36 protein-coding genes, 2 tRNA genes and 2 pseudogenes are annotated in these 53,801 nt (G+C 64.4%); 9 read left to right on the top strand and 31 right to left on the bottom strand.

The window, feature by feature from the left end:
- Window positions 1–183: 183 nt before the first annotated feature.
- From NR187_RS34435 to NR187_RS34410, 6 genes are all read right to left on the bottom strand, one after another.
- Window positions 184–567 carry a RidA family protein gene (locus NR187_RS34435; protein WP_211385795.1) on the bottom strand — a complete coding sequence of 128 codons (384 nt, stop codon included), beginning with the start codon at window positions 565–567 and terminating at the stop codon, window positions 184–186.
- A gap of 16 nt (window positions 568–583) precedes the next feature.
- On the bottom strand, window positions 584–2,917 hold the full coding sequence (locus tag NR187_RS34430) for an acetamidase/formamidase family protein (protein WP_256809458.1): 2,334 nt from the start codon (window positions 2,915–2,917) through the stop codon (window positions 584–586).
- 134 nt (window positions 2,918–3,051) lie between these two features.
- Window positions 3,052–4,293 carry an acetamidase/formamidase family protein gene (locus NR187_RS34425; protein WP_256809457.1) on the bottom strand — a complete coding sequence of 414 codons (1,242 nt, stop codon included), beginning with the start codon at window positions 4,291–4,293 and terminating at the stop codon, window positions 3,052–3,054.
- 87 nt (window positions 4,294–4,380) lie between these two features.
- Window positions 4,381–6,006: an amino acid ABC transporter permease/ATP-binding protein gene (locus NR187_RS34420; RefSeq protein WP_256809456.1), complete on the bottom strand. Its 1,626-nt coding sequence runs from the start codon at window positions 6,004–6,006 to the stop codon at window positions 4,381–4,383.
- Window positions 6,006–6,926 carry an ABC transporter substrate-binding protein gene (locus NR187_RS34415; RefSeq protein ID WP_211385791.1) on the bottom strand — a complete coding sequence of 307 codons (921 nt, stop codon included), beginning with the start codon at window positions 6,924–6,926 and terminating at the stop codon, window positions 6,006–6,008. The genes NR187_RS34420 and NR187_RS34415 overlap by 1 nt, the downstream gene beginning before the upstream one ends.
- 440 nt (window positions 6,927–7,366) lie before the next feature.
- Window positions 7,367–7,630, bottom strand: a complete 264-nt coding sequence (locus NR187_RS34410) for a hypothetical protein (protein WP_256809455.1) — start codon at window positions 7,628–7,630, stop codon at window positions 7,367–7,369.
- Window positions 7,631–7,889: 259 nt separating this feature from the next.
- Between NR187_RS34410 and NR187_RS34405 the strand changes: the two genes are divergently transcribed.
- Complete coding sequence (locus tag NR187_RS34405) at window positions 7,890–8,084, top strand: hypothetical protein (protein WP_211385789.1); 195 nt, start codon at window positions 7,890–7,892, stop codon at window positions 8,082–8,084.
- A gap of 80 nt (window positions 8,085–8,164) precedes the next feature.
- On the opposite strand, the gene NR187_RS34400 is transcribed toward NR187_RS34405, so the two are convergent.
- From NR187_RS34400 to NR187_RS34370, 7 genes are all read right to left on the bottom strand, one after another.
- Entirely contained in the window at window positions 8,165–8,311 is a 147-nt protein-coding gene (locus NR187_RS34400; protein ID WP_256809453.1) for a hypothetical protein, read from the bottom strand.
- 201 nt (window positions 8,312–8,512) lie between these two features.
- Window positions 8,513–8,586: transfer RNA gene (locus tag NR187_RS34395), tRNA-Cys, on the bottom strand.
- 170 nt (window positions 8,587–8,756) lie between these two features.
- Window positions 8,757–9,491 carry a tRNA-uridine aminocarboxypropyltransferase gene (locus tag NR187_RS34390; protein ID WP_256809451.1) on the bottom strand — a complete coding sequence of 245 codons (735 nt, stop codon included), beginning with the start codon at window positions 9,489–9,491 and terminating at the stop codon, window positions 8,757–8,759.
- A 41-nt stretch (window positions 9,492–9,532) separates the two neighbouring features.
- Complete coding sequence (locus tag NR187_RS34385; RefSeq protein ID WP_211385786.1) at window positions 9,533–12,637, bottom strand: efflux RND transporter permease subunit; 3,105 nt, start codon at window positions 12,635–12,637, stop codon at window positions 9,533–9,535.
- The gene (locus NR187_RS34380; protein WP_256809450.1) at window positions 12,637–15,786 is read right to left on the bottom strand and encodes an efflux RND transporter permease subunit; all 3,150 of its coding nucleotides are present in this window, start codon (window positions 15,784–15,786) and stop codon (window positions 12,637–12,639) included. The genes NR187_RS34385 and NR187_RS34380 overlap by 1 nt, the downstream gene beginning before the upstream one ends.
- A 36-nt stretch (window positions 15,787–15,822) precedes the next feature.
- The gene (locus tag NR187_RS34375; RefSeq protein WP_256809449.1) at window positions 15,823–17,229 is read right to left on the bottom strand and encodes an efflux RND transporter periplasmic adaptor subunit; all 1,407 of its coding nucleotides are present in this window, start codon (window positions 17,227–17,229) and stop codon (window positions 15,823–15,825) included.
- Window positions 17,219–18,670, bottom strand: a complete 1,452-nt coding sequence (locus tag NR187_RS34370; protein ID WP_211385783.1) for an efflux transporter outer membrane subunit — start codon at window positions 18,668–18,670, stop codon at window positions 17,219–17,221. The genes NR187_RS34375 and NR187_RS34370 overlap by 11 nt, the downstream gene beginning before the upstream one ends.
- 470 nt (window positions 18,671–19,140) lie before the next feature.
- Between NR187_RS34370 and NR187_RS34365 the strand changes: the two genes are divergently transcribed.
- Both NR187_RS34365 and NR187_RS34360 read left to right on the top strand, forming a co-directional pair.
- On the top strand, window positions 19,141–19,383 hold the full coding sequence (locus NR187_RS34365; protein ID WP_256809447.1) for a hypothetical protein: 243 nt from the start codon (window positions 19,141–19,143) through the stop codon (window positions 19,381–19,383).
- 30 nt (window positions 19,384–19,413) lie between these two features.
- Window positions 19,414–20,448 carry a cysteine synthase A gene (locus NR187_RS34360; protein WP_256809446.1) on the top strand — a complete coding sequence of 345 codons (1,035 nt, stop codon included), beginning with the start codon at window positions 19,414–19,416 and terminating at the stop codon, window positions 20,446–20,448.
- Here NR187_RS34360 and NR187_RS34355 read toward each other — a convergent pair.
- The 8 genes from NR187_RS34355 to NR187_RS34320 form a co-directional block, all read right to left on the bottom strand.
- Window positions 20,445–20,825, bottom strand: coding sequence for a hypothetical protein (locus NR187_RS34355; RefSeq protein ID WP_256809445.1), 381 nt, complete (start codon window positions 20,823–20,825; stop codon window positions 20,445–20,447). The two genes, NR187_RS34360 and NR187_RS34355, sit on opposite strands and share 4 nt — an antisense overlap.
- A complete protein-coding gene (locus NR187_RS34350) occupies window positions 20,812–23,031 on the bottom strand; it encodes a tetratricopeptide repeat protein (protein ID WP_256809444.1) in 2,220 nt (739 codons plus the stop codon). The genes NR187_RS34355 and NR187_RS34350 overlap by 14 nt, the downstream gene beginning before the upstream one ends.
- A gap of 112 nt (window positions 23,032–23,143) precedes the next feature.
- A complete protein-coding gene (locus tag NR187_RS34345; protein ID WP_211385780.1) occupies window positions 23,144–25,384 on the bottom strand; it encodes a tetratricopeptide repeat protein in 2,241 nt (746 codons plus the stop codon).
- Window positions 25,385–25,519: 135 nt separating this feature from the next.
- The gene (locus NR187_RS34340; RefSeq protein ID WP_211385779.1) at window positions 25,520–27,760 is read right to left on the bottom strand and encodes a tetratricopeptide repeat protein; all 2,241 of its coding nucleotides are present in this window, start codon (window positions 27,758–27,760) and stop codon (window positions 25,520–25,522) included.
- A gap of 100 nt (window positions 27,761–27,860) precedes the next feature.
- Window positions 27,861–28,598, bottom strand: a complete 738-nt coding sequence (locus tag NR187_RS34335; protein WP_211385778.1) for an amino acid ABC transporter ATP-binding protein — start codon at window positions 28,596–28,598, stop codon at window positions 27,861–27,863.
- A gap of 11 nt (window positions 28,599–28,609) precedes the next feature.
- Window positions 28,610–30,130 carry an amino acid ABC transporter permease gene (locus tag NR187_RS34330; RefSeq protein WP_211385777.1) on the bottom strand — a complete coding sequence of 507 codons (1,521 nt, stop codon included), beginning with the start codon at window positions 30,128–30,130 and terminating at the stop codon, window positions 28,610–28,612.
- Window positions 30,127–31,332, bottom strand: a complete 1,206-nt coding sequence (locus NR187_RS34325) for an amino acid ABC transporter permease (protein ID WP_211385776.1) — start codon at window positions 31,330–31,332, stop codon at window positions 30,127–30,129. The genes NR187_RS34330 and NR187_RS34325 overlap by 4 nt, the downstream gene beginning before the upstream one ends.
- An 18-nt stretch (window positions 31,333–31,350) precedes the next feature.
- Entirely contained in the window at window positions 31,351–32,367 is a 1,017-nt protein-coding gene (locus tag NR187_RS34320) for an amino acid ABC transporter substrate-binding protein (protein WP_211385775.1), read from the bottom strand.
- A 397-nt stretch (window positions 32,368–32,764) separates the two neighbouring features.
- On the opposite strand from NR187_RS34320, the gene metC reads away from it, so the two are divergent.
- Both metC and NR187_RS34310 read left to right on the top strand, forming a co-directional pair.
- Complete coding sequence (metC, locus tag NR187_RS34315; RefSeq protein WP_256809443.1) at window positions 32,765–33,949, top strand: cystathionine beta-lyase; 1,185 nt, start codon at window positions 32,765–32,767, stop codon at window positions 33,947–33,949.
- Between the two features lie 154 nt (window positions 33,950–34,103).
- Complete coding sequence (locus NR187_RS34310) at window positions 34,104–35,795, top strand: Na/Pi cotransporter family protein (RefSeq protein ID WP_256809441.1); 1,692 nt, start codon at window positions 34,104–34,106, stop codon at window positions 35,793–35,795.
- A 9-nt stretch (window positions 35,796–35,804) separates the two neighbouring features.
- Here NR187_RS34310 and NR187_RS34305 read toward each other — a convergent pair whose 3' ends face one another.
- The 6 genes from NR187_RS34305 to NR187_RS34280 all read right to left on the bottom strand — a co-directional run bounded on the left by NR187_RS34305 (window position 35,805) and on the right by NR187_RS34280 (window position 46,917).
- Window positions 35,805–36,143, bottom strand: coding sequence for a lipid-A-disaccharide synthase N-terminal domain-containing protein (locus NR187_RS34305; RefSeq protein ID WP_211385772.1), 339 nt, complete (start codon window positions 36,141–36,143; stop codon window positions 35,805–35,807).
- The gene (locus NR187_RS34300; protein WP_211385771.1) at window positions 36,140–36,889 is read right to left on the bottom strand and encodes a glycosyltransferase family 2 protein; all 750 of its coding nucleotides are present in this window, start codon (window positions 36,887–36,889) and stop codon (window positions 36,140–36,142) included. Before NR187_RS34300 ends, NR187_RS34305 begins: the two co-directional genes overlap by 4 nt.
- Window positions 36,890–36,955: 66 nt before the next feature.
- Window positions 36,956–37,801 (bottom strand): phosphatase PAP2 family protein, encoded by an 846-nt coding sequence (locus NR187_RS34295; protein ID WP_256809439.1) that lies wholly within the window; start codon window positions 37,799–37,801, stop codon window positions 36,956–36,958.
- A 1-nt stretch (window position 37,802) separates the two neighbouring features.
- Window positions 37,803–39,545, bottom strand: a complete 1,743-nt coding sequence (locus tag NR187_RS34290) for a glycosyltransferase family 39 protein (protein ID WP_256809437.1) — start codon at window positions 39,543–39,545, stop codon at window positions 37,803–37,805.
- Between the two features lie 50 nt (window positions 39,546–39,595).
- The gene (gene pbpC / locus NR187_RS34285) at window positions 39,596–41,701 is read right to left on the bottom strand and encodes a penicillin-binding protein 1C (protein WP_306235835.1); all 2,106 of its coding nucleotides are present in this window, start codon (window positions 41,699–41,701) and stop codon (window positions 39,596–39,598) included.
- Between the two features lie 11 nt (window positions 41,702–41,712).
- On the bottom strand, window positions 41,713–46,917 hold the full coding sequence (locus tag NR187_RS34280) for an alpha-2-macroglobulin (RefSeq protein ID WP_256809433.1): 5,205 nt from the start codon (window positions 46,915–46,917) through the stop codon (window positions 41,713–41,715).
- Window positions 46,918–47,324: 407 nt separating this feature from the next.
- On the opposite strand from NR187_RS34280, the gene NR187_RS34275 reads away from it, so the two are divergent.
- Window positions 47,325–47,401 (top strand) — tRNA-Arg (locus NR187_RS34275).
- Window positions 47,402–47,403: 2 nt separating this feature from the next.
- On the opposite strand, the gene NR187_RS34270 is transcribed toward NR187_RS34275, so the two are convergent.
- Together NR187_RS34270 and NR187_RS34265 are read right to left on the bottom strand one after the other, a co-directional pair.
- On the bottom strand, window positions 47,404–48,285 hold the full coding sequence (locus NR187_RS34270; RefSeq protein ID WP_256809431.1) for a hypothetical protein: 882 nt from the start codon (window positions 48,283–48,285) through the stop codon (window positions 47,404–47,406).
- Between the two features lie 215 nt (window positions 48,286–48,500).
- Window positions 48,501–48,686: a hypothetical protein gene (locus NR187_RS34265; RefSeq protein WP_256809430.1), complete on the bottom strand. Its 186-nt coding sequence runs from the start codon at window positions 48,684–48,686 to the stop codon at window positions 48,501–48,503.
- Between the two features lie 1,004 nt (window positions 48,687–49,690).
- Between NR187_RS34265 and NR187_RS34260 the strand changes: the two genes are divergently transcribed.
- Window positions 49,691–49,984 carry a helix-turn-helix domain-containing protein gene (locus NR187_RS34260; protein WP_306235834.1) on the top strand — a complete coding sequence of 98 codons (294 nt, stop codon included), beginning with the start codon at window positions 49,691–49,693 and terminating at the stop codon, window positions 49,982–49,984.
- Between the two features lie 241 nt (window positions 49,985–50,225).
- On the opposite strand, the gene NR187_RS34255 is transcribed toward NR187_RS34260, so the two are convergent.
- On the bottom strand, window positions 50,226–50,906 hold the full coding sequence (locus NR187_RS34255) for a recombinase family protein (RefSeq protein WP_256809428.1): 681 nt from the start codon (window positions 50,904–50,906) through the stop codon (window positions 50,226–50,228).
- A 295-nt stretch (window positions 50,907–51,201) separates the two neighbouring features.
- Between NR187_RS34255 and NR187_RS34250 the strand changes: the two genes are divergently transcribed.
- Complete coding sequence (locus NR187_RS34250; RefSeq protein ID WP_256809427.1) at window positions 51,202–51,954, top strand: hypothetical protein; 753 nt, start codon at window positions 51,202–51,204, stop codon at window positions 51,952–51,954.
- 73 nt (window positions 51,955–52,027) lie between these two features.
- A pseudogene (gene gmk, locus NR187_RS34245) lies at window positions 52,028–52,654 on the top strand (guanylate kinase); the annotation flags it as partial.
- 754 nt (window positions 52,655–53,408) lie between these two features.
- Here gmk and NR187_RS34240 read toward each other — a convergent pair.
- Window positions 53,409–53,801 (bottom strand): annotated as a pseudogene (locus NR187_RS34240) (hypothetical protein); the annotation flags it as partial.

Raw genomic sequence — 53,801 nt, 5'->3', positions numbered from 1 at the left:
GCGTCCGCCACAACCCATCCCGCGTTTCGTGACGATCGCGATACGCCCCTCTGACAGGGATGAGGTGAGGAACGATGCGGTAAATCCGCATTTCTGTAAAGGCGAATATTTTCGCAAGGCCGGCTTGACCCTTTGCTTGGGTGTTTTGCCCGTCGGGCAACGCAACGGCTTGTAGCTCGCATCTCACGGCCGCCGGCACACCAGATCGATCTCGATCAGCGCATCATAGGCAAGGCCGGTGACGCCGACGCAGGTGCGCGCCGGCAGGCGGCCGGGCGCGAAGTACGTGCGGTAGGTCTCGTTCATCGCCGTGTAGTCGTCCTTGAAGCGCGTGAGATAGATTCGCGCCATCACTACGTGCTCGAGGCCGAGATCGAGACCGGCGAGCACCAGCTTCAAATTCTCCATCACCGCCCTCGTCTGCGCGACGATGCCCTCTGGCAGCACGCCCGGGGTTTGCGGCGTATCCGGCATCTGGCCGGTGACGAAGACGAAGCCGTCGGTTTCGACCGCGTGGCTGAAGGGCGCGACCGGCTTCGGGCCGCCGCTGATCATGTGGAATTTCACTGGGGTATCCTTCGGTTCAAGGCGCGTCCTGAAACAGCCGCTTGCTGATGATCGCGTGCACGCCCCAATTGCCGTCGACGACCTGGGTGACGCCGAAGTCCACGGCGGCTGACATCAGGGCGATCGCCTCGTCCTCGCTGAGACCCTTCACGTTCATCAGGAAGCGCCGCATCTTGCGGAAGGCGTCCTTCATGGCGAGGTCGAGCGAGGACTTTGCATAGACCTCGCTCTGGCCCTGCGCGCCGAACTCGGCGAGATAGTTGGGATGGCTGAAGCCGGTCAGCACCCAGTCGGTCGCGGTTTCAATCAGGGGATAGCTGAGATCGGCGAAGGGCTGGCCGGCAAGGTCGGCCTTCTTGTGCAGGATCACCTCGAACGTGCCGGTCATGGAGCATTCGATCGCGGTGCCGCTCAACTCACCGTCGCCCTGGGCTGCGTGGGGATCGCCGACCGACAGCAGCGCGCCGGGGACGGAGACCGGAAGATAGACCGTGGCCCCCTTCCCCAGCCGCCAATTGTCGAGATTGCCGCCGAAATAGGATGGCGGCACGGAATCGATGAAATCGACCTCGCGCGGCGCCACCGCGATTACGCCGAAATGCGGACGCAGGGGAATGCGGATGCCGTCGAGCACGGCGTGGCGGCGTTTCACCGTACCGGGCGCGACGGGAATGCCGGGATAATCGTAGGTAGGGTGCACGACGCCGAACGGATCGGTCTGCGGCTCCCAGCGGTAGGAATACAGCGCGCGGGCGTGCGGCGCATCAGCGTCGTCAAGGATCTCGTAGATCGTCACCGCTTCGCGGGGCTTCGGTCCCGAAAGGAACTCGTCGTAATGATAGCCCCACCAGGCCGCGACCGAGGAGCCGAACACGCGGCCGGCATGTTTCGGATGACGGCTCGCCCGCGGCACGATGTCGAGGATCCGCACTTCCAGCACGTCGCCCGGCTGGGCGTCCTTCACTGCCACGGGCCCGGTGCAGATGTGCACGCCGAAGCCTTCGCCGGCGCCGCGACCAAACACGCTGGCGTCCATCGGACCGGCGCCGCGGCGATCCACGTTCTTCCTGGCCTTGGTCCATCCGAACACGCTTTCGGCGGCGGCATCGCCCGCGATCATCAGTTCAGGGTCGTCGGAGGCGTGCTGGGTCAATGTCTCGATGGTGATGGTATCGCCCGAGGCGATCTCGAGCTGCGGCGCCAGCGAACGGCTGAAATAACCCCAATGAACACGGTCGGCCTCGATCGGCAGATGATGGTGCTTGCGTCCGGCTGTTCTCGGCTCATCGGTGTCGGTGCGGGAAACATTGCTGCGCGCCTCCGCTCCCGCCTGGTGTGCGCGCAGCTGCGCCAGCGCCTCCTGCGGCCAGCCGCGCTGACCGGTGATCCCGTGCTGCAAGGTCGCCCGCTCCGCCTCCTGCTGGCGGAACTCGCGCGGCGGCAGGCCGAAGCGGTGGCGGAAGGCGCGGCTGAAATGCGCGGAGTCGCCGAAGCCATAGGCGTAGGCGATCTCCGAGATCGAGCGATGCGCTTCAGCCAGATTGGACAGGTCGGCCCAGGCGCGCTGCAGCCGCCGCTCGCGGACGTAATGGGTGAAATTGTCGCCGACCGTCTCGAACAGCTTTTGCAAATAGCGCTCGGAAATCCCCTCGGCCTGCGCGACGCGCGCCGGCACCAATTCGGGATCATCGAGCCGCCGTTCGATGGTGCGGCAGATCCGGTGCAGCAGCGCGGCCTGCGTCGCGCTCGATCCGGCATCGGACGTCGAGGCCGCCAGTTGATGCGCAAGGGTCAAGAGGAGGTCGACGAGCGACTGCGCGACCGCGTTCCATTCGGCATCGCTCAGCGTCTCGAGCGTGCGCGCGGTCGCATCCAGCAGACGCGCGAACACATCGGCGAAACCGCTGGCCGCAACGACCCGGGGCTCGCCGAGCCTTGGCTTGCCCGAAAGGCGACCGTGCAGCGCGCCCGATGTCACCGACAGCACGATGGCGCGCATGTCGCGCTGGAACACGATGCTCCAGTCCCCGCTCCGCGGCAACAGCACCAGATGGCCGACCGGAACGATGCGGTGGCCGCCGGCACTTCTGAGCACCATGCCATCGTCGAGCGGCATCAGGGCGATCGGAAGCTCTTCGTTCGCGTGAGACAGAGGTCCGACGCTCTGCGCGCCCGCGGCCATGCGCGTCATCGCGACGCCCGCGGCCTGACGATGCGACGCCGTTGCGTGTCCGTCAAAAAAGCAATGGCCGCCAGCCGGTTGCAGGCCGACGGCAGCGAGCACGTCCCGCCAGGCTTCGGGGCGGTCGTCTTGCGTGTAGGACTCGCTCGTGAACGGCCGGAAGCTCATCGGATCAACCCAGATTGCCGTTGATCGAAGCAACCTCTGTGCCAGCCGCACTCGATCATCCGTCGTAGCGACGGGCCGCAAATGACGATCGCTGCTCATCCTCTCATCCCGGAAACACGCGACGCTTCAACGCATTAGTCGCAACGGAAGATGTTCTTGCGGATCGTGCCGTGAACGCCCCAATTGGCGTCGACCACCTGGGTGACGCCGAAATCGGCGCCGACCGACATCAGCGAGATCGCCTCGTCCTCGCTGAGGCGATGCACGGTCATCAGGAACCGTCGGAGCTTGCGGAACGCATCGCGCATCGCACGGTCGAGACTGCTGTGATTGGCAATGTCGGTTTGGGCGTCGGCGCCGAGCGCGGCGAGATAGTTCGGATAGGTGAAGCCGTAGAACGACCAGGCCTGATCGGTCTCCAGCATCGGATGGTCGAGACCTTCGAGGCTGGTGCCGGCGAGGTCGGCTTTCTTGTGCAGGATGAACTCGAAGTCGCCGGTCAGCGAGGTCTCGATTGCGGTGCCGCCGAGCTCGCTGTCGCCCTGCGCGGCATGGGGATCGCCGACCGAGAAATACGCGCCGGGGACGGCGACCGGATAGAACATGCGCGCACCCTTGCCGATGCGCCAGTCGTCGATGTTGCCGCCGGTATAGCTCGGCGGGATCGAGCTGACGAAATCGGCCTCCGACGGCGCGAGCCCCATCGTGCCGAAATGCAGACGGGCCGGCACCTTCACACTGGACAGGATGTTCTCGCGCTTCTTGATGGTGGCGTGATCGACGCGCACGCCGGGATAGTCGATCATCGAGTGCACGATGCCGTCGGGATCGGTCTGCGGCGTCCAGACGTAATTGTAGACCGCCTTGGCGTAGGGCTCGCCGGAGGTGTCGAGCTCGAAGATGGTGACGACCTCGCGTGGCTTCGGCTCCTCGATCAGGTCGTGATAATGAAACCCCCAGTTCGCCGCGACGTTGGAGCCAAAGCAGCGCCCGGCATGGCAGGCACTGCAGCTCGGTCGTGGCCGGACGTCGAGGATGCGCACCTCCAGGATATCGCCGGGCTCGGCTCCTTCGATCGCGACCGGTCCGGTGAGGAGATGCACGCCAATCCCCTCGCCTGCGCCGCGGATGAACGGGCCTTCGACGGGACCTGAGCCGCGGCGCGCCACCGCCTTGTGCTCACGCGTCCACTGGAACACGCTCTCGGCACCGGGATCGCCCGCGATCATGCGCTCGTAATCGTCATTGGCGTGATGGGTCAGCGTCTCGATGGTGGCGCGATCGCCGGAGCGCAGCGTCAACGCCGGGGCGACGGCTTTGGAGAAATAACCCCAATGGACCGTCTTGGGCGACACCGGCAGCGTGACATGCTTCATGACTTGATCTCTTTTGACTTGGCCTCTTCAGGTGACTTGGCCTCTTCGGGGAACGCGGTCGCTGGTCTTGCGAGGCCGGACGGCAGGTCATCGCACCGCCTCCGGAATCTTGTCGGCTTCCATCACGCTGAGAAAACGCGCGGTCAGCGGATTGCGGGGATTGGTGAGCACCTCATGCGCCGGCCCCTCCTCGATGATCACCCCGCCGCTCAGGAAAGCGACGCGGTCGGCGACTTCATCGGCGAAGCGGATCTGGTGCGTCGAGATGATCATGGTGAGACCGTCGTCGATGGCGAGACGGCGGATCACTTCCAGCACCTCGTTGACGAGCTCGGGATCGAGCGCGGAGGTCGGCTCGTCCAGCAGCAGCACGCTCGGGTTTGGTGCGAGTGCCCGCGCGATGGCGACGCGCTGCTGCTGGCCGCCGGAGAGATGCCGCGGCAGCGCATCGGCGCGATGTGTCAGGCCCACGCGCTCGAGCAATTCGGCCGCGCGGCGGTCGGCATCGATGCGGGTCATGCCGTGCACCCAGCGCAGCGGACCGGCGATGTTCTCCCTGGCCGACAGGTGGGCAAACAGGTTGAATTGCTGGAACACCATGCCGACGCCAACCGTTGCCCGTTCGTTGGCCATCGCCCGTGGTGACAACAGCTTGCCGTCATCGTCGAAACCGAGACGGCGGCCGCCGACGCGCACGGTACCTGCGTCCCAGCTTTCGAGATGATTGATGCAGCGGAGCAGCGTGCTCTTGCCGGAGCCGCTGGGACCGAGCAATGCGACCACCTCGCCGACGCGAACGGTGAGATCGAGACCGCCGAGCACCTTTTGCGCGCCGTAGCTCTTGGTGAGGTCCTTGGCCTCGACCGCGATGTTGTTGCGCGCGATCGTCGCTGCGCGCCGGGTGCGTTCCTCGCGCGTCAAGGCCAGCGGAGGCGTCTCGGCAAGCTGCTCCGCCACTACCGGCTCGGGATCGGCAGCGGTCGCCTCGGCAAGCTCGAGCCTGGTGGCGAGATCGACGCGACGCCACGGCAGATAGTCGGCGAGCTTGCGCTCGCGGCCTTGGGCGCGGTCGAGATCGAGCAGCCATTCGACGAACAGCTGGATGACGCTGATGGCAAAGGTCAGCACCAGATACAAAAGGCCGGAGGCGAAGAAGATCGAGAAGAAGTCGAAGGTCGAGGACGCAAGCTGGGTCGAGCGCAGCGTCAGCTCCTGGACCGCGACGACGGAGGCGAGCGAGGAATTCTTCAGCGCGCTGACGGCCTCGTTGCCGAAGGCCGGGATCATGGTGCGGATCGCCTGAGGCGCGATCACCCGCCACATCAGGATTCTGGGCGTCATGCCGAGCGCCTGGCCCGCCGTCACCTGCCCGCGGTCGACGCCGAGCACGCCGGCGCGCAGCATCTCGGCGATGAACGGCGCCTCGTTGCAGGCGAGCGCGAGGCCGGCGGCCAGCACCGCCGGCAGCTTGATGCCGATATGCGGCAGCGCGTCATAGGCGAACACCATCTGCAGGATCAGCGGCGTCCCGCGGAAGATCACGGTGTAGGCCCGGGCGATCGCCGCCAGCAGCCAGAAGCGCGACAGCTGCATGCCGGCGAGGATCAATCCGAGGATCAATCCGCCGCCGAGCCCGAGGGCAGTCACCTCGAGGGTGAGCTCGATGCCCTCGAGCAGATACGGCATGCTCAGGTAATGGAGGAACAGCGACATCAGTCTGCCGTCAGGATGTCAGGCTCCTTGAAGTTGTTCACGTCGAGCCCATGCTTCTTCAGAAGCTCCATATGCGTGCCGGCCTTCTGCACCTCGATCAGCGCGGCGAGCACGGCGTCACGGAATTTCGGCTTGTCCTTCGGCACTGCGATCCCGACCGAATACGGGATCGTCACCGCGATCGCCTTCTCCAGCTTGTCCGGATAGGCCTTCACCGCGCTGTCGACGGTGTTGACGTCGTTGACATAGGTGTCCGCCCGGCCGGCGAGGATCGCCTGGATGCAGTTGGCGTTGTTGTCGTAGAGCTGGACGGTCGGCTCGGGCTTGCCGGCCTTCTTGCACTCCGGCATCAGGGCCTGGATCAGAGGCACCTCGACATATCCGGTGTTTTCGGCGGCAGCCGCGCCGCACATCGACATGTTGATGCCATTGATGCCCTTCGGATTGCCCTTGGCGACCAGCACGCCGTCGAACACCTTCGAGTAGGTGATGAAGTCGGCGGCCTTGGCGCGCTCCTTGGTGGCATAGATATCGGAGATGACGATATCGGCCTGTCCCGCGGCGAGCGTGGTCAGCAGTGCGGCGAACGTCACCGGCTTGTAGGTCAGCTTGAAGCCGAGGCATTCGCCGATGGCTTCGCCGAGGTCGATGTCGAAGCCGATATATTTGCTGGGATCCTTCGGGTCGATCGTCTCATAGCCCGGCGTGTGCGGGTTGATGGCGTTGACGAGCGTCTTGCCCTTCCAGTCCGGATATTTGGCCTGCAGCGCGGCGCAGGCGGCGGGCGCTGCGGCCTGCGCGCTCAGCGGTGCAGCGGCAACGAGGCCGATAGCGATGGCGGCGCCGAGCGCCAGCCTGCGCCACGGCTGTGATGCGCGCGCGATCCCCCGCCGCGCCTGGGGCAATACCCGTGTCTCCATCTCCAGCTCCTTCGAATTGTCATGGCAATGGCCATGTTCCAGATCTCGGGAGCGAGCCTAGGTGGAGTGCGGACCGGAAAGCTTGTCCGCGGGCGTACAAAAAATTGGATGGAAGGGGCCCGTGATTTGGGCAAGCGACTGCACAAAAACTGTTCGCAGGCACGACGTGTCTCGGCGCGGGATTCCGAATTCGGGAGAACCATATCGTTCCGGATGACGTACCGATCTGCGCGATCCGAGAATCATCCGGTCAGCTTATTTGACAGAGATATGACGATGACCGGCGGAGATACGACGATTTACGGATCCATCTGCGGCCGGCATCCGAACTGGATCACCGCCGTCCACAGCCTGTCCGCAGCATATCCACAGGCCGATCATGCCAGATTCGCGAGCTGGCACGAGCCACTTGCTGCGCACAAACTCACAGGCCTGGTATGTCAGCCGCCGGCCTGATCGAACACGCTGCGGCAAGCCTCGCTCAAGCTTGACCGGTTACGGCGCAGGCAGGCTGTGATGGCGCGGACGTTGGGGATCTCGCCGGCGCAGAGCCGGTAGACGTCGGGCGTGCAGGCCCGACGCTGCTCGGGCGTTCCCTGCTGCGCATGTGCGGCGGAGGCAAACAGCGTCAGAAACAATCCGAGCGTCGAGGCGCGACGCGCCCGGCTCTTCACACCCGCAAACCGCAAGAACCTTGCCTTCATGACGAAGTCTCCTGTCTGCCCTGCCCACCCCCGGCCTGCATTGGCCGGGCTTGCGAAGGGGTAGGAGAAATAAACCGCCGGGAATGTGATCTCTTTCACACGGGCAGCCGGTCGGAGGCGCTTACGGTTCCCGGGGGATTTTCATGAATCGCTAACTAATCGGGACCCGATCGCCGGATCGTTAAAATGCGAACGATCGGTTCAATCGGGTAACAAGCCGACTTTGCGACATTGCGCCATCCGCGGTTCGGAGGGTGTGATGAGCGAAGCCGAATTCAACTTGCTGCTGGATGCCGTCCAGGACGCCATGGTCCATGAAGATCCGGCGTTCGCGCCGGGGGAGGATTTCGTGCCGCGCTCGTGGACGTTCAACGCCAAGCCCAAGGCCGCCAACGACAATGAGGGCGCCTGGCCCCTCCTGCCGTTTCCGGACGGCTGGTACGCGGCCTGCTGAGGCCAATTTCAACTCGAAAACGTAGCGGCTGCCCGCGGGCGTTTTGCGCCAGGCCCAGCGCCGCACGGGCACGACCGTGATCAGGTCTTGATGCGCTCCTCGCCGTCCTGCAACGCCCGGTCGGGCGCGGTCGGCGGAAAGATGCTGTCATAGATCGCTCGGGCCTCGCGAATGAGGCGAGCCCGCTCCAGCTCGGATTTCGGGACAAATCGGACGATTTCGCTCACGTGCTCTCCAGCGCTCGATCGCTCGGGGAATACATCACCTGGCTGATGCGAACTCTATGCCAGCAGGCCTGAATCACGGGTTTCCGGCAGGCCCGGGCAAACCCGGTGTGCGCCAGCGCGGCCTTCGTGGCCGGATCTGCATGCAGGCGCGGCGGAACCTGCGCCGCAATCAATTTGTGCTGAAAGATCAGAACTTTGCGATGGAGGCCACGTCGGGACTCGAACCCGAGTAAACGGTTTTGCAGACCGGCGCGTAACCACTCCGCCACGTGGCCCCAACGAGGGCGGAGCAATATAGGGGATCATGGATTTAGGCAACCCCGACCGGAGCCGGCCATGCCTTCGCACTGCCGAGATATCTGCCGGGAATCTCATCGATGGCGCCGGCCGTCGCGACGCGTCCCTCCTCCAGGAGGATCGCGCGGTTTCAGGTGCTTGGGACGAGTCAGGCCCGCTTGCCGCGCCGGACACCACGCCGGCGGTCCTTGACCACCGGTTTCGGCGCCAATTCCGGCATCTCGGCCTGGACTTCGCGATAGCGGGTTAGCATCCGTTCAAAACTCGCGTTCAGCGTCTGCGCGATGTCGGGGCGCTTCTCGAGACTGGCCAGGATCGTTGCGGCAGCCTCGATGGTGGAGAGTCCGTCCTTGCGCGGCTCCTTGCGCAGGCGCCCGTAGCGCGAGGGGTGCGCCGGGTTGAGGATCACGCGCTGGCACTTCAGCATCCAGGGGTTGCGCCACCACAATGCCTTGGCCTGGCTCCACGTGCCGTCGAGCAGCACCACGCCTTCGAGCTTGCCCAGGATCGCACGCTGGTTCTCCGCAATCGCGCCCTTGCGGTCGAGTGCGACAATCTCGCCCTCGACCTCGAGAGCGGCCGCGCGTGCCGAGCCGAGATAGAGCACGGCCCAGCGCGCCGCATTCTCGACCGGCTGCCCCAGCGCCTTGGACAGGCTCGGCCAGGACAGGCCGACGCGCACCGTCGCCTTGGCGAAATGCTTCGCAAGCAGCCGTGCGGTGCCAAGCGCCCTGTCCTGCTCCTGCGGATGCTGGAGGATCAGGAGCGAGAGCCGGTTTTCGATCGGCGTGACGCTGTCGCAGATGCACAGCGGCATCGGCTTCTGGCAGTGCGGGCATTCGGGGATCGGATCGGCCGGCGCGGCGGCTGCTGGGTTCGACATGGTCGCCGCTATACGCTTTGCGCGGCGCTTCAACAACCCGCCTATTCCGCCGGCGCGGCCAGCGGGCGCGGCTCGGAGCGCCGGCGCAGCCGGTCGATCAGGAGGTAGATCACCGGCGTCGTGTAGAGCGTCAGGATCTGCGAGACGAACAGGCCGCCGATGATGGTGATGCCGAGCGGGCGGCGCAGCTCCGTGCCGGGGCCGGTCGCGACCACCAGCGGAATGCCGGCGAACAGCGCCGCCATGGTCGTCATCAGGATCGGGCGGAAGCGCGCCTGGCAAGCCTCGAAGATCGCCTCGGCGGAGGACAGGCCGCGCTGGCGCTCGGCATCGAGCGCGAAGTCCACCATCATGATGCCGTTCTTCTTGACGATGCCGATCAACAGGATGATGCCGACGAAGGCGATCACCGTCAGCGGCGTGTTGGTCACCTGCAAGGCGAGCAGCGCGCCTAATCCGGCCGAGGGCAGCGTCGAGATGATCGTGAGCGGATGGGCGAGGCTCTCATAGAGCACGCCGAGCACGATATACATCGCGACCAGCGCGCCGAGGATCAGCAGCGGCTGTCGCCCGCTGGTCTTGGCAAAATCGCCGGCATTGCCGTCAAAACTGCCGCGGATGCCTTCCGGCATGTGCAGCTCCTCGACCGCGCGCTGGATGTTCTGCGTCGCGGCCTGGAGCGCAACGTCCGGCAACAGGTTGAACGACACCGTGGTCGAGGGGAAGGACTGCGAGTGATAGACCGCGAGCGCGGCGAGCCCGCGCGTCGCATGCACCACGGCCGACAGCGGCACCTGCGCGTCGCCCGCGCCGGCGACATAGATGCGGTCGAGATTGGACGGATCGACCTGGAATTTCGGGTCGATCTCCAGCACCGTCATGTATTGGTTGCGCTGGGTGTAGATGATCCCGATCTGCCGCTGCGAGAATGCGTTGTTCAGCGCGTTGTCGATATCCTGGACGCGGACGCCGAGCGCCGAGGCCTTCTGGCGGTCGATGGACAAGGTCAGCTGAAGCCCGCCGGGATCGCGGTCGCTGGAGACGTCGGTGATGCCGTCGACGCTCTCCATGCGCTTGGCCACGATCGGAGCCCACTTCTGGAGCAAACTGAGGTCGGTGCTGGTCAGCGTGTACTGGTAGTCGGAATCGCTCTGCCGTCCGCCGGCGCGGACATCCTGGGCGGCGAACATGAAGAGGCGGATGCCGGGGACCGGAAACAGTGCGCGCCGCAGGCGATCGATCACGACCTGCGTTGAAACGTGATCGCGCTGCTCCGGCGGCTTCAGGCTGATGAACATGGTGCCGCGGTTCGAGGTCGCGCCGCCCGGCCCGCCTCCGCCGCCGACCGTCGAGCCGATGCCGGCCACCGCCGGATCCTGCATGACGATGTCGGCGAGCCGCTGCTGAAGGCTGAGCATGGACTGGAACGAGATATCCGCCGAGGCGCGCGTCGCGCCGATGACGAAGCCGGAATCGTCGGTCGGAAAATAGCCCTTGGGGACCTTGATGTAGAGCACCACCGTCAGCCCGATCGTGGCGAAGAACACCAGCAGCGTCAGCAGCGGGAATTCCAGTACGGTGCGCAGGGTGCGGGCATAGAATGCGACGATGCGCGACAGCGAGCCCTCGATGATGCGATCGAACAGCGTCGCGGAGCCGGACGTGGTCTGCCGGATGTAATGGGCGCAGATCATCGGCGTGACCGTCAGCGACACGAGCGTCGACACCACGATCGCGAAGGTCAGCGTCAGCGAAAACTCGCGCAGCAGACGGCCGACGATGCCGTCCATGAAGATCAGCGGCGTGAACGCCGCGATCAGCGACAGGCTGATCGAGACCACGGTGAAGCCGATCTGCCTGGCGCCCTCGATCGCCGCCTGGAACGGCCGCATGCCGTGCTCGAGATTGCGGTACATGTTCTCGATCATGACGATGGCGTCGTCGACCACGAAACCGACCGAGATCGCCAGCGCCATCAGCGACAGATTGTCGATCGAAAAGCCGGCGACCCACATGCCGGCGCAGGTGCCGGCCAGCGCCAGCGGCACCGAGATGCCGGCCGCGATCGTCGGCGTGAGACGGCGCAGGAACACGAAAACCACGACCATCACCAGGATGGCGGTCGCCAGCAGCGTCCATTGCATATCCATCACGCTGGCGCGGATCGTGCTGGTGCGGTCGACGAGGGTGGAGACCTCCACGCCGGCCGGAATCCACTGCTTCAGCGCCGGGATCAGCGCCTTCACCCTGTCAACGGTGTCGATGACGTTGGCGTCGCCCTGCTTGGTGATCTGGATCAGCACCGCAGGCTGCTTGTTGAACCATGCGATCGAACGGGCATTGCGGACGCCGTCCTCGATCTCGGCGACATCGGCGAGGCGCACGAAATTGCCGTTCGCGCTCTTGATGACGATGTCGCGGAACTCCTTGGCCGTGCGCATTTGCTTGTTCAGCGACAGCGTCTCGCTCTGGCGCTCGCCGTTGAAGATGCCGACGGGGCCGAGCGGATTGGCGTTGATGATGGCGGTCCGGACGTCGTCGGTGGCGATGCCGGCGTTCGACAGCGCGACCGGATTGAGCTGGATCCGCACCGCCGGCTGGTCCGCGCCGCTGATCGTCACGTTGCCGACGCCGGGGACCTGCGAGATGCGCTGGGCCAGCACGGTGTCGGCGACATCGTAGATCGCGCTCGCCGCAAGGGTCTTCGAGGTCAGCGCCAACACGAAGACGGGCGCGCCGGCGGTGTTGGCCTTGCGGAAGCGCGGCAGCGTCGGCAGATCGCTCGGCAGGTCGACCAGTGCGGCGTTGATCGCCGCCTGCACGTCGCGCGCGGCCTTGTCGATGTTGCGGCCGATGTCGAACTGGAGCTGGATGTTGGTGGTGCCCAGCGACGACGTCGAGGTGATCTGGTTGATGCCCGAGATCTCGCCGAGCCGCCGTTCCAATGGCGAAGCCACGGTCGCGGCCATCACTGACGGGTCGGCGCCCGGACGGCTGGCCGAGACGAAGACGGCGGGGAAATCGACGTTCGGGACCGAGGCAACGGGCAGGAACTCGTAGGCCACGACACCCAGCAGGAACAACCCGATCGACAGCAGCGTGGTCGCAACCGGGCGGCGGATGAAGGGCTCCGAGATCGATGCCATCACTGCATCCCCTCGGTCGCGCCCGCGACGGGCGGACCGCCGGGCTCGACCGGCGGCAGCGCCTGCTCGAGGCGGCGGTTGATGCGGTCGAGCGCGAGATAGATCACGGGCGTGGTGTAGAGTGTGAGCAACTGGCTGAGCAGCAGCCCGCCGATGATGGAGATGCCGAGCGGAAACCGCAGCTCGGCACCGGTGCCGCTTTCGATCGCGAGCGGCAGCGCGCCGAACAGCGCCGCCAGCGTCGTCATCATGATCGGGCGGAAGCGCAGCAGGCAGGCCTGCACGATCGCCTCATGCGCCGGCATGCCCTGCCCGCGCTCGGCCTCGAGCGCGAAGTCGATCATCATGATCGCGTTCTTCTTGACGATGCCCATCAAGAGGATGATGCCGATCAGGCCGATCACCGAGAGGTCCTGGCCGCACAGCATCAGCGCCAGGATGGCGCCCACGCCGGCCGACGGCAGCGTCGAGAGGATGGTGATCGGGTGGATGTAGCTCTCGTAGAGCACGCCGAGCACGATGTAGATCGTGATCACGGCGGCGAGCAGCAGCCATGGCTGGCCGGCGAGCGCCTTGGCGAATTCGGCAGCGTCACCGGCGTAGACGCCGACGATGCTGTTGGGCATCTCGATCCGGGTCTCGATCGTCTTCACCGCCTCGACGGCATCGCCGAGCGCCGCGCCCGGCGCGAGGTTGAAGCTGAGCGAGATCGACGGGAATTGCGCCTGGTGCGAGATCGCGAGCGGGGCCGTGGTGCGCTTCAGCGTCGCCACGGCGGACAGCGGCACTTGCGCGTTCGGCGCGCCGACGGTGGCGCTGGCGGCGCCCGGCAGATACAGCTTCGACAGGATCGAGGGATCGCGCTGGTACATCGGCAGCGCTTCCAGCACCACGCGATACTGGTTGGCCTGGCCGTAGATCGTGGAGATCTGGCGCTGCGCGAAGGCGTCGTTGAGCGTGTCGGTGATGCCTTGCAGGCTGACGCCGAGCTGTCCGGCGCGGGTGCGGTCGACATCGAGCTGCGCCCGCAGGCCGCCTTCCTGCGCCTCCGAGGACACGTCACGGAACAGCGGGTCGTGCCGCATCTCCGCAACCAGCTTGCGCGCCCATTCCGAGACCAGCGCCGCGTCGGTGCCGGTCAAGGTGTACTGGTATTGCGAGCGGCTCGACTGGGTCGATATCTGCACGTCCTGCACCGGCTGGAAATACACGGTCATGCCGGGGATGCCGGCCACCCGCTCCTTCAGCCGGGTAATGACCACGCTGACATCGTCGCGGCGCTCGCCGCGCGGTTTCAGCGTCATGACGAGGCGCCCGACATTGGTGGTCGGGTTGACCGAGCCGGCCCCGATCACCGAGACAACACCGGTCACATCGGGATCGGCCTTGATGGCGTCGGCCGCCGCGGCCTGCCGTTTCTGCATCTCCGCGAACGAGACGTCAGGCCCAGCCTCCGTCACCGCCGTGATCGAGGCCGTGTCCTGGAGCGGCAGAAAGCCTTTTGGCGCCACGACGTAGAGAACGAGAGTTGCGATCAGCGTGGCGAAGGTCACGACCAGTGTGGCGCGCTGGCGTTCCAGCACCCACAGAAGCGTGCGGTGATAGGCCTCGACGGTCCGGTCGATGAAGCGGCTGATGGCGGCCAGTCCCGGTACCGCCAGCTCCTCGTGCGCGTGCTTGAGCAGGCGCGAGCACATCATCGGCGTCAATGTCAGCGAGACCACGGCCGAGGTCACGACCGCGATGGTCAGCGTTAGCGCGAATTCGCGGAACATGCGGCCGACGAGGCCCGACATGAACAGCAGCGGGATGAACACCGCGATCAGCGACACCGTCAGCGAGATCACGGTGAAGCCGATTTCGCTGGCGCCCTTCAGCGAGGCTTCCATCGCACTGTCGCCATTCTCCATGTGGCGGACGATGTTCTCGATCATGACGATGGCGTCGTCGACGACGAAGCCGGTGCCGATGGTGAGCGCCATCAGCGACAGATTGTCGAGGCTGAAGCCGGCGAAATACATGATTCCGAAGCTGGTGATCAGCGACAAGGGCAGCGCTACGCCCGCGATCAGCGTGGCCCGCAGCGAGCGCAGGAACAGCAGCACCACCAGCGTCACCAGCACGACGCTGAGGATCAGCGTGAACTGCACGTCCCGGACCGAGGCGCGGATGGTCACGGTGCGGTCGGAGACGATCGTGAGATTCACGCCGGCCGGAATCGCGCGCTGGACTTTCGGGATTTCGGCGCGGATCTGGCTGACGACGTCGATCACATTGGCGCCGGGCTGACGCTGGATGTCGATGATGACGGCGGGCGAGCCCTGGTACCAGCCGCCGGTGCGGTCGTTCTCGAGGCCGTCGACGATCTGCGCGACGTCGGCGATGGTGACGGGCGAGCCGTTGCGGTACGTGACGATGATGGGCTTGTAGGCGTCGGCGGCGGCGATCTGGTCGTTGGCCGCGATGATGTAGGATTGCTGCGCGCCGTCGAGCGAGCCTTTCGGCCCGGACACATTGGCGTTGGCGATCGCGGTGCGCAGATCCTCCATCGCGATGCCGTAAGCCGCGAGCCGCGCCAGATCCGCCTGGATGCGTACCGCCGGCTTCAGCCCGCCGAGCACCGAGACGCGACCGACGCCGGATATCTGGCTCAGCCGCTGCGCCAGCAGCGTGTCGGCGATGTCGCTCATCGCCCGCAGCGAGATCGTGTCGGAGCGCAGCGCCAGGGTCATCACCGGCGCGTCCGCCGGGTTCACCTTGGCGTAAGTCGGCGGATAAGGCAGCGTCTTGGGCAGCACGCCGGCCGCTGCGTTGATCGCCGCCTGCACGTCCTGGGTCGCGCCGTCGATGTCGCGGTTGAGGTCGAACTGGAGCGATATCTGGCTGACGCCGAACGAGCTGGTCGAGTTCATCGCCGAGAGCGACGGGATCTGGCCGAGCTGCCGCTCCAGCGGCGCGGTGATCAGCGAGGCGATCACGTCGGGGCTCGCACCGGGCAATTGCGTCGTCACCTGCACGGTCGGGAAGTCGACCTGCGGCAGCGCCGAGACCGGCAGCGCGAAATAGCCCAGCAGCCCGCCGATCAGGAGCGCGATGCCGAGCAGCGAGGTCGCGATCGGCCGTCGGATGAAGGGTTCGGAGACGCCCATGGGATGCGCCTGCCGCTCAGGCGGCTGTTGTCGGGATCATGGCTGCTTGGCTCCACTTCCCGATGCCCCAGGATTCGGCGGAGGCCCCGGTGCCGGTCCAGTCTGGCCCTTCTGGTCGCCTTCGCTGCTGCTCCGTTTCGCGCGGCGCTCGCCGTCCTTGCCTTGTCCGTCCCTCGGACCGTCTTTGGCGCCATCCTTCTTCTGACCGTCCGGCGCGCGCGCGCGCTTGCGCGGCGCGAGATCGGCCGACGGGGTCTGGTCGTCGCGGCCGATGACCACCTTGGAGCCGTCGGACAGATTGGCAAAGCCCGTCGTGACGACCCTGTCTTTCGGCGACAGGCCGCTGGCGATGACGGCGTCATGCTCGTTCTGCTGGGTCACCGTCACTGGCTTGGCCGCGACGACATTGTCCTCGCCGATGACATAGCTGAAGGTCCCGATCGGGCCGCGCTGCACGGCCGAGGTCGGCACCACCAGCGCCTGCGTCAAGGTCTCGACCTTGAGGCGGACGTTGACGAACTGACCCGGCCAGAGCTGGTAATTGGCGTTGGGGAATTCCGCCTTGAGCCTGAGCGTGCCGGTGGTCTGATCGACCTGGTTGTCGATGCCGGTGAGCTTGCCGGTATCGATCACGGTGATGCCGTCATTGCCGAACACGTCGACCGCGAGCGCGCCCTTCGATGCCGCCGCGTTGACGCGCATGATCTGCTGCTGCGGCAGGCTGAACCACACCGCGATCGGCTGCAATTGCGTGATCACCACGAGGCCGGTGGTGTCGGAGGCGTGGATGATGTTGCCCTGGTCGACCTGGCGAAGGCCGGCGCGGCCCGAGATCGGCGCCACGATCCTGGTATAGCTCAGCGTCGCCGCCGCGTTGTCGATCGCGGCCTGGTCGGCCTTGACCAGCGCCTCGGTCTGCGCGACCAGCGCGCGCTGGGTGTCGGCCTGCTGCTTGGAGCCGGCGTTGGACGCCGCGAGCTGCTCGTAGCGCGTGAGGTCGATGCGCTGGTTGGCGAGCTGGGCCTGGTCCTGCGCCTTCTTGGCGACGGCCTGATCGTACGTCGCCTGATACAGCGCCGGATCGATCTCGCCGACCACGTCGCCTTTCTTGACATCCTGGCCTTCCGTAAAATTCACCGCGATCAGCTTGCCGTCGACCTGGGAGCGCACGGTCACGGTGTTGAGCGCGCGGATCGCGCCGACGCCGTCGAGATAGACCGGAACGTCCTGGATCCGGGGCGTCGCCGCCAGCACCGGCACCGGCAGATCGGGCCGCTGGTTGCGGTTGTTGGCCTGAGGCTGCTGATGCATGGCGCTCCAGCCGAGATAGCCGAGACCACCGAGGATCGCGAACGTGATCAGGGTCATCACGAAGCCGCGGCCGCGCGACGCTTTCGCCGTCCCCTCCTTGGCGTCTTGCTTGGCATCCGGCTTAAAGAGCATTGACCGGTTTCTCCATCCTCGGCTCCCAGCCACCGCCGAGCGCCTGATACAGGCTGACGATGGCGAGGAGCCGTGCGAGTTGGGCCTGCGACAGCGCGTCTTCCGCCTGGAACAGGGTCAGTTGGGTGTTGAGCACGGTCACGATGTCGGCGGTGCCGGCGCGCAATTGCTGCTCGGCGAGGTCGAACGCGCGACGCGACGCGGTCACGACATCGCGCTGCAATTGCAGCTTGATCGTGGTCTGCTTGATCGAGAACAGCGCATTGTCGACGTCGGCAAACGACTGGACGATGGTCTTGCGATAGGTCTGGAGCAATTCGTCCTGCCGGGCCTTGGCATATTCGAAATTGCCGAGGATCTTGCCGCCGTCGAAGATCGGCTGCGTCGCGCTGCCGACGAGCTGGAAGAAGGCCGCGTGCGGCTGGAACAGCGACACCAGCGCGGAGCTCTGATAGCCGCCATTGCCGGTAAGCTGGATGGTCGGAAAGAACTGCGCACGGGCGTTGCCGATGTTCGCGGTCGCGGAGGCGAGCTGCGCCTCCTGGCGGCGGATGTCCGGCCGCTGCGTCAGGATCTCGGACGGCAGGCCGGGCGTCACGCGCGGGATCGCGATCCGGTTCAGCGAGCCGCCGAGCACGCGCACGCCCTCCGGCGGACGCGACACCAGCACCGCGAGCGCATTGACGTTCTGGTCGAGCGTCTGGCGCAGCGGCGGCACCAGCGCCTTCTGGTTGGCGAGCACGCTCTCCTGCTGGGCGACGTCGAGATCGGTGCCGGTGCCGGCCTTGCGCCGTTCCCTGACGGCATCGAGGATGCGCTGCGCGCTGGCGATGTTGCGCTGTGATGTCCTGATGCGATCCTGGGAAGCCAGCACCTGGAAATAGGCGTTGGCGACCCCTGCCAGGGTCGTCAGCGCGACGACGTCGCGATCGAAGCGGTTGGCGTTTGCTGTCTCTTCGGCGGTTTGCAACGCGTCCCGGTTCTGGCCCCAGAAGTCGAGCTGGTAGCTCGCGCTCAGCGAAGCCGAATAATTGACCACCTCGCGGCCACCATTGGTGAGGCCCGAGGACGACGAGCCGGAGGTGCGCGAATAGGTTTCGGAGCCGCCGCCCGACAGGCTCGGCAGCAGCGCAGCCCCCGCCTGCCGCGCCTGGGCGTCCGCCTGTACGATACGCGAGACGGCCGCGGCGATGTCGAGATTGACGGTCTGCGCCTCCTCCATCAGCTGCGTCAGCTCCGCGGAGCGGAAGCCGCGCCACCAATCCAGCGTGGGTGGCGCGTCGGCCTTGCCGGCGTATTTGTACTGCGCGGGAACATCGAGCGCGGGATCCGGCAGATCCTGCGTCAGAACGCAGGCTCCGGAGGCCGCGGCAAGGCACAGCACCACACCCCAGCGCGCCGCATGCCGCGCTGGAAACACCGACCCAAAGGATCGCCGCATGGCGACCACAGGACCATCCCGTGTCACATCCACCCTCCGCCGGGCAGATAAAGCCGCCACCGCGCAGCCGGATTAACCGATTCGCGGCGGGGCAGTCGGAGGGCTTTGGACAGCTCGTTCACCACGGTGATGCTTTCTGCGGAACCTGGGCTTCATACTAGCCGGGTGTGCAACAGCGTGACAGTCCCGCAGCTGCGAAACGCACACCCCAACATACCGGCATCGGCGCGACTCAAATGCAGAATAGACCTGTCCTGCAGCAATCTTTCGCATTGCCGCGCCACCATGAACGCGTTCAAGCTTACCAAGATTTCATGTGATATTGCCGCCACACCTGCACCGGAGCCGTCCGACCACTCTCACGAGGTCGTCAGCTTCCGAAAGCGGGGACGCGTCCGCTCGCAGGTCGGACTTCCACCCTCGACGCGCGCTCTCAACACCGTTGAGGCCCCCTCCTTGGTCGAGCTCGCATGCGCTTCGACATTGCAGCGTCCCGCGAGGGCGCACAAGGCCGATCAGCTCCGCTCGCCGCGACAGTTATCTTCCATATCCCGATGGCGGCTTGCCATATCCATCTCCTGATCATCGGCTTCGCGGCAAGCAGGTCTCTCCTGCCGGAATATCGCTGCTTTGGCGGGCGTTTGGGCCTGTTTCGCCGCAGCGCAAAAGCCTTCCCCTTTTGCTTCCCAAGCACTAGGTTCTGGCCAACCTGATCAACCTCTTTGCCAGTGATTTTCCCCGACATGACCATCAAAAACGACGTTGTCGAAGCCATCGGCAACACCCCGCTGATCAAGCTCAAGCGCGCATCGGAATTGACCGGCTGCACCATCCTGGGCAAGGCCGAGTTCATGAATCCCGGCCAGTCGGTGAAGGACCGCGCCGGCAAATGGATGATCCTGGAAGCCGAGAAGCGCGGCGAGCTCAAGCCCGGCGGCCTCGTGGTGGAAGCGACCGCCGGCAATACCGGCATCGGCCTTGCCGTGGTCGCGAGTGCCCGCGGCTACCGTACGCTGATCGTGATCCCGGAGACGCAGAGCCAGGAGAAGAAGGATTTTCTGAAGCTGTGCGGTGCCGAGCTGCTGGAATCGCCGGCCCTGCCCTATTCCAATCCGAACAACTACCAGCATGTCGGCCGCCGGCTCGCCGATGAACTGCGCAAGACCGAGCCCAACGGCGTGCTGTTCGCCGACCAGTGGAACAACCTCGACAACGCCAAGGCGCATTACGAGTCCACCGGCCCCGAGATCTGGCAGCAGACCGGCGGCAAGCTCGACGGTTTCGTCTGCTCGGTCGGCAGCGGCGGCACGCTTGCCGGCACCAGCCGCTATCTCAAGGAGAAGAACAAGGATATCCGCATCGCCTGCGCCGATCCGCACGGCGCCGGCATGTATGAATATTTCAGGACCGGCGATGCCAAGGCGACGCCCGGCGGCTCAATCACCGAGGGGATCGGCCTCAACCGCGCGACTGCGATCGTCGAGACCGCGAAGGTCGATGACGCCTATCTCATTTCCGACGCCGAAGCGGTCTCGGTGATCTACGAGCTGCTCCAGCACGAGGGCCTCTGCCTCGGCGGCTCCACCGGCATCAACATTGCCGGCGCGATGCGGTTGGCAAAGCAGCTCGGCCCCGGCAAGACGATCGTCACCGTGCTGTGCGATTCCGGCAGCCGCTACCAGTCGAAGCTGTTCAACGCCGACTTCATGCGCGCCAAGAATCTGCCCGTGCCGGAATGGCTGGAGAAGCGCAGCAACATCAAGCTGCCGTTCGTTTAGCTCCAGGTCGGCCGCGGCGATCCCCGCGATACCCGTGCGAGACGCGCGTTCGATAGCGAGGGCTTGACCTCGCTCCGGTGCGACTCGAGGGGAGTGCCGTAGGAGCCTTCGCCGTCGCCGCCCGGCCAGAAAATCAGCACCAGCATCAGCGCGAGGTTGACGAGCGCTCCGAGCGCCGTTCCCTGATGCTCCTGCCCGATCGCCCAGGCCGGAAACCGGCCTGCGACGAGATGGTCGACGATCATGAGCGCGAACCAGGCCGGGATCACGCAGACCGGATCCCAGCCGATGTCGCGAATGCGCATCGACTGCAGCGTGAAGGTCGCAATTCCGAACAAGACGATCGCAGCGATGATTGCCCAGCTAACCCGAGGCACAATAATCGCGCCAGAACTCGCGATAGCCCGCCTCGACCCTGCGCGTGTACGTCTCGACATTGCCGGCGGGCGAAGCTGCGATCCGGGCCGGCAGCTCCGCGCGCAGCTTCGCCAGATGATCAAGCTGCGCTGCGTATTTGCAGGCGATCGCGGCATAGCCCTCGTCGTCGTCGGCAACCCAGTCGCTGAGACCGACGGCGGCCACGATCGAGCCGCCGGCGCGCGACGAGGAGCCGCTGCCGAGCTTGGCGATGACCGGAACTCCCGCATAGAGGGATTCCCAGGTGCTGATGCCGCCATTTTGCGGGAAAGTGTCGAGCGAGATGTCGACATTGGCAAAGGCCCGCAGATGCTCGGCGCGGGGGGTCGAGCCCAGGCACGTGACGTTCGCTTCGGCAATGCCCTGCGCCACGAACCGCGCGATCAGGCTGTCGCGCAACAACGGATCGTCAAGCAGCGTATGCTTGACGATGATCTTCGACCCGGTCACCTCCCGCATCACTTTGGACCAGACGCGGATAGCCTCGTCCGAAATCTTGTAGATGCGGTTGAATACGCCGAAGGTGACATGGCCGTTGCGGAGCATGGGAGGCTCCGATGCAGGCACATCCAGAACGGGATCGATCGTGATCAGGCACGGCAGGTCAAAGACCTTCTCGACCAGCAGATGGCGCGCCGATTGCGGAATGAAGACCGGATCCGCGAGCACGTGGTCCATGGCCTGAAGGCCCGTGCCGGTCGCATGCCCGAAACCCGTGACCTGAATGGGGGCCGGCTTGCGGGCGAAGACAGGAAGCCTGTTGCCGGTCGTATGCCCGGACACATCGATCAGGATATCGATCCCGTCGGCCTGAATGCGATCGGCCAGCTCGTCGTCCGAAAGCTGCCAGGCGTCGACCCAGACGTCGGCCGCCGCCTTGAATTCCGCAGTCATCTCGTCCTGTCGCGGCGAGCAGGAATAGCAGACGATCTCGAATTTGGCGTGATCGTGATGGCGCAGCACCGGCAACAGCGTGAACGCCGCCGAATGGTACCAGAACTCGGCAGCAACGTAACCGATCACGATCCGCCGCTCCGGATCGAGCTGCCGGGGTAAGAGAGCCCTTCGCGGGAACCTGGCGCCGATCACCTGCCCCCAGTGTTTTCGCGCAGCCTGCTGAACCGCGAAATCGGCCTCGGACAGATAGTCGAGAAAGAAGATCTTCCGCGCGATCAAGTCCGCATTATCCGGCGCGATTGCCAGCGCCGCGTCGAGATGCCGGATCGCGGACGCGATCTCTCCCTGGTTTGCGAAACAGGCGCTCAGCAGGGTCATGGCGATCGCAGAGCGCGGGTTTTCCTCGAGCAAGGTGTTGCAGGCCAAGATCGCCTGCGCCGTATTGCCCATGCTGAGCGAGACTTGCGCCTTCCCCTGCAAGGCCACCTCGAGCCTGGGCGAAAGCGCAAGCGCTGCATCGAAATCCGCCGCCGCCTGTTGCGGGCGCGACAGCGCGAGATTGAGCCGCCCACGATGCGCCAGAGCCTTGGCCGAACCGGGCCTGATCTTCAGCGCCGCCGCGAGCGCGGCTTCGGCCTCATCGTAATGCTTGAGGTCGATACCGACTACGCCTTTGCCGACGAGCGCTTCCGCGTGACGCGGCTGGAACAATAAAGCGCGATCGAAACTTTGCCTGGAGCGCTCAAACTGGCCCAGCGCCAGCTCCGCCAAGCCACGATTGCAAAGCGCATCCGCATGGTCGGGCTTCAGCCTGATGGCGCGATCGTACAGTTCGATGGCCTGCTCGGGCAGGTTCATGTGGAGCAAGGTATTGCCGAGGCCGGTCAGGGCCAGCGCAAAATTCGGCTTCAGCGCGATCGCCTTCTCCTGACAGGTCCGGGCGGCCTCAAATTTCCGACGGCCGAAGTGTACCGCCGCGAGATTGTTGTAGGCCTCGTGCGAACGCGGATCGATCGCGATCGCGCGCTCGAGCAGTTGTTGCGCCTCCTCCAGGCGTCCGCCCTGCTGCACGGACAGGCCGAGCAGGTGTGTGGCGTCGAAATGATCCGGAACAGCTTGCAGGACCTGGCGGCAGAGCGCCTCGGTCTCCGCATATCTGCCCTGGCCATAGGCGCTCGCCGCGGCGGTAATGATACCGTCCGCCTGCTTCTTCAACTTCTTCTGCAATCGCGCATTCTGAAATGCGCGCGCGCCGGCGCTGCTCTGCAAGGTTCTCTCCGGAGGATGGCCCGGGAGGAGTCTAGCTGATTCGCAGCCAGGACCGGCTGCTCAGCCGGTCCGGCAAACTCCGGGATATGCCGGTGCTCGGCGCAGGCTTCGCCTACGCAACGTCGCAGCGTTCGGAGGCATCGGCGCAATAGTCGCGCCAGAACTGGCGGTAACCCGCTTCGAGCTCACGCGTGTAGATCTCGACATTGCCTGCGGGCGAGGCCGCGATCCGGGCCGGCAAATCTGCGCGCAACTTCGCCAGATGATCGGGCTGCGTCGCAAACTTGCGGGCGATCTCGATGTAGCCGTCGTCATCCTCGGCGACCCAGTCGCCGAGACCGACGGCGGCGACGATGGAGGCGCCGGCACGCGAGGACGCGCCGTTGCCGAGCTTGGCCACGACGGGAACGCCCTTGTAGAGCGATTCCCAGGTGCTGATGCCGCCATTCTGCGGGAACGTGTCGAGGGATATGTCAACCTGGCCAAAGGCAAGCAGGTGGTCGTTGCGGGAGGTGGTGCCGAGGCACGTGATGCTCTCCTCGGCAATGCCCTGCGCCACGAAGCGCGCGACCAGGCTGTCGCGCAGCAATTGATCGTCGAGCAAACCATGCTTGATGATGATCTTCGATCCCGGCAGTTCGCTCATCAGGCGCGACCACACACGGATCGCGTGATCCGAAATCTTGTAAATGCGGTTGAAGACGCCGAAAGTGACATAGCCGTTGCGGAGCATCGGAAGCTCGGAAGGCTGCTGATCCGAGACGGGCTCGATCGTGATCAGACACGGCAGATCGTGGATCTTTTCGGCAAACAGATGCCGGACCGATGGCGGAATGAAAACGGGATCCGCGAGCACATAGTCCATGGTCTGCATGCCCGTGCCCGTCGCGTGCCCGAAGCCGGTGGCCTGGATCGGAGCCGGCTTCCGCGCGAAAGTCTGCAGCCTGTTACCGGTCGTGTGGCCCGATACGTCGATGAGGATGTCGACATTGTCGGCCTGAATGCGATCGGCGAGCTCGTCGTCCGAAAGCCCCCAGGCGTCAACCCAGACGTCCGCCATTGGCTTGAACATGGCGGTATACTCGTCCGCTCCCGGCCAAGTGTAATAGCAGATGATTTCAAATTTCGTGTGATCGTGATGGCGCAACACCGGCAGCAGAGAGAGCCCCGCCGAGTGCTGCCGGAATTCGGCAGCGACATAGCCGACAACAATCCGCTTTTCCGGATCGAGCGGCCGCTTCGGCAGCGTCCGCCGCGGCAGCTTGGAGCCGATCAGGTCCCACCAGTCTCGTCGCACCGCCTGCTGGACCACGAAATCGGCTTCCTCGCGGTAGTCCTGCAGGAAGATTTTTCCCCTGATCGCATCGCCATAGTCGGGCCTTATCGCCAGCGCGCGATCGAGATATTCGATTGCGGTGTCCATCTCTCCCTGGTTCGAATACGCGAAGCCCATCAACGCCAACCCAATTTCGGAGCGCGGATTTCGCTCGATCAAGGTCGTTGCGGCCGCGATCGCCTGCGCGGTCTTTCCGACGACGAGGCAGGCCTGCGCCTTGCCCCGGAGGGCTAGTTCGAGCTTGGGCGAGATCGCAAGTGCCGCCTCGAAATCCGCAAGTGCCTGCTCCACGCGCTGCAATTCGTAGCTAAGCCGCCCACGCTGAGCCAGGATTCGCGGCGAGCCGGGCTTGATCGCGAGCGCCATGGCAAGCTTGGCTGCCGCATCGTCGTGGTGCCGGAGTTCCATGCTGACCATGCTGTTGCCGACGATTGCCTCGGCATGGCGCGGCTGAAACAGCAGGGCGCGCTCGAAACTTTCCCTCGCGCGCTCGACTTGTCCAAGCAGGATCTCGATCATGCCCCGATTGCAGAACGCATCGGCATAGTCCGGCTTCAACTTGATGGCGCGTTCGTGCAGCTCGAGGGCCTGCCCATACAGCCCCAGATGCATCAGCGTGTTGCCAAGATTGGTCAGCGCGACCGCGAAATTCGGCTTCAGCGCGATGGCTCTCTCCTGGCACCGCCGCGCCTCTTCGTAATTGCCGAGGTCGAAATGCACGGTAGCGAGGTTGTTGTGGGCATCATGCAGGCGCGGATCGAGTGCAATCACGCGCTCGAGCAGCTCTTGCGCCTCCTCCAGTCGCCGGCCGTCATGCGCGCACATGCCGAGCAGGTGCATGGCGTCGACATGATCTGGAAGCGCTTTCAGGATCTCACGGCAGAGCGCCTCGGTCTCCGCATATTTACCCTGGCCATAGGCGCTTGCCGCGGCGGAGAGGACGGCATCCACCTGCTTCTTCAACTTCTTCTGCAATCGCGCGTTCTGGAACGCGCGCGCGCCGGCGCTGCTCTGCAAGGTTGCTCTCCGAAGGGTGACCCGGGATGAGTCTAACTGATTCGCAAGCCTTCCCGGCCGGTCGGCAGGACCGGCGGCACCCCCGGAATTTCCCGGTGCTCAGTGCAGGATCTGGCTCTGGAACAGCCGACCGGCCTACACAGCATCTCCGCCTTCCGGGGCCGCGGCACAATAGTCGCGCCAGAACTTGCGATAACCCGCTTCGACCTCGCGCGTGTAGCGTTCGACGTTGCCGGCGGGCGAAGCTGCGATCCGAGCCGGCAACTCCGCGCGTAACTTCGCCAGATGGTCAGGCTGCGCTGCGTATTTGCAGGCGATTGCAGCATAGCCCTCGTCATCCCCGGCGACCCAGTCGTCGAGGCCGACGGCGGCCACGATGGAGCCGCTGGCGCGCGACGAGGAACCGTTGCCGAGCTTGGCGACGACCGGAACACCAGCATAAAGGGATTCCCAGGTGCTGATGCCGCCGTTTTGCGGGAAAGTATCGAGTGAGATGTCGACATTCGCAAACGCCAGCAGATGCTCGCGGCGCGAGGTCGAGCCCAGGCAGATGACGTTCTCCTCGGCAATGCCCTCGGCCGCGAACCGCGCGATCAGCCTGTCGCGCAGCAATGCATCGTCAAGCAGCCCGTGCTTGATGACGATCTTCGATCCGGTCACCTCTCGCATCACTTTCGACCAGACGCGGATGGCCTCGTCCGAAATCTTGTAGATGCGGTTGAACACGCCGAAGGTCACATGGCCGTTGCGGACCATGGGAAGCTCCGATGGGGGCATATCCATAATCGGCTCGATCGTGATCAGGCACGGCAGATCATGGACCTTTTCGGCAAGCAGATGGCGCGCCGATTCCGGAATGAAGATTGGATCGGCGAGCACGTAGTCCATGGTCTGAAGGCCGGTCCCTGTGGCGTGTCCAAAACCCGTGACCTGGATGGGGGCCGGCTTGCAGGCGAAAACAGGAAGCCTGTTGCCGGTCGTATGCCCGGACACGTCGATCAGAATATCGATCCCGTCGGACTGAATACGATCGGCCAGTTCGTCGTCCGAAAGCTGCCCGGCATCGACCCAGACGTCTGCGAGAGACTTGAATCTCTCGGTAACCTCATCCTGCAACGGCCAGCAGGAATAGCAGACGATCTCGAACCTGGCATGATCATGATGGCGCAGCACCGGGAACAGAGCGAACGCGGCCGAGTGGTTCCTGAATTCGGAAGCGACATATCCAATCACGATCCGTTTGTCCGGATCGAGCTTGCGGGGCGACAACGCCCGTTGCTTCAATTTGGCGCCGATCGCATCGCCCCAGGATCTTCGCACCGCCTGCTGGACCACGAAATCGGCCTCCGGCAGATAATCCAGCAGGAAGATCTTGTATCCGATGGCATCCGGATAGTCCGGCGAGATTTCCAGCGCCGCGTCGACGTGCGCGAGCGCCGTCGCGATGTCTCCCTGGTTCACGTAGCAGGAAGCCAGAAGCGTCATTCCGATGTCGGATCGCGGATTTTCCTCGAGCATGGTCTTGACCGCCGCAATCGCCTGCGCCGTGTTTCCCAGGAGAATGTTGACTTGCGCCTTCCAGCGCAGCGCGAGGTCAAGCCTCGGCGATTGCGCCAGCGCCGCATCGAAGTCCGCTGCCGCCTGCTCGTGCCGGGACAGGATCAAATTGAGCCGTCCGCGCTGCACCAGAATCCTCGGTGAACCTGGCTTGATCGCGAGCGCTGCCGCGAGGGCGGCCGCCGCCTCTTCGTAGTGCCGGAGCTCGATGCACACCATTCCCTTGCCGGCGATCGCTTCGGCATGACGCGGCTGAAACAACAGGGCGCGATCGAAACTCGCCTCGGCGCGCTCGAACTGACCCATCGTCAGCTCCGCCATGCCACGATTACAAAATGCATCGGCATAGTCCGGCCTCAGATGAATGGCGCGGTCGTGCAGTCCGATCGCCTGCTCGCCGAGGCCCATGTGCAGCAGCGTATTGCCGAGATTGGTCAGGGTGATCGGACAATTCGGCTTGAGCGCGATGGCCTTCTCCTGGCTTGCGCGGGCGGCCTCAAATTTCTGAAGATCGAAATAGACGATCCCGAGATTCCCATGGGCGTCGGGCGAGCGCGGATCGAGCGCAATCGCGCGCTCCAGCAGTTGTCGCGCCTCCTCCAGCCGCCGGCCGTCGTACGCGCGCAGGCCGAGCAGGTGCGTGGCGTGGAAGTGATCCGGAACTTCCTGCACAATCTGGCGGCAGAGTGTCTCGGCCTCCGCGTACCTGCCCTGCCCGAGCGCCTGAATCGCGACGGCCATAACGGCGTCCGCCTGCTTCCTCAGCTTCTTTTCCAAGCGCGCGTTCTGGTATGCGCGCGCGCCGACACTACCCTGCAAGGTCTCTCTCCGGAGTATGGCCCGAAGAGAGACTGGCTGATTCGCATGGTGCCAAGCTGACCGGTCAGTTAGACCGGCGATTCCAGCGAATAGCCGGTGCTCACCGCAAAATCTGGCTCAGGAACAGTTTTGTGCGGGCGTGTTGCGGGCTGGCAAAGAATTCGTGCGGGGTGTTGGCCTCGATGATCTGGCCGGCATCCATGAACACGACGCGGTTGGCGACCTCGCGGGCAAAGCCCATCTCGTGGGTCACGACCAGCATCGTCATGCCCTCCTCGGCGAGGTCGACCATGGTGTCCAGCACCTCCTTGACCATCTCGGGGTCGAGGGCCGACGTCGGCTCGTCGAACAGCATCACCTTCGGGTTCATGGTCAGGGCGCGCGCGATCGCGACGCGCTGCTGCTGGCCGCCGGACATCTGCCCCGGAAACTTGTTGGCCTGGTGCGGAATCTTGACCCGCTCCAGGAATTTCATTGCGGCCGCCTCGGCGTCCTTCTTGGGGATGTTGCGTACCCAGATCGGCGCCAGCGTGCAATTGTCCAGCACGGTCAGATGCGGGAACAGGTTGAAGCTCTGGAACACCATGCCGACTTCGCGGCGCACGGCATCGACATGCTTGAGGTTCGGCCCGAGCTCGATGCCGTCAACGACGATCTCGCCTTCCTGAAACTCCTCGAGCGCGTTGATGCAGCGGATCAAGGTCGACTTGCCCGAGCCCGAGGGGCCGCAGATCACGATGCGCTCGCCCTTGTGGACATCGAGGTCGATGTCGCGCAGCACGTGAAACTCGCCGTACCATTTGTTCAGGCCGGAAATCTTGACGATGGGGTCGGACATGGTGAGCTCGATCAGTTGCGGCGGTGAGCATTGAGGCGGTGCTCGACAAAAAGCGAGTAGCGCGACATTCCAAAGCAGAAGATGAAGTAGATGATGCCTGCGAAGGCGAAACCGGTGAACGCGGTCGACGGCGTCGACCATTTCGGGTCCGAGAACGACGCCCGGAGCGAGCCCAGCAGGTCGAACAGAGCCACGATCGAGACCAGCGAGGTGTCCTTGAACAGCGAGATGAAGCTGTTGACGAGGTTCGGAATGACGTGACGCAGCGCCTGCGGCAGCACGATCAGCGAGGTCGTCTTCCACCAGGACAGCCCGAGGGCCGCCGCGGCCTCGCCCTGCCCGCGCGGGATCGCAGCCAGCCCGCCGCGGACGTTCTCGGCCTGATACGCGCCGGTGAACAGCGCGATGCCGATCAGCGCGCGCACCAATCCGTCGATCGTGAAATTGCCGGGCAGGAACAGAGGCAGCATGTAGGTCGCGAAGAACAGCACGGTGATCAGCGGCACGCCGCGCCAGAACTCGATGAAGGCGATCGAGAAGATCCGGATCAGCGGAATGGTCGAGCGACGGCCGAGCGCCAGCGCGATGCCGATCGGCAGCGAGGTGACGATGCCGGTGACGGAGACCACTAGCGTCACCAGCAGGCCGCCCCACAGATTTGTCGAGACGACCGGCAATCCGCCGTGGTCGAGACCCATCAGTTTGATCACGATCGCAATGGCGACGAAGGTGGCGATGCTGGATGTCAGCGCCCGCCCGCCGGTGCGAACGCCGCCGCCGAGAACGAAGGCGATCAGGGACACGATCGCGGCCGTGATGGCGAAATCGGCCCAGACCGACTGTCCCGTCCCCTGGAGCTGGTCGCGGAGCCAGGTCAGCGGAAAGATCAGCCAGTAGATCGCGGTACCGACCAGCACGATCAGATTGCCGGCCACCCACAGCAGCGGCCCGATGGCCGAGCTCTTGCTGAGAGCGAGCACGGCCCGCCCCGCGCCGATGATACTGTCGTCGAACAATTGCAGCAGGCCGGCCGTCCAGCTCAGGCCGAAGCCGGTGATGCCGCCGCCGTACAGCAGAAAGAATGCAACCACCGGAAAAGCGAAGAAAAACAGGCCGGCGTTCAGTCCTTTCGACGGCAGGCGCGGAATCAGCAACGGCAACAGCAGAACCGCCGCCAGGACGAGCGTGAGGTTGACCCGCCAGCGTTCGGCCTCGGGATAGAAACCGTAGATCAGTTGCGGCAGCTTGGCCTGGATGTAGGGCCAGCAGGCACCGACGGCAAAGCCGGCGGTCTCGGTCAGGCATGCCGTGCGATCATGACCGGTCCAGACCGCATCGACCATCAGGAACTTGACGCTGGGAATGATGGTGAACCACAGCAGCAGGGCGCCGACGATCGTGAGCAGGATATTGGTCGGCGAGTTGAACAGGCGCGTGCGCACGAGGCCGATGAAGCCCGTGGTCTTCACCGGCGCGGGACGCTCATTGAGAAGGTCCTGGCGGACGAAACTGGACGAGGTGATATCGCTCATGCGCCGAGGCTCCGGCTGACGCGCCAACCGTAGACGCTCATGACGGCGCTGGTGAGCAGCGAGATCAGGAGATAGACGCCCATCGTCATGGCGATGATCTCGATCGCCTGCCCGGTCTGGCTCAGCGACGTGCCGGCGAACACGGAGACGAGGTCGGGATAGCCGATCGCGACCGCCAGCGAGGAGTTCTTGGTCAGGTTGAGATACTGGTTGGTCAACGGCGGAACGATCACGCGCATCGCCTGCGGCACGACGATCAGGCGGAGCGTGGTGCCGCGGCTCAGGCCCAGCGAGGATCCGGCCTCCATCTGGCCGCTGTGGACGGAGAGGATGCCCGCGCGCACGATCTCGGCGATGAAGGAGGCCGTGTAGGTCGACAAGGCCAGCGTCAGTGCCACGAACTCCGGGATGATCCGCGAGCCGCCGGCAAAATTGAAGCCCTTGAGCTGCGGCAGCTCGAAGCTGAAGGGCAGACCGAAAATCAGCATGGTGACGAGCGGAAGGCCGAACAGAAGGCCCAGCACGTAGGGCCAGATGCGGATCACCTGGCCCCGCTGGAACAGCGCCCGGCGTGCATGGACGCGGAGCGCCAGCGAAGCCACGATGCCGAGCGCCAGCACCACAACAAACGCCTCGAAGCCGCTCTCGCCGATCGGGCGCGGGATGACGAGACCGCGATTGCTGACGAAGGCAAGCCCGAACAGCGAAATGCTTTGCCGCGGATTGGGCAAGGCCGCGAGCACCGCCAGGTACCAGAACAGGATCTGGAACAGCAGCGGCAGGTTGCGAATGATCTCGACATAGAGCTCGCCGATGCGCGACAGCAGCCAGTTGGGCGACAGCCGGCACAGCGCGACGATGAATCCGATCACGGTGGCAAAGAAGATGCCCACCACCGAGACCACGAGCGTGTTGAGGAGCCCGACCACGAACACGCGCAGGAACGTGTCCGAGCCGGTATAGGAGATCAGGGTCTGGTTGACGTCGAAGCCGGCATTGTTCCTGAGGAAGCCAAACCCTGCGGCTATGTGCTGGTTCTCGAGGTTGGCGCGGGCATTGGAGACGATTTCATAGGCAATCCAGCCGAGGACCGCAGCGAAGACAAACTGGACGGCGATGCCGTTCCAGCCTGTCTTGCCGCCCAGCACGCGCCTGATCTTCAGCGCGATCTGGGTCGGCGGTTTTCGGGCCTCGGTGCTCATCGCCGCTATCAGGCGGGATCAGCGGATCGGCGGCGCGTACTGGAGACCGCCCTTGTTCCAGAGATTGTTGAGGCCGCGATTGATGGCGAGCGGCGAGCCGGCGCCGACGTTACGGTCGAACACCTCGCCATAATTGCCGACGGCTTTCACGATGCGCACCACCCAGTCCTTGGTCAGTCCGAGCTGTTCGCCGAAATTGCCGTCGGTGCCGAGCACGCGCTTCAGCTCCGGGTTTTCCTGCTTCGCCTTCTCGTCGACGTTCTTCGAGGTCACGCCGAGCTCTTCGGTGGTGATCATTGCGAACAGCGTCCATTTCACGATGTCGAACCACTGGTCGTCGCCGTGGCGAACCATCGGCCCGAGCGGTTCCTTCGAGATGATTTCCGGCAGCACCATGTGATCGCCGGGGTTGGCGAGCTTGAGGCGGTTGGCGTACAGGCCCGACTGGTCGGTGGTGAAGACGTCGCAGCGCCCGGCCTCATAAGCCTTCACGGTTTCGTCGTTGGTGCCGAACGCGATCACCTCGTACTTCATGTTGTTGGCCTTGAAGTAGTCGGCGAGGTTCTGCTCTGTGGTGGTTCCGGTCTGGACGCAGACCGAGGCGCTGTTGAGCTCGAGCGCCGAATTCACCTTCAGCGACTTCTTCACCATGAAGCCCTGCCCGTCATAATAGGTCACGCCGGTGAAGTTGGCGCCGAGCGAGGTATCGCGCGAGAGGGTCCAGGTGGTGTTGCGCGACAGCACGTCCACTTCGCCGGATTGCAGCGCCGTGAAGCGGTCCTTGGCGGACAGCGGCACGTACTTGACCTTGGTCGGATCGTTGAAGATCGCGCCCGCGATCGCGCGGCAGACGTCGACGTCGAGGCCGGTCCAGTTGCCCTTGTCGTCGGGCGAGGAGAAACCAGGGAGGCCCTGGCTGACACCGCAGGCCAGCATGCCGCGGTCCTTGATGGTCTTGAGCGTTTGGGCATCGGCGGCTTGGGCGGAGAGGCCGGCGGCGAGAGCAAGAGTGAGAGCCAGGGTTACGCGTTTCATGGGCTTTGGGCCTTTCAAAGTCGTCTCAAGGTCAGGAACGTTATCTTTGGGATCGTCTCTGCCAGGGCTAGCCGTATCAAGACCAGCCTTGCAAGAGTCATGCTGGAAACCTTGCCGAACACCCGCCGATCCAGGGAGGCCACACCTTAATCCCCGCCGAGAGGCGCCCGCCGCTTATGGCTATGGCGCAAGGTCCGGTCAGGCGATGGATCGAAGGTCGCAGCAGGCCCCTCAACATGCGGCGACTGAATAGCACCTGCGCATCACAGAACGACTGGCGAGCCGGGTCAAGGGGTTGACGGGACTCTTCTGTGATCTGTTATTAACGAGGACGGCCTCCGGCCGGCCCGCAAGGTCGCCTCGCGCCAAGCGGAAACGCGGTTTTGAAAGCAGACGCATGGATTCCTCGCACCCCACCGAGCAGCACGCCGAGACCCGGCTGGTCACCTCCGGCCGCGACACCAAGGCGCAGAAGGGGTTCGTCAATCCGCCGGTGTTCCACGGCTCGACCGTGCTCTATCCGACCGCCGAGGACCTCCATGCCCATCGCGGCGAGTTCACCTATGGCCGCCACGGCTCCCCCACCACCAAGGCTTTCCAGGAGACGCTGATGGCGCTGGAGGGGCCGCAATGCGCCGGCGTCGGCATCGTGCCGTCGGGCCTGTCGGCGATCTCCACCACCCTGCTCTCAGTGCTGAAGACCGGCGATCATCTCCTGGTCTGCGACAACGTCTACCGGCCCTCGCGCAATTTCTGCAACGCCATGCTCGCCCGCCTCGGAATCGAGACCACCTATTTCGATCCGATGATCGGCGCCGGCATCGACAGGCTGTTCAAGCCGAACACCCGTGCGGTGCTGGTGGAGGCGCCGGGCTCGCAATCGTTCGAGATGCCTGATATCCGCGCCATCGCCGAGATCGCGCATGCGCGCGGCGCGCTCGTCATCGACGACAACACCTGGGCGACGCCGCTCTACCACCGCTCGCTCGAGCAGGGCGTCGACATCAGCATGCAGGCCGCGACCAAATATATCGGCGGCCATTCCGACATCATGTTCGGCACCGTCTCGGCCAACGCCAAGGCGTGGCCGATGGTGGCCGAAGGCATCCGCCTGCTCGGTGTCTGCGCCGGTCCGGACGACGTCTTCCTGGCGCTGCGCGGCCTGCGCACCCTGTCGGTACGGCTCGCGCAGCATCATCGGTCCGGGCTCGACATGGCGCGCTGGCTCGCAGCCAGGCCCGAGGTCGCGCGCGTGCTGCATCCGGCACTCGAAACCGATCCGGGGCACGCGATCTGGAAGCGCGACTTCACGGGCGCCTCGGGCCTGTTCAGCATCGTGCTGAAGCCGGCGCCACGGGAGGCCGTCGACACCATGCTGAACACGCTCAAGCTGTTCGGCATGGGCTTCTCCTGGGGCGGCTTCGAGAGTCTTGCGATTCCCTTCGACTGCGACGGCTATCGCACCGCGACCAAGTGGGCGCCGGGCGGCCCTACCCTGCGTCTCCACATCGGGCTCGAGAGCACCGACGACCTCAAGGCCGATCTCGACCGCGGTTTCGCTGCCCTCAAAGCGGCAATGTGAGCCTGCTCACAAGGCATTCCGCCTGAGGACGCGGCACCGCGTCCCGGGGAACGCGCAGCCGCCCAAGGGCGTTGACGCCCACGCGCCAACAAAGGGTTGATCCGCTGAAATTTGGCGCTAGCCTCACCAATCGACTCCAATCCGGACACGGAGCATGGGAACGTTGGTTCTGCTCGATCTGATGGGCGGCGTGGCGCTGTTGCTGTGGGGCCTGCACATGGTCCACAGCGGAATTCTGCGCGCCTTCGGCCCGGATTTGCGGCGGCTGCTCGGCAGGGCGCTCGGCAACCGCTTCAACGCGTTCGCCGCCGGCCTCGGGCTGACCGCGCTGCTCCAGAGCAGCACCGCGACCGCGCTGATCACCAGTTCGTTCGCAGCAGAAGGACTCGTCAGCCTCGCCGCCGCACTCGCCATCATGCTGGGGGCCAATGTCGGCACGACGCTGATCGTGCAGGTGCTGTCGTTCAACATCGCAGCCATCGCGCCTGTCCTGTTCGTGCTCGGGCTGGTCGCCTTCCGCTCCGGTCCGCGCTCGCGCATCAAGGACATTGGCCGCGTCCTCATCGGCCTCGGCCTGCTGCTGCTGTCGCTGCACATCCTGCTCGACACGCTGGCTCCGGCCGAGAACGCGCCCGGCGTCCGCGTCATCATGTCGGCCATCACCGGCGATCCCATTCTGTGCATCGTGATCGCCGCACTCATCACCTGGGCCGTCCATTCGAGTGTCGCCAGCGTGCTCTTGATCATGTCGCTGGCCTATTCGCAGTTCATCACGCCCTATGCAGCGCTGGCCCTCGTGCTCGGCGCCAATCTCGGCAGCGCCATCAATCCCGTGTTCGAGGGCGCCAGGCGCGACGATCCCGCCAGCTATCGCCTGCCGCTCGGCAATCTCGTCAACCGCGTGGTCGGGATTGCGCTGGTTCTGCCGTTCCTGAACGGGATCGCGGCGCACATGCACGCATGGCAGCCGGATCTCGCCAGGATGACGGCAGCCTTCCACATCGCCTTCAACGTCGGCACCGCCGTCATCTTCATCGGGCTGCTCGACACCATGTCCCGGCTCCTGACCCGGCTGCTGCCCGATCGGGTCCAGGAAGACGATCCGGCCCGGCCGCGCTATCTCGACGAGAGCGCACTGGAGACGCCGTCACTGGCGCTCGCCGATGCCGCCCGCGAGACGCTGCGGATGGGCGACTTCGTCGAGGTGATGCTGCGCAAGGTCATGGCCGCGATGATGACGGGCGACCGCACCTTGGTCGACCAGGTCACGAAGATGGACAATGTGGTCGACGGCCTGGATGAAGCCATCAAGCTCTACGTGACGAAACTTATGCGCGGCAGCCTCGACGAGAGCGAGGGACGGCGCGCGATGGAGATCATCTCCTTCGCCATCAATCTCGAGCATATCGGCGACATCATCGACAAGAGTCTGAGCGAGCTTGCGACCAAGAAGATCAAGCGCCGTTTCCAGTTCTCGGCCGAGGGCGCCGACGAACTCGCCGCCTTCCACAAGCGAACGATGGAATCGTTGCGGATCGCCTTCGGCGTCTTCATGTCGGGCGATGCCAACGAGGCAGGCAAGCTGCTGGTGGAGAAGACCACGCTGAAGAACGCCGAGCTCGCCGCCGTCGAGCACCATCTCGACCGCCTGCGCGAGGGCCGCCCCGAAACCATCGAGACCACGTCGCTGCACCTCGACGTGCTGCGCGACCTGCGCCGGATCCATTCGCACATCTGCTCGGTCGCCTATCCCGTGCTGGATGCCGCGGGCGAGCCGTATCGCAGGACTGAGACGGAGACCGCCGCCCTGCCCGCATCGGGCGCGGCGTCGGCGCTGCCGCGCTAAGGTTCCTGGTCAGCGCTCCAGCGTTTTCGACGTGCGGCCGCGGTTCTTCCAGATCAGCATGATGTTGCGGACGTAGATGATGGTCGCGAGCGACTGTCCGAGGATGATCACTGGCTCGCGCTTCACGACGCCGTAGACCAGCGTCATCAGCCCGCCGCCCATCGAGCAGAACCAGAACGCCACCGGCACCACGCTGTTGCCGGCCCGCTCGCTCGCGATCCACTGCACCAGGAAGCGCGCGGTGAAGAACAGCTGCGCGACGAGGCCGAATGCCAACCAGAAATCGAACTTGGCGACGAAGACGTCGTAGAAATAATTGCTCAGCGCCTGACCGTATTGGATGATCATGCCGTCACCTCAGTCACATCCGGTGTCGGCTTCTTGCGGCGGATCAGCCACCACACGCCGGCGAGATCCATGATGCCGATCCACAATCGGTCGAAGAAACCGTAATTCGACACGCCGGAGTGGCGCGGCCGGTCGATCACGTCGACATAGGCGATCTCGTGGCCTTCCCGGCGGACCAGCGCCGGCAGGAAGCGATGCAGGCCGTCGAAATAGGGCAGCGCCAGAAAGACGTCGCGACGGAACGCCTTCAGTCCGCAACCGGTGTCGCGTGTGCCATCGTTCAGGATCGCATTGCGGACCTTGTTCGCCACGCGCGACTGGAATTTCTTGAAGCCGGTGTCCTTGCGCCCGACCCGCTGGCCGGCGGCAAGACCGACATGGGCGCCTTTCTCCACCGCCGCAATCAGGTCGGGCAGGAAGGCCGGATTGTTCTGCCCGTCGCCGTCGAGCGTCGCCACGATCGCCCCGCGCGCCGCGCGCACGCCGCTGCGCACCGCCGCCGACTGACCGCCTGACCTGGCATGGCGAAGCTGGCGCAGATTGTCCCGCTGCTTCATGATCGCGCCGAGCCGTTCGCCGGTTGCGTCGGTCGAACCGTCATTGACGTAGATGATTTCATAGGCCCAGCGGCCGTCGAGCGCCGCGCCGATCTCCGCGATCAGGGGAGCGATGTTGTCGGCTTCGTTGCGCACGGGAACGACGATGGAAACCGCAGGCTGGGAAACCGAAGGCTGGGACGACGACAAATCGAAAGCTCGTGGTTGGAATTGGCCTGCCCCTGGGGAACCGGGCGCCCCGGCAGGCAGCCGCTTTTATGGGGCGGATGGCCCGTGGGCAACCCTTTTGAGGCCGCCCGAGACCGCCCCTGCAAGAGGCACAATGGTGCCGTCGGCACGGATCGCAAAGCCGAGCCTCCGGGCCGCGAACCAGTAGCGTACCGCCATGGCGCCGACCATGCCGACCAGGGCGCCGGCCACGACGTCGCTGGGATGATGCGCGAGCAGCACCAGCCGCGTCAGCAGGATCACGATTGCGTAAGTGAACATGAACACGCGCAGGCGCGGCCACAGTGCCGAGACTGCAAACGCCAAGGCGAACGCCGTCACGGCGTGGCCCGACGGCAGGCTGGCATAAGCCCCCGTTCCCTCGAACGGGATGAAGTTGAACGGATTGGGCTTGCCGCCGACGAACGGACGTCCGCGGCCGATGAGATATTTCAGTATCTCGGCGACGAACACGGACAGGGCAACAGACAGAAACATGAACTGGAGCCGCGTGCCGAGGCCGAGCAGCAGCGTGCGGCGGGTGCCGTGCAGCCCGGCCGCAACGAGCGCAACGGTCACAAGCGCAATCCCGAGCACGATGAGCACATTCTCATCCTTGCCGAAATCGGTGAGGATGCGGATCGGCCACAGAGAGGGCGTCCCGCGCGCCGGCATCAGCTGGATCTCGGTCTGGTCGAACGCGAGCATCAGCGCGACGACCAGGGCCGCGCCTGCCGCGCTGAGCCACAACGAATGCCGCGCCAGCTTTCGCGCGGCCTCGGCGCGGCGCGAATGCGAGGGCGAGCGGACAAGCTGCGCCAGCGCACGCCCCGCCACGGCGAGCAGTTGCGCGGGATAGCCCGGGCGCTGCGCGATGTCGGTCGTACCGGGCATCCTACTCGGTGCCTTCCGAGCGGAAGATCGAGATCGAGATCGCGCGTCCCTGCGAGAAATTATAGCCGTCGATGCGCGTGCCGACCTTGTAGCGCAGCCCGATCGCCTCGGCGCGCTGCGCGAAGCTGCGTTCCGAACGCTGCTCGATCAGCGCAAAACGGCAACTTCCCTGCCGCAGGAAATCCGCCGCGCCCGAGCCGTCGGTGAGCAGCGTCTGCGTGCCCGTGAGGAACACGAGGCTCGGCTCGTGATAGCCGGCGGCGGCGGCCTTCGGCCCGACACAGGTGACGTTGCGAAGGGCGCGCGCGACCTCGATGCTCGGAAACAGCGGCGTCAGCGACGGCAGTACGATGCCGTAGACCACGACCGCCAGCATCAGGGCTGCGACCAGCGCGTTGAGGACCGAGCGTTCCGCGCGGTTGTTGTCGTAGAGCCACCAGGCGAACAGACCGAAGATCAGCGAGGCCGCGATGAACGGCCAGGCGACGAAGGCCGGCTGCCGCGTCAGCACGACCGCGCCGACCACGGCGATGATCGAGCCGAGCGCCGGGATCGCAAACCACCAGGCCGAGCCGCGCATCAACCAGGATCGCGACAGCACGCTCCGCTCCATCGCGCCGACGGTGAGGATCGCGATCGCCGGGTACAGCGGCAGCACGTAATGCGGCAGCTTGGTCAGCACCGCCTCGAACACGATCCAGGACGGAACCAGCCAGGCCAGCAAGAACTGCGCGCCCGGCTCGCGCCGTGCACGCCAGACCGCCGGCGCCGCCATCGCCGCGAGCGGCGCGCCGGGCCAGAACGTGACCCAGAACAGCACGAGGTAAAGGCCGGGCGGCGCGCCGTGGGATTCCTGGGCCCCTAACTTGCTCAGCATGTCGCCGCCGACGGAATCGGCGAAGAAGGCATCGCCCGCGCGCCAGAAGATCGCGACGAACCAGGGCAGCACCAGCACCAGCATCCACATCAGGCCCCAGAGCGGGCGCAGCTTCCACAGCCAGGAGGCATCGCGGTCCTGGATCGCGAGCGCGACGATGGTGAGCCCTGCGAACATCAGGATCAGCGGGCCCTTGATCAGGATGCCGACGGCGAGCGCGGTCCAGAAAATCGCGGGCCAGCTCCACGGCGGATGGGTCTCGTCCTCGGCGCGCTGCCACGACAGATAGGCCCGCGCCATCGCTCCCATCGCGGCAGTCACGCACAACAGCAGCATCGCGTCGGTCTTCGCAAGCCGCGCCTCGACGCCGAGCAGCACGGAGGCGCACATCAGGAGCGCGGCCAGCACCGCGGCGCGCCGCGTGACGAAGCCGAGCGCCGCCCAATAGGTCATCAGCACGGCGCCGATCGCACCGATCAACGACGGCAGCCGATAGACCCAGATGCGCAACTCGGCCTTCGGCAGCTTGAGCGCCGAGGCGGCTTCAACCGCAGCCGATTGCAACCAGTAGATGCCGACCGGCTTCTTGTAGCGGACGTCCTCCTGGAAGCGGATGTCGACATAGTCGCCGCTCTCGACCATCTGCTTGGTCGCCTGGGCAAAGCGCGCCTCGTCGCGATCGACTGGTGGAATCGTGAAGAAGCCGGGCAGGAACAGCAGCAGCGCGCACAGCAGCATGAAGCCGACGGCGCGGGCATGGCTGGCCGTGACGATGTCGAGCATGGACACGAGCCGGCTGCCCGGATTGACGGGCGATTTCGGCTCGCGGGGCGCTCCAAAACGAGGGCTGGGGTAGGTCTCGGCCATTGGTTCCGCTTACGCTGAAACCGCCATCGCCACAACCGCTTAAGGCAGGGTCATTGAATTCGAATGACAACTGTGTCCGCGGCGCCAGTGGCATCAATCACGGTCAGCCGCGCAAAGCCGGGACCGGGTGGATCGATCAGCCGCTGGCGGCGTCCGTCGATCTCGCCGAGCGCCGTTCCGTTAACCATGACGGTCATGGGCAGGACGCCGCCCGCGACCTTCACGGGCATGGCTGCGCTCCCCTCGCCGCCGGAGCGATCGACGTCGATCCGCGAGCCGTTCAGCGGGAACTGGATGTGCAGCGCCTGCTCGCTGCCGATCCGCACCAGGTCCCCGACCGGACGGAACCGTTTCAGCGGCAGCGGCAGCTTGGCGTTGCTGGCAACCAGCGTTCCCCTGGGCGGCTTCGGCAGCGGGGTCAGCGTCTTGCCGGTCCGGGCGAAGGCGTCGAACAGGATCGGCGCTGCAGCGACGCGTCCGATCAGGCCGGGAACCGGCGCGCCGTCGGGACGGCCGACCCAGACGCCGATGGTCATGCGCCCGTCGAACCCGACCGACCAAGCGTCGCGGTAGCCATAGGACGTACCGGTCTTGAAGGCGATGCGGTTGTGGGCGGCATTCTCCGGCGGCGGGGTGCCGAGAAGGACGTTGCCGACCTGCCAGGCCGCGACCTGGTCGAGTAGCCGCAGCGGCTCGCGGTCGTCCCTGCCGGTCATGATTTCGCGCAGTGGCCTGGTGGTGCCGAGCCGGGCGAAGCCCGCATAGAGTTGGGCGAGATCCTGGAGTGTCACGCCGACGCCGCCAAGGCCCATGGCAAGCCCCGGCGCCTCGTCCTTGGGCAGCACCAGATTGCCGCCGGCCTGTCGGAGCCGCGACGCCAGCCGGCTCGCGCCGACGCGGTCGAGCAGCACGATCGCCGGAACGTTCAACGACATCTGCAGCGCCCTCTTCACCGGCACGGTGCCCTGGAACGTCATGTCGAAATTTTCCGGCGCGTAGGAGCCGAAGCGGACCGGCCGGTCGTCGATCAAACTGTCGGGATGAACAAAGCCGTCCTCGAAGGCGAGCCCATAGATGAACGGTTTCAGCGTCGAGCCCGGCGAGCGGATCGCGCGGGTCATGTCGACCTGCCCTGCCCGGCTCTCGTCGAAATAGTCGGCCGAGCCGACATGCGCGAGCACGTCGCCGCTCTCGTTGTCGACGACGATGATGCCGACCGAGATGTTCGTACCCAACGCAAGGGCGCGGTCGTGCGCGAGCGGCTCCAGCACCTTCTGCAAGTTCGCGTCCAGCGTCAGCTTGATGATTGGCGCGTCCTTGACCGTCGCAAGCGCCGCGTCGGAGGCATGCGGCGCCAAGATCGGCATCGGTTTGCGCAGCTTCGGCACCGGTACGAGCCAGGCCTGGTTCGCATCATCGAGGCTGATCTGGTGTTCCTCGACCATGCGATCGAGCACGCGGTCACGGGCTTTATGCGCGGCCTCGGGATGGCGATCGAGCCGACGCGTCTCCGGCGATTGCGGCAACGCCACCAGCAGCGCGGCCTCGGCCAGCGACAGTCGCTTCGGCTCCTTGCCGAGATAGGCGATCGAGGCGGCGCGAATGCCCTCGAGATTGCCCCCGTAGGGCGCCAGCGCGAGGTAGAGATCGAGAATTTCGTCCTTGTTCAGCGTTCGCTCGATCTCGATCGCACGGACCATCTGCCGCAGCTTCGCATAGAGCGAACGCTGCCGCCGCGGCTCCATTAGGCGCGCAAGCTGCATGGTGATGGTCGAGCCGCCCGACACGATGTGACCGCGTGTCGCGAGCTGCAACGCGGCTCGCCCCAGCGCCAGCGGGTCGAGACCGTTATGCGCGTAAAAGCGCTGGTCCTCATAGGCAAGCAGCAGTTTCAAATAGGTCGGATCGACGTTGGTCTTGGCCTCGACCGGCAGCCGCCAGCGGCCGTCGGCCATGGCGTAGGCGCGCAGCAGCTTGCCGTTGCGGTCGACGATTGTGGTGGACACCTGGCGCGCTTCGTCGAGCGGCAGCGGGCCGAGGGAGTAGACCCAGCCGACGAAGGCGCCGATGGCGAGGACGAACGTCAGCGCGGCGGCCGAGAGGGCACGCATAACACCGCGCCCTGCTCCGCAGCCGCCCTTGTCTACCTCACTCATCATGCCATCACTCACTTCGCAGCCCGCACCTCGACAGTGCCCGTTCCGGTGCGGCCGTAACGCGAGGGGTTGTACATGTCCTCGACATAGGCCTGCGGCAGCACGTATTTGCCGGGCGAGACAACGCGCACGACATAGGCGACGGTGAAGACCGCCTTGGAATCCGAGGCACGGTCCACCGCCGCGGTGAAGCGATCGTCGCGGAACTCGGTATCCTCAGGCTCCTCGCCGTCCTCGATCCAGTCCAGCGTGCCGCTGTCACCCGACGACACCAGCTTCGGATTGTCGATCTCGAGGCCCGCCGGCAGATAGTCGGACACCATGATGTGGCCGTACTCCGGCTTGGCCTCGGTGATCTTCAGCACCACGGCGAAGCGGTCGTTCTGCTTGACCTTGCTGATGTCGGCGGGCTTGCCTCCGAGCGTGAAGTAGCTGCGCTCGATCTTGAAGCCGTTCGACGCCGCCGGCTCCGGCGTCACGGGCGAGCCCGACACCGAGACCACCGCCTGCACCGGCGCGTCGCCGGTGTTGGTGATCTTCAGCGGCTTGCCGTCCAGGGTCGCTGCCTTGTAGCTGCGGTAGAGCGCGGTCTTGACCGGCTGGCCGTCGACCTCGATCGAGAGGTTTTCCTTGGCCAGCGCGCGCGCCGCCAGCACCAGCCACGCATTCTCCTGCGTGGAGGTGTAGGGCGTCAGCCCGCGCGCGGTCTCGACCCGCGACACCGCCTGCGTCAGCGTCGCCTTCGGCGCGTTGCCTTCGCTGGCCAGCGAGACCAGTGCCGCCGCATCGCGAAGCTGCGAGCCGTAGTCGGTGCGGCCGAATTCGAGCACCGGCTTTGGCGCGAGCGAGTCGAGTGCCGCGCCATAGACCCGCTCCGCACGGTTGCGGTCGCCGACCAGCGCCAGCGCCGCCGCAAGCTGCGACTTCGCGATCGGCGTCGCGAGGTTGGAGAGCTTGGTGTCGGCGAGATAGCGGAGATCGCCGATCGGCGCCGCGCCATTGCGCGCGAGCACGTAGAGGCCATAGGCGAGGTCGCGGCCGCCGTCCTTCTCCGGCTCGTTGCCGTTGACCACCGAGTTGCGGATACGATCCAGCGCGTTCTTGAACAGCACGTCCGGCACCACAAAGCCCTTTTCACGGGCGCGGGTCAGGAAGTCCGTGACATACGCATCCAGCCAGGCATCGTCGCCGCCGGCCGACCACAGGCCGAACGAACCGTTCGAGCCCTGGCGCGCCAGCAGCCGCTCGATCGCATCGCGGATGCGCTGGTCGACTTCGGTGTCCATGGCCAGATGCGCGCCGGCCGCGAGGTCGTTGACATAGAGCAGCGGCATGGCGCGGCTGGTGATCTGCTCCGAGCAGCCATACGGATAGCGGTCGAGCGCTTTCAGGATCGTCGCCGCATCGAGCGCGGTCGACAGGCTCGCCGAGACCGAGACGCTGCCGGTGCCCGGGACGAGGTCGCCGAACATGTCCGACGTCAGCGTCAGGCTCTCGCCCTTGGCCAGGGTCCGGATCGAGCGCCGCGCCAGAACCTGCGTCGCCGCCTTGACGTCGAGCGCATAGTGCCGCGCCAGTGCCAGGCCATTCGGTCCCTTGATGTCGACGTCGAGCGTCGCCTGCCCCGCCGCGGTCGCATCGATGGCGAGCGCAAACGAATTGCGCTGCTTGGCGGCGAGCTTGACCGTGGTCGCGGGATTGCCGGTCATCTTCACCGGGCCGCCCGCCTTCACGTTGATGACGTAGTCGCCGGCTTGCCCCTCGACATTGTCGATCTCGAGATTGACCGTGCCGTGGTCGCCGTTGAGCAGGAAGCGCGGCAGGGTCGTGGTCAGCACCACGGGATCGCGGATCACGACATCGGTGTTGGCGCGGCCAACCTTGGTCGCGGTCCACGCCACCGCCATCACGCGCGCGGTGCCGGCGAACTCCGGAATGTCGAAGGCTACCTCCGCGGTGCCGTCGGCGGCGACGGTCACGATGCCCGAATAGAGCGCGAGCGGCTTTTGCGCGGGCGGCGAGCCCTGCAATTCGCCAGCGCCGGCATCGCCGCCGGACTTGATCTGTCCGCGCGTGCCGGACATGCCGTCAATGAGCTGCCCGTAGAGGTCGCGGATCTCCGCGCTCAGGCGGCGCTGCCCGAGATAATAGTCGTCCGGCGCAGGCGGCTTGTAGCCGGTGAGATTGAGGATGCCGACGTCGACCGCGGCGATGACGATCTTGGCGTCCTCGCCCGGATTGAGCCCGTCGAGCTTGACCGGGATCTTCAGCATCGCGTTCGGCCGGATCAGCGCCGGCGGCGTCAGCTTCACTTGCAACGTGCGGGTCTGCTTGTCGATGCCGAACCATTTCAGCCCGATCGCCCGGCCCGGCATGCGTTGCGCAGCCGCATCGAGCGGTCGGCGCAGCGTCGCCACCACATAGGCGCCGGTGCCCCAGTCCTTGCCGACCGGAAGCTTGACCTGTGCGGTGCCTTCCTTGACGTCGATGGTCTGCGTCGTCAGCAAACGGTCGCCGAGCACGTTGACGGTGAGCTTGCCGGCGCTGCGGACGTTGACCGACACGGTCATGGTGTCGCCCGAGGCATATTGCGGCTTGTCGATCGAGGTCTCCAGCAGGTCCGGCGTATCGGCGCTGCCGTCGGAATACCAGCCGACGTCGAACTGCACCGAGGTCACCGGGCCGTCGGCGTCGTTCGACTTCACGTCAAGCCGGTAGCGGCCGGGCTGAGGATTGAGAGAAACGCGCGACGGCTTGTCGGCGGCAATCGTGACCTCGCCATCAGAGACGCGCGAGGTCGACTTGACCGGCTCGTATTCCCAGTAATTGTTCTGGCGGTACCACTGGTAGCGCGACTCCATCTTCAGGAGCTCGTAGCGCAGGCCGTCACGGCGAAGCGTCTGGCCCTCGGGCGAGACGAACACGACGTCAAATTCGGCCTTGTCACCCTCGGCGACGTTCTTGTCGCCGAACAGCGGCTTGATGCCGATCATGGCGGTCGCGGGCGCGACCGGCAGCACGATCTTGCGCTCGACGGCGCGCCCCCCCGTCTCGACCATGCGGACGAAGATCTGCGCCTCCTGCGGACGCGTCGAGGCCGGCTGCTTGTCCAGCATCACCGGGAAGGTGGCAACGCCGTTGGCGTCGGACTCGGGCAGGTTCTCCAGCGGCGTGCGCTCGTTCGAGGTGGTCTCCTCGTCGGCGACGCCGAACTGGTAGCCGGCAAAACCCGGACGCTCGCTCGCGGGCGCGACCAGCATGTCGCCTTCAAGCTGGAGGCCCGAGGCCGGCGCGCCATAGAGGAAATGACCGTCGGCCTTAAGCTCTACAGGAGCGTTAGCTTTGATCAGCTTGTCCTTGGCGGACAAGTCGAATTCGATCCGATCGGGGACGTAATCCTCGACCATGAAGGTGGTCTCGCCAACCGACGAGCCCTTCGGGTCGGTGAAGGCGCGCACCCGCCAGGTCCCGGTCGGCACGGCCGAGTTGAGCGGCACGGACAGTGTGCGGCCGCCGGCGCCCTGGTCGGACAGCACGGCACGGCGGAATTCGACGCCGTCGGGGCGCTCGATCACGAGGGTCAGCGGCCCGCCGGTGACGGCATTGCCCTGCCCGTCGCGCAGCAGCGCGGTGAGATAGACGGTCTCGCTGGAGCGGTAGACGCCGCGCTCGGGATAGACGAACGCATCGGCGCCCACAGGCACCGCGCGGCCCGAAACACCGCGGTCGGACAGATCGAAGGCGGAGGTCCTGAGGCTGAGGAAGGCGTAGTCGGCCTTCTCGCCCGTGACCGTGAGCATCGCAGGCGACAAGCCGCCCTCGCCGCGCGCGAGCCCCGCCTCGAACAGCACGTGGCCAGAGTCGTCGGTCTTGCGGGTGGCCAGGATCTCGTTGTTGCGGGCGAGCAGCCGAACCTCGGCCTTGCCGACCGGATCGGTCGAAGCCAGCGAATTGACGAAAACGTGGATGCCGTCATTGCCGGAATAGGCTGTGACCCCGAGATCGGAGACGATGAACCATTGGGTGGCGAGCTGATAATCGTCGTCCGAGCCCGGGCCCTTCGCGGCGGCCGTCATCACGTACACGCCGGGCTGGAGCTCGCCGAGCGCCTGGTCGACGGGGAATGCGGTGGTGACGTCCTGGTTGAGCGTCATCGCAGTCGCAAGCTCGCCGGTCCAGACCTTGACGCCGCGCTCGCCGCCGAGATCGCTGAGCTGATATTTCGACAGCGTCTTCTGGAAGTCGCTGTCGACCACCGTGTTGATCAGATTGCGGTCGCCGATCCGGAACACGTTGATGTTGACCGCAGGCGTGTTGACGCTGACCACGGGAATGCCGCGCTGGCCGGTCCGCGGCAGCACATAGGCGCGGCTGGTGAAGCGCACGAAAGGCTTGCGGTCGCGCACATAGACGTTGAACTCGGCCGATTTCGGCAGCCCCTCCTTCACCGTGGACGGCAGTCCTGCGCGCAAATTGATGTTGTAGCGCTCGCCGTGCTTCAGCCCGTCGACACAGAGCTGCTTGCCCTCGGCTGACAGCGCCGGCTTGTCCTGGCCCGCCAGGGCGAGATACGGCGCGAAATCCGTCCGCTTTGCGAGTTCTTCCGAGAACTGGAAGCAGGCGCGCGGGCTGGCCGAGTCCGAGTCCACGGTATAGTCGAGCAGGCGGAAGCCGTGCTCGTCGCGCATCTTCTCATATTGGCCGCGGACGTCGGCGACCTCGCGCATGTCAAGCGACAGCCGCAGCGCATCCAGCGCCGGCCGCCACAGCTTGCGCTCCGCCAGCGACTTGCCGAGCACCGCGAGCGCGTCGGCCTCCTCGCTCGCGTTGCCGGCGCGCTGATAGGCGATGTAGGCGGCGGTCGAGGCACGCTCCAGGAGGAACGTCTGCTCGCTCGAGCTTTTCGGCGATATCTGGAAAATGACCTTGGCGAGCCGCAGCCAGTTGCCGGTATCTTCAGGCGTGGTGGCTGCGATCTGGCCGAGCACCGACAAGCCGGTCCGGAAATCACTGCGCCGGAATGCGGCGTCGGCATCCGTACGCAGTGTCGCGTTGGTCTTTGCGACGGGGCCCGCCTCGCTCTTGATCTGGGCCTCCAGCTTGATCGCGGAATCGGCGAGGTCGTCGCGCTTGAACGCCTTGTCAGCAGCCTGCGCTGAAACCAGCCCAAGGCAAAGCGTTGCGCAGATTGTGACGGCGCGAACCAGACCGATCATGACGGAAAACTCCAGGAAGCGCGGACGAACGCCGCGTCAGGCAATGAAATGCGCGGAAAGGTGACGGACTCAAGGCGATGGAACCAGGATAGCAAAACGCCGCATGCGCCATGGCAAGCCAAGCCCAGAGGAGACCGATCAAGATACCGCCGCGCACGCCGTCCTGATGGCGCAGCAACACCCGACCAGTCGACCGGCGGCCGTGTCCCGGAAGCTGACCAGCGCCCCCGGCGATGTGATCCATCGTCCAGTACGCTGCCGCTCAACCCGGCACCCTGACACGCTACCGTTCCGCTTTGTCGCGGCTTTGAGCAAAACGGTTCGGTTCAGACTTGGCGAAACGTCAGATTTTTCATATGTGGCGTGATAGAAGACCGGCAGGCGGTAGCCGAGGCCGGCCCAGCGACGGTCCCATAGCTCAACTGGATAGAGTAGCGGATTTCTACTCCGCGGGTTGCAGGTTCGAGTCCTGCTGGGATCGCCACTTCATTTTGCCCCTCCAGTACTTTCAATGGGTTGATCGTCAATTTGGCTCACCGGTTTCGAAGGTGAGCCAACACTTGTTCCGGAAATGATCTTTGCAGCGGCATTTTCGGCGAGCTTTATGCGGTTAGCCTCTTCGATGTAGCGCTGCGCTTCGCCGATCGTCTTCCAGCCAAACCAAGCCATCAGCTCTGGAGCGGTTGCGCCGTTGAGAGCGTGCCTCACCGCAGAGGCCTTACGCAGTCCGTGTGCCCGCCCCGGTACCTTGGCCTCGATACAGCGGTCCGCGAACCAATTGCCGAAACCGGCAGCCGTGAACGGTTTTCCGGCCTCAGTGATGAGGAATGCAAGCTGATCGGTCTTGGGATGTCGATCGAGCTCGGCGGTGAGATCAGGTAGAACTGGGATGTCAAACTGCACCCCCGTCTTCTGGCGTCGCATCGAAAGCTTGCCGCTTTTGACATGCTGACGGCCCATGCGGGTGACGTCGCAACGAGCGTGGCCTGTGTTGATGAGAAGTTCGAGCGCCAGCCTAGCCTTCGTTCCCTGCGCGTGTTGCGTTTTATATCTAGCGATCTCGTCCTCGGTCCACGTGTGAAAGCCGCTCGACTTCTTTGCCTTGGAGAGCTTGATAGCTGTCAGAGGGTCTATCTTGATCATTCCGAGCGCGAGGCAATGATCGATTAAGCCGCGCATCGCCTTCTTAAAGCTGCGTTGTGAATTTGGCTTCTTATTGTAAATGATGTTCTGCAACGCTGTCGAGTGCAGCAGTGCGATCCGCTTATCGCCATGGGCCTCTCGGAAGCGTTCGAGGATCGCGCGGCGCTGCTGCTGAGTTGACTTTGCGAGCCCTGCCGTGAATGCCGTCGACTGGTAATAACTCACCAAGCCTGCATTTACGGTCCCGGGCAGCGTGCGAGTGGCGCCAATCGTCGACGGAGTTGCCTCCCCAGCTTTCGCAGCGTCATACTCAGCGAGAAATTGCGGTGAACCAGGGAAGCCGTGTAACCGGACCTTAGGCAGGCCTGGCCGCCTCAAGTAAAACACCGCCTTGCCGTGCCGCGTTTCGTATCCGTGGACCCCTGGAGGCAGTCGCCATTTCATCGAACAGCGTCCCATTCATTTTGGTCGGCCACCGAGATTTCAGACTTGGAATGATCTATAAATAAGAGGATCTTACCATCGCTGGCCAGTTCAATGCGTTGCAGAAGTAAACCAGCCTTCAGCGCACCGCGGACGGCTTTGGCAACATCATTTTGTGTGAATAGCTGCTTCTTTCGAGACATAAACGACCTCCATCGCAATGGCGGTCGGACCGCTCTTCGCTGGAGGTCCCGCAAATCTCGACCCCCACCGACCTGGAGGGACTAGGGCCCGCTGCCCTGATCACTGGACCAAAACCATTAGTCGAGGTTCTTTTTGGCGCTTTAAGGGCAATTTGTCGCTGAAACGATCGACTCGATCATTTTGTGGCGTTGAGTGGCGAATTGCGAACTCTCATTACTTTATTTCCTTCTTGGGCATATTGCGGCGAATATTATTCACCTCTCTGACTATTGAGAGCTCAACACACGAAAAATTCCAACCTGCAAAAGCCATCCTCTCAACTCTGAGACGAAATTACCGTAAGTGCGGCAGCCCCACCCGTCTAATTCCGGCCTCGCTCCAATAGCTTGGCAATTAGGAAACATCCTCCAATGAAGGTAATGATGCCAAACAGGCCATAAGAGCCAGCGATATGAGGCGCTACGGAATACTTCACGATTGCCAGTACGGCCACGGTGATAGCGATTGCGATCAAAAGTGTCAGCCGGTCCAACTGGTGCTCCTATTGGCAGACGGTTTGAACAGATCCACGCATACCAGGCGTGGACCGGCAACGAACTTGCGCGGGCAACAAGTTTGGAGCGGGCAGGTCCGGCTCATTGGTTCGAGCCGCGGGAGCAGGCCCGCCCGAGAGTGCGGCGGCGGCTGCGGATAGTGCAGCAGCGGTCCTCGCGGTCTCCGGGCTTGCAGAGCATCCAGCGACGCTCGTTGCTAAAGCCAAACGACGCATTGTCCGACAGCGGTGACTGCGCGCAGTCGCTTGGTAATTCGCATCCCCAGACAAAGCAGAGCCCATGCCGCAATCCTAAAATGCGGTAGTTTGCAATCCGCTCCGAGCGGGCCATCGTCGTGTTGCCCCAAGCAGTTTTACTGATTCGCGCAAGCTCGAACCCGCACGCCAAGCAGAGCATTCGGATGAAGCCGCTCTGAGAATGCCTGCGTTCAGTCGGCATATTCTCCTAATTTGGGAGAATTTGCGAGAGCGATTTTTATCGGCGTCCAGCCTTTCTGGACTGCTCTTTTGCCCAAAACCATCCACACGCCCCGTCATAAGAAGCTGTGTGAGCTGCTGAAGACGCATCGCAAGTCCGCGGGCCTGACGCAAACTGTCGTGGCGGAGCGTCTCGGCCGTCCCCCCTCCTACGTTGCGAAATATGAGGGCGGAGATCGACGATTAGACCTACTTGAATTTCTGGACGTTGCCGCTGCTATAGGGTTTGACCCGCTCAAATTCATCAAAACCTTCATCTCGCGGTGACTTAATGCTCCGGTTCGCCGCCCCTAATTAAAAGTTGCCCTACCCGGCTTTCAGGAAGCGGACATCGAGGCTGCCAAACGCAGCATCTCGTCCGGAGGGGGTCTCGGGTTCGACAGTCGCGTCAGTGGCGCTCGTCGAGTGCTAAACGTCTTACTAGTTTTATTCGCTAGAGCCGCTATACGAGCGGGCCACTGGGAACACATTGACATGCTCGGGCGCCTCGTCTTTGGGCCCCCTTCGACTATCTCAGCATCGAAGCAACAGCTGACGCACTGTATGGCTTACTTTTGGGCGTCTGGAAGCCAGCAGAGAATAGCTCAGCGCTGATCTGGCGTAGAGAAAGCCGCGGCCGCTGATCTCTGAGCGACCGAGCAAGCCCAACCAATTCCGGGTTGGTCTCCGCATAGCTTTTTCGCCCTTCGACCTTACCCCCTGTCTTACGTCGCTTGCGCTCCCGTGCGCCTCGCAGCTTCGCCACCGTCATGGCCTTATCGAACTGGGCGACGGCACCAAGGATCTGACGCACTAGGACCGCGGTAGGAGTGTCGTCGACGAAAGAGTCGGGTTTGTCGGCGGCGATGAGGGTGACCCCGTCGGCTTGCAAGCGCCGGAAGCCGGTCTCCTGCACGATTAGGTCGCGCGCGAAGCGGTTGGCGGTCTCGACGATGATCGTCCGGACGCCATTGCCGGCGATCTGCTCAAGGGCAGCCGCAAAGCCCGGTCGGATATCGATCGGATCGGCACCTGCCACCGCGGGATCGTCATGCCATGCCTCGATCTTGTAGCCGGCACGGTTGGCGTACGCCTGTATCGCCTTGCGCTGGCGCGTGAGGCTATCCTTGTCCTCGCCTACGTTCGCGGCTGAGCTTGTCCTTGTGTAACCGATCGCCGGTTTTCGTTGCCGCTTTTCACTTTCGGTCAATAACTTAGCTCCGATTTGTACCATTTTCTCAGGAAATTAGTACAAGGCACTCCTTAGTGCAACAGCACCCGTTAGAACGGCAAGCCCGCCCACAACTTATAACGCCCTTTCAGTCACAGGGCCGGGGTTCGAGCCCCAGCGCCCACGAAATAAGTCAGGTACTTGGGTAGAGACGGCCCGGTGAAGAGCGCCATGCCGGCACTGTGTCGGCAAAAAAGATGGCCCCCTCAGCCACTCCAGCGAAGTTGAATAACGTTGGAAAGCATTAACCCCCGCTCGACGACGAATCGGTATCATGCTGAAAGTTGTCGTCGGGGGTCGACAAATGATGGTTGCCGCGGGTGAGGAGCGAGGCGAGCGCCCTGAGTTGGTGCTTTGCCTTTGCGTAGCTGCTGGGACAGACACACGGCTCGTTACCGATGCCTTTTCAGAGGCTCTATTAGCCGTGAACTACAAGCCGACGCCGCTGCGCTTGAGTCAGCTAATGGGCCAAATTCCCGGCCTCGAATTTCTCGCGGGGATCAAAGAAGAAGATACGCGAATTCGTCGAAGCATGGCAGCAGGCAACGAAATTCGCAGGGTAATTGATCATGCCGACGCAATGGCCAGGATTGCCCTCTCCGAAATTCACAATATCAGAAAAACATTAAACAAGGACAGCGACGAAAGCGTGCCGGCAGAAGGACACTGCTTCATCGTCTCATCGCTGAAACGTGCCGAGGAGCTCGAGACCCTACGCCGCCTCTTCGGCCAGCGGGTGCTCCTAGTCTCTGTGTATGAACCGAAAGTAGCCCGTATCGACAATCTCTGCCGAAGCATCGCTCGGAGCCGCAACTCACCAAATCCAGACGCGTTCGCCACCGTCGCTGAAGAGATTATCGGCGTTGGCGGTTTACTTTGCGGTATAGTCAGCGTCGCAGCGATCATCTGGAACAACCCAGTAATTCTCATCGGTATTGCAGCCGGGGCTGGCTGGGCGCTCTCTATCGTGTTCGCCACCCGAGCCACTTCGGCTGCATTACGATCGTCCTGTGAATACGTCGGATAGCGTGTCGAGGACGCGCAGCGCGCGCTTTGGCCGTGTCACTATCGGCCGTTGATTCGAAGAGCGATCCAAGTCCATGGCGGTGTACGACGAAGACGGCATTGAGCGGCGCGGACTGATGTTCGTGCTGTCGGCGCCTCCGGGTGCAGGCGCGACCACGCTGTCGCGGCTTCTGATTGCCCGCACACCGGGTCTCCGAATGTCGGTCTCGGTAACGACACGGGCTATGCGTCCCGGCGAGGTAGACGGCCAGGATTATTTGTTCGTCGATGGGGCGCATTTCGAGGACCTAGTCAAGCGCGATGAGCTTCTGGAATGGGCGACTGTGTTTGGGAATCGTTACGGCACGCCGCGCGCCCCGGTCGAGGCGGCGCTGTCGGCGGGAGAGGATGTATTGTTCGACATTGATTGGCAGGGCACGCAACAGCTGCGCGAAAAAGCGCGCGCCGACGTGGTCAGCGTTTTCATCCTGCCGCCGTCTCTGGCCGACCTCGAAAAGCGGATGCTATCGCGCGCGCAGGATTCCCATGACGTGATCCGGCGCCGCATGGGCCGCGCCAGCCAGGAGATGAGCCATTGGGCCGAGTCCGATTACGTCGTCTTGAACCAGGATATCGATGCTGCCTTTGCCGAAGTGCAGTCGATCCTTAAGGCAGAGCGGCTTAAGCGCGAACGGCGCTTTGGGCTGCCCAATCGGATCCGCGCCGCGATAGAAATTTGGTCCACGTCATCACGCGACCAAGATTTGACAGCGGCAGACGGCAATAACCCGCCTTCGCCTCCCATAGAGCCACTTGGTATAGCGCCGACCGCTGACAATTTATCTCAAAAGAGCGGACGCGGACGGTCTCGTAACGTCGGTCTGACTGGTCGTGGTCTGAGCATGGCAACCGATCGCGAGACCGCGTCGGTTCAGGCGAACGCGCACCAGTCATGGGAGTCTGCCTTTGAATTGCTGCAAGCGCGCGTTGCTCTGTTAGAAGCTGCTCTAGCGTCTCGACCGGTCGGAATGGGCCACAACAAAGGTCCCGATCTCGACGTCGGATTGAACATTGACGAAGAGGAAATTCAAACGTTCATTTCGATCTTAAAAGACCAACGCCCGACCGGGCCGGTTGATGCGCCGAAGCTGGTCGAAGCCGCCAAGATTGCTGATCCCACAACAAACAAATGGCGGGAACGAGTAGACGAATTTGTGAAGGGTACACTGAAGGGCGCGGGAATGGAGATCGGCGAACATGTCATTCTGCACCTTGCACAAGCTCGATGGTTTTCCTCCGTCTATTCCGCGCTTGAAGCGGTGTATGAAGTTCTAAAGAAGTGCCTTTAGGCGCTCGACTAAATCCTCGATCTCTTCGTGCGAGTGTAGATAGTTCAGCCTGCCAGGCGCCCTCATACCCAATTGCACTCGCCCCATCCGTCGGAATTCCTCCGGCAGGATTTCGTGAAGTTCATCCCAAGTGACCTGCCCCTGAAGTTTCACCCAGTAGCCCGAACAGCCGGCGATAGCCGAACCGCCGACGGGCATTAGCAAGCTCGCGCAAGCGGCTGCGTAGTTCGGTGTCCGGCGGTCGGCACGATCTAGCGAACCATCTTGCGGTCAGCGCCGACGATGCCGCAGGCCCGCCGCTCCGACAGACCCATGACGGCCTGCAGGTGCGCGACGGCTTCGCGCTTGGCGACGGGCCCTACCATTTTTTTGACAAAAGCTCGCGTAGCGCTGCAGCATCCAGCATCTGCTCGGCCAGCAGCTTCTTCAGCTTGGCGTTCTCGTCCTCGAGTTGCCGCAACCGCTGGTCGTGTCCCCGGAGGTGGTGTAGCTCGGTAGAGCAAAGCCGCCCGGACGCGCG

Source organism: Bradyrhizobium sp. Bra64 (genome assembly GCF_024519875.1).
Taxonomy (GTDB): Bacteria; Pseudomonadota; Alphaproteobacteria; order Rhizobiales; family Xanthobacteraceae; genus Bradyrhizobium; species Bradyrhizobium japonicum_G.
The sequence above is the reverse complement of the archived record's forward strand: the minus strand, read 5'-3'. Positions and strand labels throughout refer to the sequence as shown.

Excerpts from the sequence above, each read along its gene's own strand:
- NR187_RS34405 (WP_211385789.1), top strand. The coding sequence starts at position 7,890 with ATGAGCGAAGCCGAATTCAACTTGCTGCTGGATGCCGTCCAGGACGCC.
- NR187_RS34380 (WP_256809450.1), bottom strand. The coding sequence starts at position 15,786 with ATGGGCGTCTCCGAACCCTTCATCCGACGGCCGATCGCGACCTCGCTG.
- NR187_RS34390 (WP_256809451.1), bottom strand. The coding sequence starts at position 9,491 with ATGTCGAACCCAGCAGCCGCCGCGCCGGCCGATCCGATCCCCGAATGC.
- NR187_RS34330 (WP_211385777.1), bottom strand. The coding sequence starts at position 30,130 with ATGAGCGATATCACCTCGTCCAGTTTCGTCCGCCAGGACCTTCTCAAT.
- metC (WP_256809443.1), top strand. The coding sequence starts at position 32,765 with ATGGATTCCTCGCACCCCACCGAGCAGCACGCCGAGACCCGGCTGGTC.
- NR187_RS34320 (WP_211385775.1), bottom strand. The coding sequence starts at position 32,367 with ATGAAACGCGTAACCCTGGCTCTCACTCTTGCTCTCGCCGCCGGCCTC.
- NR187_RS34290 (WP_256809437.1), bottom strand. The coding sequence starts at position 39,545 with ATGGCCGAGACCTACCCCAGCCCTCGTTTTGGAGCGCCCCGCGAGCCG.
- NR187_RS34265 (WP_256809430.1), bottom strand. The coding sequence starts at position 48,686 with ATGTCTCGAAAGAAGCAGCTATTCACACAAAATGATGTTGCCAAAGCC.
- NR187_RS34295 (WP_256809439.1), bottom strand. The coding sequence starts at position 37,801 with ATGCCCGGTACGACCGACATCGCGCAGCGCCCGGGCTATCCCGCGCAA.
- pbpC (WP_306235835.1), bottom strand. The coding sequence starts at position 41,701 with ATGAGTGAGGTAGACAAGGGCGGCTGCGGAGCAGGGCGCGGTGTTATG.
- NR187_RS34370 (WP_211385783.1), bottom strand. The coding sequence starts at position 18,670 with ATGCGGCGATCCTTTGGGTCGGTGTTTCCAGCGCGGCATGCGGCGCGC.
- NR187_RS34415 (WP_211385791.1), bottom strand. The coding sequence starts at position 6,926 with ATGGAGACACGGGTATTGCCCCAGGCGCGGCGGGGGATCGCGCGCGCA.
- NR187_RS34385 (WP_211385786.1), bottom strand. The coding sequence starts at position 12,637 with ATGGCATCGATCTCGGAGCCCTTCATCCGCCGCCCGGTTGCGACCACG.
- NR187_RS34250 (WP_256809427.1), top strand. The coding sequence starts at position 51,202 with ATGCTGAAAGTTGTCGTCGGGGGTCGACAAATGATGGTTGCCGCGGGT.
- NR187_RS34420 (WP_256809456.1), bottom strand. The coding sequence starts at position 6,006 with ATGTCGCTGTTCCTCCATTACCTGAGCATGCCGTATCTGCTCGAGGGC.
- NR187_RS34325 (WP_211385776.1), bottom strand. The coding sequence starts at position 31,332 with ATGAGCACCGAGGCCCGAAAACCGCCGACCCAGATCGCGCTGAAGATC.
- NR187_RS34430 (WP_256809458.1), bottom strand. The coding sequence starts at position 2,917 with ATGAGCTTCCGGCCGTTCACGAGCGAGTCCTACACGCAAGACGACCGC.
- NR187_RS34310 (WP_256809441.1), top strand. The coding sequence starts at position 34,104 with ATGGGAACGTTGGTTCTGCTCGATCTGATGGGCGGCGTGGCGCTGTTG.
- NR187_RS34280 (WP_256809433.1), bottom strand. The coding sequence starts at position 46,917 with ATGATCGGTCTGGTTCGCGCCGTCACAATCTGCGCAACGCTTTGCCTT.
- NR187_RS34305 (WP_211385772.1), bottom strand. The coding sequence starts at position 36,143 with ATGATCATCCAATACGGTCAGGCGCTGAGCAATTATTTCTACGACGTC.
- NR187_RS34410 (WP_256809455.1), bottom strand. The coding sequence starts at position 7,630 with ATGAAGGCAAGGTTCTTGCGGTTTGCGGGTGTGAAGAGCCGGGCGCGT.
- NR187_RS34365 (WP_256809447.1), top strand. The coding sequence starts at position 19,141 with ATGCGCTTCGACATTGCAGCGTCCCGCGAGGGCGCACAAGGCCGATCA.
- NR187_RS34360 (WP_256809446.1), top strand. The coding sequence starts at position 19,414 with ATGACCATCAAAAACGACGTTGTCGAAGCCATCGGCAACACCCCGCTG.
- NR187_RS34375 (WP_256809449.1), bottom strand. The coding sequence starts at position 17,229 with ATGCTCTTTAAGCCGGATGCCAAGCAAGACGCCAAGGAGGGGACGGCG.
- NR187_RS34335 (WP_211385778.1), bottom strand. The coding sequence starts at position 28,598 with ATGTCCGACCCCATCGTCAAGATTTCCGGCCTGAACAAATGGTACGGC.
- NR187_RS34425 (WP_256809457.1), bottom strand. The coding sequence starts at position 4,293 with ATGAAGCATGTCACGCTGCCGGTGTCGCCCAAGACGGTCCATTGGGGT.